We start from the raw sequence: 55,785 nt of genomic DNA on the forward strand, positions 1-55,785 counted from the left end.
GCCGGTGACACGGATCAACGTCCGCCTCCCCGAGCAGCTCAAGGCCGCGATCGAGGAGGCGGCCGCCAAGGAGGGCCGTTCGCTCAACGCCTGGCTGGTGCGGGCCGCCTCGACCGCGCTGCGCGCCTCGGAGCGCGACCACGACTCCGACCGACGCGGTAAACGCGGCGCGCAGCGTTCCACCGGCTGGGCCCGCTGACCCACCCGATCGACGCGGCGAACGCGGCCTACGGCGTTTCACGGGCCGAGCTCACTGCCCCACCCAACCGACGCGGCGTACGACGTTCCACCGGCCGGCCTCACCGGCCCACCTCGACATCCAGAGCCACTTTCTCCACACACCTCCGACCAGCGGAAATGTTCTTCTGACTCACTCCGAGGGGACAGCCATGCCAATTTTCGCCACGCCCGAACCGATTTCCGCCACGATCGAGCTCTCCACCGGTGACGTTCAGATCATCGCGAGCGACCGGACCGACACCGTCGTCGAGGTGCGGCCGAGCGACGCGTCCGACGAGTCCGACGTGGACGCCGCGCAGAAGACGCGCGTCGAGTACGCCAACGGCACCTTGACGGTGAGAGGGCCGAAGGCCCGCATGCTCGACTTCTCCAAGAAGACCAGGTCGGTCGACCTGCTGATCGAGCTTCCCACCGGCTCGCACGTGCACGCGGACCTGTCGATGGGAGACCTGCGCGGCGTCGGCACGCTGGGAGAGTGCCGGTTCAAGGCGTCGGCCGGGCACTTCCACCTCGACCGGACCGGACCGCTTCGACTGAGCACCTCCGGTGGAGACATCACCGTCGAAGCGGTCACGGGCGACGTCGACGTCTCCACCGGCACCGGGCGCGTGCGCATCGGCGACATCGACGGCGCCGCCGTCGTCAAGAACTCCAACGGCAACACCGAGCTCGGCACCGTCACCGGTGAGCTGCGGGTGCGCTCGGCCAACGGCGACATCTCCGTCAACCGGGCCGACGCGCTGGTGGACGCCAAGACCTCCAACGGAGCCATCCGCGTCGGCCGGGTCGCGCGCGACACCGTCACGCTGCACACCTCGACCGGCCACCTCGACATCGGCATCGCCTCCGGCACCGCCGCATGGCTCGACCTGGACACCTCCTACGGGCGGGTGTCCAACTCGCTGGACGACCTCGGCGAGGCACCCGAGGAGTCCGAGCAGACCGTCGAGGTCCGCGCGCACACGTCGTTCGGCGACATCACCGTCCGTCGCTCCTGACCAGACATCAGAAGGGTCTCTCATGAACATGCCGTCCCCCTCCGCGATCACGGCGACCAGACTGCGCCGCTCGTACGGCGACCACGTCGTGCTCGACGGCGTCGACCTGGACGTCCCGCGCGGCACCGTCTTCTCGCTGCTCGGCGCGAACGGCGCCGGCAAGACCACCACGGTCAAGATCTTGTCCACCCTCATCCGGGCGGACGGAGGCAGCGCGCGCGTCGCGGGCCACGACTTATCCACCGAGCCGGACGCGGTGCGTGCCGCGATCGGCGTCACCGGCCAGTTCTCCGCGGTCGACAACCTGCTCACCGGCGAGGAGAACCTCGCCCTCATGGCGGACCTGCACCACCTCGACCGCAAGACGGGCAGGCGCAGGATCGCCCGGCTGCTCGACCGGTTCGACCTCGCCGACGCGGCGAAGAAGACGGCGGCGACCTACTCCGGCGGGATGCGGCGACGGCTCGACCTCGCGATGACGCTGGTCGGCTCACCACAGGTGATCTTCCTCGACGAGCCGACCACCGGGCTCGACCCGCGCAGCCGCCGCGCCATGTGGCAGATCGTGCGGGAGCTCGTGGCCGATGGCGTCACCATCTTCCTCACCACCCAGTACCTGGAGGAGGCCGACGAACTCGCCAACCGGATCGCGGTCCTCGACCACGGCAAGATCGTCGCCGAGGGCACCGCGGACGAGCTCAAGCGGCGCGTCCCCGGCGGCCACGTCCTGCTGCGGTTCGCCGACGAACGCGACCTCGAATCCGCCGCACGCGCCGTGGGCGAGGTGTCCCGCGACAGCGAAACGCTCGTCCTGCGCGTACCGCACGACGGCAGCCTCGCATCGCTGAAGGCCCTGCTCGACCGGCTCGACCGCGACGCGGTCGAGGTCGGCTCGCTGAGCGTGCACACCCCCGACCTCGACGACGTCTTCCTCGCTCTCACCGGCAACAAGGAGAAGGTGGCCCCCCGATGAGCACCATGTCGCACGCCCTGACCGACTCGGCGACGATGCTCCGCCGCAACCTCAGACGCATGGTGCGCTACCCGTCCATGACACTGCAGCTCATCGGCATGCCGATCGTCTTCCTGCTGCTGTTCGTCTACGTCTTCGGCGGCACGCTCGGCGCCGGGATCGGCGGAGTCACCGGCGGACGCGCCGAATACGTCAACTACGTCACCCCCGCGATCATCCTGATGACGATCACCGCCGCGATCCAGGGCACCACCATCTCGATCGCGATGGACATGACCGAGGGCATCGTCGACCGGTTCCGCACCATGGCGATCGCCCGCGTGTCCGTCCTGACCGGACATGTCATCGGCAGCCTCATCCAGACGATGCTCAGCATCGCGGCGGTGCTCGGCGTCGCGCTGCTCATCGGCTTCCGGCCGTCGGCGGGGCCCGGCGACTGGCTCGCCCTCGCCGGTGTCCTGGTGATGATGGCCTTCGCCTTCATCTGGCTGGCGGTCGCGCTCGGTCTGGCCAGCAAGTCCGTCGAGTCCTCCAGCAACGTCGGCCTGCCGCTGGTGCTGCTCCCGTTCCTGGGCAGCGGGTTCGTCCCGACCGACTCGATGCCGACCGTGCTGCGCTGGTTCGCCGAGTACCAGCCGTTCACACCGCTCATCGAGACCCTGCGCGGCCTGCTGATGGGCACCCCGATCGGCAACAGCGCCGCCATCGCGGTCGGCTGGTGCCTCGTCATCGGCCTCGGCGGCTACCTCTGGTCGAAGAGGCTCTTCAACCGCGAGTCCACCCGCTGAACCCGATGTCCGCGAATCCATCCGATGGCCGCGAGTCCACTCGCTGAGCCCGATGTCCGCAAGTCCACCCGCCAAGCCGCGCCTCAATTCGCGGACACCCGGTTCGGCCCATGCGCTTCCCACGGCTGACAGGAATTTCGAGCCGCGAAGAACACACGCCATCGCAAGTAACCCCCGAGCAGAGAAGAGGAACGACCATGGAACACATCGTCACCACCCTGCCGACCGCGCGCCCGTCCGGCTGTCCCTTCGACCCGCCCAAGGAGCTGCTCGACGCGCGCGAGCACGGCCCGATCAGCCGCTTCACCTTCCCCGACGAGCATTCAGGTTGGCTGGTCACCGGCTACGACCTGGTCAGGGCGGTCCTGGCCGACCCCCGGTTCAGCTCGCGCAGGGAGCTGATGCGCCACCACCCGCTGGTCGACCTCGGCGACATCGAGGTGCCTCCGGCGCCGCCCGGCGAGTTCCTGCTGATGGACGAGCCACAACACGGCCGCTACCGCAAACCGCTGGTCGGCAAGTTCACCGTACGACGGATGCGGCAGCTCACCGAGCGCGTCGAGCAGGTCACCGCCGAGCACCTGGACGCGATGGAGCAGGCCGGGCCGACGGCCGACCTGGTGACCGCGTTCGCCAAGCCCATCCCCTCCGTTATCATCTGCGAGCTGCTGGGCGTCCCGTACGAGGACCGCGGCCGCTTCCAGGAGAACATCGACAAATTCCTCGGCGGGGAGACCGCCGACGAAGAACTCATCGCGGCCTACACCGCCACCCAGGACTACCTCGCCGAGCTGGTGGCCGCCAAGCGCGCCAACCCCACCGACGACGTGCTCAGCGACCTGCTCGACGGCGACCTGACCGACGAGGAGCTCAAGGGCATGGCCCTGATCCTGCTCTCGGCCGGGTTCGACACCACCGCCAACATGCTCGCGCTGGGCACCTTCGCGCTGCTGCAGAACCCGGAGCAGCTCGCCGCCCTGCGCGCCGACCCCGCGCTCGTCGACCGGGCCGTGGAGGAGCTGCTGAGATATCTGAGCGTCGCCAAGCAGTTCTTCAGGGTCGCCTTGGAGGACGTCGAGCTGGGCGGCCACACCATCAGGGCCGGCTCGATGATGATCCTGTCGTACAACACCGCCAACCGTGACCCCGAGCGCTTCGCCGACCCCCACAGGCTCGACCTCGGCAGACAGGACGGCGGGCACCTCGCCTTCGGCCACGGCATCCACCAGTGCCTGGGCCAGCAACTCGCCCGCGTCGAGATGCGAGTCGCCTTCCCCGCCCTGCTCGACCGCTTCCCCACCCTGCGCCTCGCCGTACCGGCCGAGGAGATCGCCCTGCGCCCGGAGACCGCAGACATCTACGGGGTGAAGAGCCTCCCGGTCACCTGGGACACGTGACCGGGAGGCGAGGACGGGTCCGCCCCGGACCGGCCGCCGAGAGGCGAGATACGGCGGCCGGGTGTTGGAGCCGCAGACGCTGCCAGCCGGTGTCAGCCAGTATCAGCCGATGTCAGCCGGTGGGGTGCAGGTCGGCGGTGTCCGGGTCGGGGGCGGGCTGGGACGCGGCGGCGCCCCGGGCACCCGGACCGGGGAGCCTGAGGGCGGCGAGGACGGCCGTCAGCATGACGGCGCCCAGGACGTAGACGGCGACGCGCATCCCCTCGGCGGAGGCGACGCGCAGCGCCTGCCCGGACAGCCCCTCGATGCCGTGGTTGGCGACGGCCACCAGGACCGCCAGGCCCGCGGCGGTTCCGACCTGCAATGCGGTGGAGGCCACCCCGGAGGCGAGCCCCTGCTCGTCCGCCGAGACACCGGTGCCCGCGGCGATCCACATCGCCTCGTACGTGATGCCCATGCCCAGACCGATGACGACGATCCCGGCCAGGACGGTGAGGAAGGATCCGTCCGTGTGCATGCCGGGGGCGAGGAACGCGGCGCCCACGGCGTTGACGACGATGCCGGTGATCAGCGTGCTCCGGGTGCCGAAACGATGGACGAGTCGCTCGCTGAGGAAGTTTCCCGCCGTGATCGAGAGGGTCGGCCCGAGGAACGCGAGCCCGGTCTCCAGCGCGCTGAAGCCAAGGACATCCTGGAAATACAGGGTGAGGAAGTACGGCACGGCCTGCATCGTCAGCCCGAAGACGAGGATGACCACGACCGCCCCGCTGAACGCGCGGTTGCCGAACAGCCGCAACGGCATCAGCGGCGTCCGCCCCCGAGCCTGGACACGCAGGAACGTGGCGAGCAGGACCACCGCGAGAACGGCCGAGGCGACCACCTCGGCTCGCGTCCAGCCGACCTCCGAGCCGTGCGCGACCGCGAAGATCAGCAGCGTGATGCCCGCCGTACCGGTGAGCGTTCCGAGCACGTCCACGCTCCCCGAGGTGACGCGGCTGTCGGGAGGCAGCAGGGCGAAGGCGGCGACGGCCCCCGCGGCGGCGAGCGGGACGTTGACGTAGAACACGGCCTGCCAGCCCAGGGCCTGGGTGAGCACCCCGCCCGCGAGCGCGCCCGCCGTGAGCCCACCGGCGCCCGCCATCGCCCAGACCGTCAGTGCGCGGTTGCGCTCCCTGCCCTCGGCGAAGGTGGTGTTGACCAGGGCGAGCACCGCCGGGAAGAGCACCGCACCGGCGAGACCCTGCAGAGCGCGTGCGGTGAGCAGCACCGCGGGCGCCGTGGCCAGGCCGCCCAGCACGGAGGCCACCCCGTACAGCACCATGCCGAGCACGAACATCCGCCGGCGTCCCACCAGGTCGGACAACCGCCCGCCGAGCAGCAGGAAGCCTCCGTACAGGACGACGTACGCGGTGACCACCCACTGCAGGGTGTGCGGAGTGAAGCCGACATCGGTGGCGATGTCGGGGAGAGCTACGTAGATGATGGTGAAGTCGAGACTGATGATCAGATGCCCGAGCGCGAGCAGCGCGAGGCTCCATCCCGGCCGTCGGCTGCGAGCCGGGGACTGGGTTGTGGACATGGGTGTGCCTTTCGTCCGTATGTGGTCCGGTGGCCTGTCATGGCTGCACCGGGACCGGCGGACATTTGTTGGCACACCCCCTGAGGGCACTGGGATGGGCGGCCCCCGCGCTCGGCCCGTCCGGTCCGATCATCGCCCCTCCCCTCCCTGCGTGTTCCGCGCTGTCTTCGGGACGACTATGCCGCCCTCCGCGGCCGACGGCATCGGACGTCAGGTCTGCATGGCCTGAGACCTTGGACCTAGGACCACCGGAGGTCTCCGTGGCGAGAACGCGAGGCCGTTGGCCTGTCGGCCGTCGAGGAGGCTGAGTGCGGCAATCGGAGTGTCGCTTCGCGTGTACCTGGTGACACCATCCTTAACGACAGCCCGAGTTGCTGGGGCTCACCTTCGGCGACTGGCGCCGGGCCAAGGACGCCGGGCTGATCGGCGCCCCGGACCGGGATCCGTACTGGACCCGGGCCGCCGCCGAGGACCTGGCCGGCCGGGCCACCCAGCTGCGCCAGGCGATTCCGCCGCAGCCGTTGGGCGCGCGCAGATGCGCGGAGATGCTCAGCGAGGCCACCGGCCTGGACGTCGGCGAGCCCGACATCATTGCCCTGGCCGAGCGCGGCCTGACATCCGTGGTCGACCACTACAAGGACTGGCCGCTGCGGGATCGAAGCGATCGCGGCCGTGACACATATCAGGAACCTGTGTCGGCGCTTTGCTGTCGCGGCGTGGATCTGTCAGGGACGCCGGAGACGAGGTGCCACGCCGTCGTGGCCCACAGGACGGTGGCGGAGCCCAGACCGGCCACGGTTTGGACCCCGGACTCCGAGGCCCCGGAGAGCGCCATGGCGCAGCCGGCCACGCCGACGACGATGAGCAGGCTGCCGGTCCAGCGGTACTCGAGGCGGCCGAACGGTCGCGCCAGCGGGAAGAAGTGCGCGCCGACCACGATTGCGATGAGTGCCGGTATCCAGCTGTACCCGCCGGTGATGTTCCCGACCACGATGACGACCGCGATCCCCACTCCCTGACCGACGTTACTCCACTTGAAAGCGCGCGCGCTGCGTTCGTACGCCTCGCGCCCGCCGGTTCCGTCGAGGCGGGCAGCAAGGACAAACAGGGTCACGGCGAGGACGGCTCCGGCGACGAGGGCGGCGGTACGGGCGGAGCCGTCCAGGACGACGGAGCCGACGAGCCACCAGACGGTGCCGAAGAACGTCAGGATCATTCCGGAACCGCGGGTGCCGTACTGAGGGCTCGGGCGAAGAAGGGCACACATGACGTCTATCTAAGCCAACCGGGCGAGGGTGCGCAGCACGCCGGTGGCGGCGGTGTGAATGTCGTCCGCCTCGGATTCGGGCAGGTCGGCGCAGCGGCGGATGAGCGTGGCCGGACCGAGCCCGGCCAGGGATTCGCGTAACTGCGGGTCGGCGTGGACCAAGATGGCTCGCAGTTGGTTGAACGAATCAACGCCGGATCCCGAACGACGACTCCGCGCAAGGGCACCGAGGATCTCCGACGTGTCGCCGGGTCATCTCTCGTCGTCGTAGATGTCAGCGAAGATCACGATGGTTATCTCTTCGTAGTCCGCAACCGATGCGTGTAGATGCAGGCACCCATCCCGCCGGATTCCGTTGGGCCACTCCTCAGCGCTCAGTGCGGTTCGCCAAGCGTTGAAGTCACTGTGACGCTCTATGGGAACACATCGGGAATCGGCGGGACCGTAGCGGCTTTTTGGCAAGATTGGGGCTGGCCCCATGCTGATCTCCGGGAACGAGCGCAGCTGCTCCAGCTGTTCCTCGGAGAACATCTTCTCGGACAACGCACCACTTCTACCTGCCGTACCGGACGAAACCGGAACGAACGTAGCGGCAGTGATCATCCAGTCGTCAAATGCTGCTGTTATCCCAGGCCAGGCGATACTTCGTTGGAAATTTCTTCATTGCTACCGGGACCCCGAGTTCGGGGACGTACGTGTAGATCGTGGAGCGGCTGACGCCGAGAAGCCGGGCGATGGAAGAGACGGTGTTGTCCGGCCGGGTGAGCAAGTCACGGACATGCCGGATCTGCTCGGGCGACATCGCCGGCGGGCGCCCGAGACGCCGGCCACGGGCACGAGCGGCGGCCAGGCCCTCATAAGTGCCTTCCACGATGAGCTCGCGAATGAACTCGGCCAGCGCGGCGAAGACGCCAGCCGGGTGTACTCGGTGGTCTGACCCAGATCGGGCCACTGCCTAACGCTCACCCGGAGTGACAACGCCGGATTCGTACGCCAGGACCACCGCCTGGACCCGGTCGCGCAGCCCTAGCTTGGTCAGGATGCGCCCCACGTGGGTCTTGACCGTGGTCTCCGACAAGAACAACTCGGCCCCGATCTCGGCGTTGGACGCGCCCCTGGCCAGGCTGAGGAAGACTTCACGCTCACGTTCCGTGAGCATCTTGAGCACAGCCTCCGGGTCGGTGTCGGCCTTCGCGACGAGCCGCCCGATGAGCCGACGGGTCGTGGCGGGCGCGATGATCGAGTCGCCCCGGTGCACGTGCCGGATCGCAGCGATGATCTCCTCTCCTGGCGCGTCCTTCAGCATGAACCCGCTCGCACCGGCCCGTAGCGCGGCCAGGGCGTGCTCGTCGAGGTCGAACGTGGTCAACACCAGCACCTTCGGCGGGTCGTTCAGCCGCTGGATCTCCCGGGTGGCTGTGACACCGTCCATCCGGGGCATGCGGATGTCCATCACCACCACCTCGACGCGCCGCGACTCCAACGCCTTCAGGGCCGCCAGGCCGTCAGCGGCCTCGGCGGCCACCTCCATGTCGGGCTGGGACCTGACGACCATGGTCAGGCCGTTGCGCAGCAGCTCCTGATCGTCGACGATCATGATCCTGATGATGGGAGACTCCTCGGCTCATAGGGCACGGTGGCCGACAGGACGAAGCCGACGCCGGCGCGTCTACCGGCCTTCAGAGTGCCTCCCACCATGCTGAGCCGTTCGCGCATCCCGGTCAGCCCGACGCCGGCCCCTTCGGCGGGCGGGCCGTCGCCATCGTTGGTGATAGTGATGTGCAGTTCGTCCGGGCGCCACGCCAGCGTCAGGTCGGCCGCGGCCGACGCCCCCGCGTGCTTGATCACGTTGGTCAGCCCCTCTTGGATGACGCGATAGGCGGTCAGGTCGGCGGCGGGGCGCAGCGGCCGGGCGTCCCCGGCCTCTTGTACGGCGACGCGTACGCCCGCATCGCGCACATGGTCGAGCAGGTCGGACAGGTCGCCGAGGCCCGGTTGCGGAGCGGTGCCGCCGTCGGCGCGCAGCACCCCCAGAAGCCCGCGCATGTCGCGCAGGGCCTCGCGCCCGACCCCGGCGATGGTGGCGAACACACCCGCCCCGGGCGAGTCCGGATCGGACAGCCGACCACCCTCCGCCTGGCTGACCATGACGGCGAGCGAGTGGGACACCACGTCGTGCATCTCGCGGCTGATGCGGTCGCGCTCGGCCCGCGCTGCCTCCTTCCGCTCCAGCGCACGGTCGGTTTCGGCCCGCTCGGCCTTCGCTCGGAGCTCGGACAGGAACAACCCCCGCATACGGCTGAGGCGGCCCAGCGACCACAGGCACGCCGCCACGGCGACCAGGCCGACCGACAGCCCGATCCGCCACGCGACCAGCTCGTAGGAACCCGACGACCCGCCCCACGAGGCCGGATTCCACAGACGCGCCAGGAGCAGGCCCACACCCGCCAGGGCGACGGCCAGGCAGACCAGGCCAGGCAGCAGGTCGAGCCGGCCGGACGCCGTGTAGAGCAGCAGCCCGAAGACCAGCGTGCTCGGCAGCAGCACCGCCGGATAGTAGGCGCCGCCCGGGTCGTGCAGCGGCGGCAACGCCACCAGCAGCAGCATCGCCGCTGCGGCCAGCCCGTACGCCGCCAGCGGGCGCAGCCGACGCGGAACAACGCAACCATGCAGCACCAGCAGGCCGAGACCCGCGAGCAGGCGGAGCGACAGGGGACTGTCCGAGGCCCGGAGCAGGCCCAACGAGACCAGGCCGAGCGGCAGGACGAGCAGGACGGCGAGCACGGCATCGGCGCTCACCTGATGCCGGTTGAGAAGGGAGTCCACCGCGGCGCCGGTAGACCGGGACTCTCGCACGTCCACCATTATGGTCGGCGTGCGTGAGCGAGGTGCCGACGGCGTGAGAGGTAGGCCAGCGCGGCCACCGCCAAGGCCACACCCCACAGCGGCCACAACATCTCCGGCAGCCAGGCACCCAACTCGCCGGCAGCGCCCGCCGGGCCAACCTGCTCGCCGGTGAGCTTCTTGCGCACGTACATCAGTCCGGCAGAGGTGATGGGTAGGGAGACGGCCAGAGCCGCGCAGGCCGGGAATCGCGCCGGAATCGGCAGCCCCCGCAGGAACGGCACCCAGCGCGGCCAGTTCTCCCCCCAGGGCCGTACCAAGCCGACGGTCAGGACCGCGCCGAGGAGACCGAGCGTGCTGAGACCGGCGCCGATCGGGGTGATCTCGGCGATATCGGCCAGGAATTGGTCGCTGATGCCGACGGGCACGCCCAGGAGCCAGCCGAAACGGGTGACGGCGTAGACGACGGGGACGGCGACCGCGACAGCCGTCGCGTACTGCCCGATCCGTAGCGCGCCGGCGGCGCTGCCGGGCCGTCTGGACCCTCCGATCAGCGCGCGTGTCCCCAAAAGCATCAGGCTGACGCCGGCCGCCATCAGAATGAGCAGGTTGACGCTCGGCCACGTCAGCATGGTCGCGATCATCGAGAATTCGGCCTGGCCGACCAGCGCGGCGGCCAGCATCACCGGCAGGTAGCCGGCGGTCATCATGATGCGCACGTCGGGTAGGAGGACCGCCAGGCCGACTCCGGCCACGACGGCCACGACGGCGGGGGCCCGGTTGAGCGGGCCTCTGGCGGCGAGCACGGCGACAACGCCGGCCACCAGCGCCGACATCGCCAGCAGGCCCCCGCCGGCCGCCGGCGGAAGAGGATCGAGCAGGGTGTTGCCCGCCCCCGTACGGCCGGCGTCGAACGGATATCCGGGCCCTCCAAAAGCCCAGAGCAGGCCGAGGGCCAGATAACTCACCGACCAGACGACGATGATCAGGACCGGCACGCTCGTCCGGCGGCTTCCTGGAGCAGAGGTGTTCACCCGGCCCAATCTGCCGCCGCGGCGATGCCCCGCACATCGTCACCGGGTCTCACCCGCCTCCTCCGGAGGTCGCGACGGCGTCGTCCCAGCGGAGGACCTCTCAGCCGCGGTGAGCTCGGGATGACACTCGACCGCCCAGCCGGCGAGGGCGGGCCGGGGCTTCCGCGGGTGGTTGGACGGCATGCGGCAGGAGTGGCCGCTCCACGATCTACACGTACGTCCCCGAACTCGCGACAGGCCGTGCCGTCGAACAGCCAACGGTGCGAGGCGAGATCACCAGTTTGTAGTCCTGCAGGGGCCCGGGGGCGAGGAACCGGCGGACAGCCGTTGGCGCTGAGAAGGATCTTGGTCGCAGGGAGTGAGGTCGCTCTTGGTCGTGAAGGTTCTTCAGCGGGTTGCCCGGTCGCGGCGTCGGCGGGCGGCGCGGATCTCGGCGTCGGCGACCTTGTCGTCGAGTAACGCGTACAGCTGCATGGTTTCGGTGGAGGCGTGGCCGAGGCGGCGGCGGACGGCCTCGATGGAGACGCCGGCGTTGATGAGCTCGGTGGCGTGGGCGTGCCGTAGCTGGTGGATGTCGATCTCAACGCGTGCGGCGGCGCAGTAGCGCTGCCAGCGGTGGTGGGCGGCGTCGTAGGACAACGGCCCGCCGGCGCCGTTGGTGCTGGCCCGGAACAACGGTCCCGCGGTGTAGCCGGCGCGAGCCAGGTAGAGCTTGAGCAGGGCGGCGTAGCCGCGGTCGTCGAGCAGCACGGTGCGCACGCTGCCGCCCTTGCCGTGGATGCGGACGTGTTCGTCGTCCAGCCGCAGGTCGAGATCCTCGACGTACAGGCCGCACACCTCCGAAGCGCGAGCGCCGCAGACGTAGGCGGTCTCGAACAGCACCCGGTCGCGCAGCCGGTCCAGCGGCAAGTCCTTGCGCGGCCGCCGCGAGCAGATCACGGCCAGCACCTTGGCGACGTCGGCGCCTGTGGCCGGGCGCGGCAGGCTCTTGGGCACCTTGACGGTGTCGATGCGGTCCATCGGGTTGGCCTGCAGGAGGTCGTGCCGGACGGCCCATTTGGTGAAGGAGGCGCTTGCGGCTGGCCGGCGACAGGTCGATGAGTTCGGCCAGGAAGGCGCGGACCGGCGCGGCAGACAGTGCGCCGGTCTCCTCACCGTAGTGGGCGGCGAAGGCGATCAGGTCGCCGCGGTAGGCGCGCCGGGTGTGCGCGGAGGCGCCGGCGTTGGCCAGGTCGGTGAGGAAGTCGTCGAGATGGCGGGCGAGCGGGTGCGGCCGAGCTGCTCGGCGATGACCGGATCCACCGTGCCGACCTCCGCCATTCGCCGGGTTGCCAGATAACCGGGAAACGAAGCGTCGGTGCTGGGCAGCGGTGCCCCAGCTCGCACACGTCCGTGATCGCTATCTTGCCAGATAACGAAGGTTATCCCGCAACACCTCAAATGCCGTGCCCCGGTTGAAGGGCTCCGCCTGCATCGTGGATGGCCGTATGGCGACAACCTCGTCTGTCCGGTCTCGCTCGCGCCACGGGTTGTTTGCTGTCTGCTCGAGCCCCGATGCGGCCGTCCTCAAATGTTCAGGCGGGCGGCGATGCCGTCGAGGAGGCAGTTGAGGCCGAGGTCGAACTGCCATCGCCTGTCGTCCTTGCGAGTGGCGGCGCGCAGGTAGTGCTGGTAGGTGGGGTAATGGCCGGTGCGCATGTGCCAGGCCATGAGGGGGGCGAGCTCGGTGCGCAGTTCGTCGCCGCTGGACAGGCTCTGCTCGCTCATGAACGCATCGACGGCGCTGTCGTAACTCATGGCGCCCTGCACGTAGGCGTCCACGCCGCGGAAGATGCCCATCATCATGTCGGGGTCCAGGCCGAGGCCGTCGAGCGCCATCAGGGACTGCTCGGCCACGGCCATTCGGCTGGGCGTCAGGGCGAGCTTGGTTTGCGGTGGGAGCTGAGCCAGCCACCGGTGCTCCAGCATCAGCTCGCGTGTGCCCACGGCCAGGGTGTGCAGGCTCTCCCGCCAGCCGAGGCCGCCGGGCAGGCGCATGCCTGTGTAGACGTGGTCGACCATGAGTTCCAGCAGGTCGTCCTTGCCTGATACGTAGCGGTAGGGCGCCATGGGAGCGACGCCCAGTTCTGTGGCCAGGCGGCGCATGGTAATGGCCTCCAGGCCCTCGGCGTCGGCGACCGCAACGGCGGCCATGGCGATGCGCTGCGGAGACAACGTCTGGCGGGGTGCCGGTGCGGGCCGTTCCAGCCGCTCCCACAGCGGTGCGCTCTTGTCGGTGGTCATGCCGTTGTCCCCTTCCCCTCGTCTGTCGATACAACGTACCGACAGTAGACAACGTACACATACATGTGTACGTTGTATTTACTCAATACATTGTACGCAAGGGAAGATAAGTGCTCAAGATCGCCGTCATTCTCGGCAGCACCCGTGAGGGACGCTTCGGCCCCGCCGTGGCGAACTGGCTGCTGGACCACCTCCATCAGCGCGACGACATGAGCGCCGACCTGATCGACCTGGTCGAAACCCCGCTGCCGACCGTTCTGCCGGTGCTCGGCCAGCCGCCCGCCTCACAGGAGGACAGGGATCTGCTGGCGGCTGTCTCGCCGCGCCTGGCGGCGGCCGACGCCTTCGTCATCGTGACGCCCGAGTACAACCACAGCTTCCCGGCCGCGCTGAAGAACGCCATCGACTGGCACGGCATCGAATGGCAGGCCAAGCCCGTCGCGTTCGTCTCCTACGGCGCCTTCTCCGCCGGGCTGCGCGCGATCGAGCAACTCCGGCTCGTCCTGGCCGAACTGCACGCCGTCACCCTCCGTGACAGCGTCGGCCTGCAACATCCGTGGGCGCAGTTCGACGGCGACGGCAAGGCCCTCGACCCGGCCGCCGACGCCGCCGCCAAGGTCATGCTGGACCGGCTCGCCTGGTGGGCGCACGCGCTGCGCGAGGCCAGGACCGCCCGCCCCTACACCGTCTGAGGCGCCATGACACGCCTGGGCGTCTTCGGGCTGCTGACCGGCATGTTCCTGGCCATGCTCGACGGCCTGATCGTGGGCACTACGCTGCCCACCATCGCCGGCGACCTCGGTGGCCTGGACCAGTTGCCGGGAGTGGTGACCGCGTACATGCTGGCAGCTGCGGCGACCACCCCGATCTGGGGCAAGCTCGGCGACCTGCTCGGCCGCAAGGCCACCTTCGTCTGCTCCATCGCGCTGTTCCTGGCCGGGTCCGCGCTGTGCGGCCTGGCCCAGGCCATGCCACAGCTCATCGCTTTCCGCGCCGTGCAGGGGCTCGGCGCGGGCGGGCTCATGGTCGGCGCGCTGGCCATCATCGGCGTGCTGGTCCCACCCCGCGACAGCGGCCGGCTGCAGTCGATGATCGGCGCCATCATGCCCGTCGCCTACGTCGGCGGGCCGCTGCTGGGCGGGCTGCTCACCGACCACCTCAGCTGGCGCTGGACCTTCTACGTCAATCTGCCCGTCGGTGCTCTCGCCCTGCTTCTCATCGCCACCCGGATCCACCTGCCACCCGCGAAACGGGGCCGGCCGCGCATCGATTACACCGGAGCCGTGCTGCTGACCGTCGCCATCGTGGCCCTGACCCTGCTGGCGGGCGGCACCCCCTGGCCCTGGGCGCTCGGCGCGATCGGCGCGTTGGCCCTGGCCGCGTTCGTGGCCGTCGAACACCGCACCGCCGAGCCGATCATCCCGCCCCGGCTGTTCGCCGACCGGAACTTCACCTTCGCCCAGGTCCTGAGCTTCCTGGTCGGCGCGGTGATGCTCACCGTCACCAACTACCTGCCGCAGTACCTGCAGCTCGTGCAGGGCTCCTCTCCGGCGGCCAGCGGCATGCTGCTGCTCCCACTGATGTTCGGCATGCTCGGCGCCCAGCTGCTCACCGGCCGCCTCATCAGCGCCAACGGCCGCTACCGCAGCTACCCGATCTTCGGCGCAGCCCTCATGGCCGGCGGCGCGCTGGCACTGTTCCCACTCGACGGAGACACCCCCGCCGCGCTCGCCTCGGCCCTGACCCTCCCCATCGGAGCAGGCCTGGGCCTGGTGTTGCAGAGCACCACCCTGATCACCATGAACAGCGCAGACCTGCGCGACATGGGCGCGGCCAGCGGCACCCTCACGCTGCTGCGCACCATCGGCGGCTCGCTCGGCATCGCCCTGCTGGGCACCCTGTATGCCGCCCAGGTACGCGGCGACCTGGCCGCCCACCTGGGACCGGCCGCCGCCGACCGACTGACCACGCAAGGCGACCTCACCCCCACCCTGCTGCCGGACCTGCCTGCCCAGGTGGCCGACGCGGTCCGGCTGGCCGTCACCGGAGGCCTGCACGTCATCCTCATCGGCGCCGCCGCACTGTCCGTCGCCGCCTTCACCATCGCCTGGCTGATCCGCGAAACCCCGCTGCGCACCGGCCCCGCCGACGACCCCGGTGCACTCGCCCCTGCCGCAACCCGTGATAGATAGGCTCGACATGGAATTCTTCTGTTACCACCGTGACCGGCCCGGCTCCGCGGCGCTGCGCGAGAAGCTGGTGGAGGAGCACTGGTCCTACATGGACCGCTACGCGGCGCAGTTGATCGCCCGCGGCCCGACCCTCGACGGCGACACGGCCACCGGCAGCGTGCACATCATCGACCTGCCCGATCCCGGCGCCGCACGCGCGTTCGCCTTCGACGAGCCCAACTACCAGGCCGGCGTGTACCGGGACGTGATGCTGCGCCGATGGCACAACCTGCTGGGGCGCACCATGTGGGACTTCCCCGGTGGCCGCGAAGGCGGCAACCGCTATCTGGTTCTGGGCCTCGGCACGGGACAGGCCGCCGACCTCGTTCCACCGACCGACCGGCGGGACGAGTTGATCGCCTACGGGCCGCTGTTGTCCGACGACGGCGCCACCTGGCTGGGCACGGCAGCCCTGGTCCGGGCGCCGGACCTGGACACGGCCCGCACAGTCCTGACCCCGGACCGGCATTCCGGTATCGAAGTCCACGAGTGGGTGTTCGGCGGACGACGATGATCAGCACGCGGTCATCACCGGCAGACGGCGCCACATCGCTGCCCCGCCTGACCGCACGCACAAGGACAGCGGCGCGAGCCGATCCCTACCCGGGCCAACCGTGATCACCGAGCAGGGGATTCAGGTCCATCCTCACCCACAACACCCATGGCGGCACCGTCATGCGACGGCGGTGTCGTGCCCAGCGGACGTAGGCCCTTCGCCGGTGCCGAGGAGGCGATCGCGTAGCGGCCCAGGAAGTTGATGTGTTCCCACTGCAGCGGGGACAGGTGGGCCAGGACCTCCGGGCTGATCGTCATGCCGCCGGCCGCGAGTTTCTTCACCGGCGATGACCGCATCCCTCCAGGGGTGTGGACCGACGCCAGGATCGCGCTCGTGCGCCTGCCCGTGGTGTGGCGCGACATCTAGCGCCAGAGGCTGACGGTGAGCCCCGGACCGTTGTGGTGCAGCGGATTACTCCTGATAACGATCTATTGCCGGAGCTGAAGCAGGACCCACTGGTGCGCCGCATCATCGTCGACTGTCCCGGCTTCATGGACGTCGACCCCAACGCCACGCGGAGCAGGGACCCCCTGGGGCATGGCGCCGCAGCTGACGCCCTGCGCGCCCTGCTGGCCATCACCGATCGCGCCATCGTGCCGATGAACCCCGAACGGCTCACCTACGATCCCACCGAGTACACCATTGAGCGTGTCCTCCGCCCTCGCGGCATCCCCTTCCTAGTGGTGGTCAACCGGTGGGATGCCCGTGATGGTGAGGAAGACCTGCTGAAGGTGCTGGCGCTATTCGCCGAGATGGAACGGACCTTCACCGCCGAACGGGCCGCCCATGCCCGCGCCGTCGCTGAAGCCCACGACCGGCACATCGGCCGCCCCATCGCCCACCCCGCAGACAAGATCGAATACGCTCGGCTCCTCAAAGCCCAAGGCGACTCCCTCGGCGTCATCGCCACCAAGACCGGCATCCCCAAAACCTCACTGCACCGCTACCTCACCGCCGATCAGGAGACCACGGGAGGGACAACATGACCGGTCCCGACGACGCCCCCCTCCCCGATTCCGACAAGGCTCGGCGAAACACATCGGCCGTGGCTCGGGTGCAGGTGCCCTCGGCGTTCTTCCGCTCGGAGGGGAACAAGGGCGTGCGATGGCTGGACAGGTCGAGCTCAAAGAGCCCAAGAACGTCTTCGATGAACCAGCGCAGGCTGCGATCGGTGCCGTTGATCAGGGGCACCAGCCGTGGCTTGGGCCCTTTGCGGCGAGATCCTTTCCCATGACGGACGTTCAGCTTGCCGAACCGGCCCAGCTCCCAGCGCACGTCATCCAGGTCCAGCATCCGGGCCTCGTTGATCCGTAACCCGACATCGGCGACCAGCCGGGCCACGGCGTAGTTGCGAGCCGCCGGGGCGAACTTGCGGTAGCTCAGCAGCTCTTCGCGCCACCCGGTGAACAGCTGCTCGATCTCCTCGACGGTCGGCGGGACCCGCAGCTGCGGATCCACGGACAACCGCGGACGGTTGACCTCATCGAGCGGGCACTCGACGACCCTGCCAGTGAGGTTGTGCAGCTCAACCCTGTGCCGGAGCTCCAGAAACCGGAAGAACACCGTCAGAGCCGCCGCTCGCCCGGTGCGAGTGGAGAGCCTGGCGTCTCGCAGCACTTTGCCGAAGTAGACGTTGCCGTCTTCGGGCTGCATCTCCCACAGCGGTCGGCCGAACCAGTCCCGGATCAGCTCCAGGTGATTGGCGTCGTTGCGGATGGTGCTGTCGGTCAGCCCGGCTGACGCGCGAGCCAGCACGAACCCCGCCAGGACGTAGATCTCGAAGGCGGCACCCACGCCTTCCTGGCCTGGGTGAGCGCCCGCCGCCTGAAGTACTCCATCGGATTCACCCTCACCGACGACATCGAAGCGGCGATCCTCGCCCTGCCCGAGGAGGTGTGGGAGATCGCCTACAACGCCGACCGGCAACCCCGTGACGGCGCATGGGTAACCGAACTCACCGGCATGCTCGACCTGTCGTCCTGGCCCAAGGGCATGCGGGTCATCGTCCGCAGGGAACGCCCCCACCCCGGCGCGCAGCTGCGCTTCACCGACCTCGACGGACACCGCTTCACCTGTTTCGTCACCGGCACCCGACCCGGTGGCGGCCGCGGCCAGCTCGCCGACCTGGAACTACGACACCGCCGCCGGGCCCGCTGCGAGGACCGCATCCGCAATGCCAAGGACAGCGGGTTGCGGAATCTCCCCTTGCACGGCTTCAACCAGAACCAGATCTGGCTGGAACTGGTCGCGCTGGCCGGCGAGCTGACCGTCTGGACCCAGATGCTCGCCCTGGCAGATCACCCCGCCCGACGCTGGGAGCCCAAACGCCTGCGCTTACGCCTCTTCTCGGCCGCTGGATGCCTGGTCAAAGGCGGCCGACGCCTGCGCCTGCGCCTGGCCCGGCGATGGCGGTGGGCGGACCTGATTGCCACCGCGATCACCCGCCTGCAAACCCTTCCAGGCCCCTGATCCACACCCCATCGCCTCAGCAACCAGAAAGGACAAACCCACCCGGGCCCGTGGAACCCCGCTCACCCGGCGCGACAGCCGGGCAACCACGCTGACCAGAGCGGGAAATCAACCTTCAGCCGAAACCTCTAACCGACCACACCAAGATCGAGAAAGATCGAGGTTAGCATGGTCAGGCGGCCTGTTTGACCTCAAGTGCGGTTGAGTTCCTAGGTTCGTCAGCGACTCATCCAGACAAGACGACCAAAGGAACTCGACTGTGACGACCTTGGTGACAGGCGCCACCGGGAACACCGGCCGGCACGTTGTGGCAGAGCTGGTCCGCCGAGGAGAGCGGGTTCGGGCCCTGACGCGAGACCCGGCGGCGAACACGGGAAGGTTTCCGGCCGAGGTGGAGCTGGTGGCCGGCACGCACAACACACCGGAGAAGCTGGACGCCGCACTCCACGGCGTCAACCGGCTGCACATCACGGTGACGAACGGACTCGCCGAGGTCGGCCCCGAGCTGGTCCGGCGGGCGGTCGCCGCCGGTGTTCAGCGCCTCACCGTGCTGTGGGGCGGCTGGGTGGGTCCGGTCGAGCAGGCGGTGGCGGACTCAGGCGTGGAATGGACACGTCTGGAAGCACAGGAGTTCATGTCCAACACGTTGACCTGGGCCGAATCGATCCGAGCCGAAGGAGTGGTCCGAGAACCGTACGACCTTCCCAGCGCGCTGGTGCATGAGGCCGACATCGCGGCCGTGGCGGCCGTCGCACTGCTCGACGACGGCCACGCGGGACAGGCATACAACCTCACCGGTCCCGACCCGCTCACCCCGAGTGAGCGGGTCGCGATCCTGTCGCGGACGCTCCGCCGCGACATCGCCTTCGAGCCGATAACGCACGAACAGGCGATCGACAGGCTGACGGCCACCGGAGTGTCCCGGGCGGACGCCGAGTACGTCGTTGGCTGGTACGCCGAATCCAGCGATTCCTCCAAGACCGTGGACGACACGGTCGTACGGGTGACCGGCCGTCCCGCACGTACGTACACGCAGTGGGTGGACGAGCACGCGGACCGTTTCCGGGCTTGATCTCCATCGGCTGAACCCGCCCAGGACCGATCTCACCGGTCCTGGGATGTGGGTTTTCACGTTCCCACAACCGGGCGTCGGAGATCAGCTCACCGAACGCCGAAGCCTTCGCCGGCTCTGGACACGGTCGGTCGTTCTGTCACGCACGTGACGAGGTCCTGGCTGCACGCCGTGAGCGCCACCGCACGCGTCCACGCGGGCGACGGCAGAGCGGCACTGGCCGAACTCAACAGGGCGAACATGGCCCTGGAACGGGCCGGTGACGAGCGGGACGAATCAGAAGCCGCGATTCAGCGTCCGTTGTTTCTGATCCATGGGGGTGAGGATCGAGTAACCCCACTTGGCCAGGCTCGGACTCTTAATCGGCGCCTGGGTTCCAGCTCGTGTCTGGTCGTTGTCGCCGGGGCGGGGCACAGCCTGCGGAGAGCTGATGACATCCACCAAGTGCTTCGCATGGAGTTGGAGCACGTTCGATCAGCGGAGAATGCGCATTGGCCGGCGGTTGTGGAGGGTGTCTGAAAAGTCGTCAGGTTGGTGCTCGGGCGAGCCGGTGGAGCAGTGTGAAGCCCATGGCCAGGTAGATGGTGTTTTCCGAGTCTCATGCCGGCCGCCATCACCCGCTGAACGCGTTGACTCGCTGTTTCCCGGATCAGGCCGGACAGTATCGACACGAGTGATCGCCGCTTCGTCGGCGGCTGAGCATGAACGGGGTCACGTCCGCGTGACGGACGCGAGGAGCGCCAGTTTGTCGGCACTGTCGGTGCCGGGGTCCGGGTGGAGGACGACGAGCGTCTGGCCTGTCGCGCCGCTGACACCCAGTCTCTCCCGGTTCAGCCACAGGCCACCGACCTGGGGGTGGTCGATGTGCTTGAGGGTGCCCTCGCACGTGTTCACATCGTGGCGGGCCCAGAGCCTGCTGAAGCGAGGACTGGCGAGGGAGAGCTCGCCGACGAGCTCGATGAATCGGGGGTCGTCGATGTCGGTGCCGACGGACTCGCGAAAGCCGGCGACCATGCCCTGCGCGGTGTTCTCCCAGTCCGGGTAGAGGGCCTGTTCGGCGGGGTCGAGGAACACGTCCCGCAGGCGGTTGCCCCCCGCCACGAGTCGCGGCGACAGAGCGGTCGCCAGTGCGTTGGCGGCGAGGACGTCGAAATAGCGGCCCTCCACGTACGCGGGAAGCGGAAGCGTGACGACGAGCCTGGCGACGCCCGGAGGGACGGTCTCCTTCCGGGGCCGCCGCCTTCGCCGAGGTTTTCCCGCCCCGAGACGGAGCAGGTAGGACGTCGCGTTGTCGTCGAGCAGCAGCACACGGGCGAGGGACTCAAGGACCTGCGAGGAGGGATTGCGGTCGCGGCCCTGCTCCAGGCGCAGGTAGTAGTCGGCGCTGATACCGGCGAGCATCGCGACCTCCTCCCGGCGCAGGCCCGGCACACGCCGTACTCCCTGGGAGGGGATGCCAGCCTGTTCGGGAGTGACGAGCTCTCGGCGAGCGCGTACGTAATCGCCGAGGAGATTGAGGTCGTCGCCCATGTCGCCACTGTAATCCGCGCGCCGTCGTGCGTTCCTGGCCCTGTCACCCCCAGGATCGCGGGGACTCTGGCGCCGTCAGCGGGTGAGCGGAAACCTCACTTCCAAGACGACGAACACCGGCGAAATCAGCCGGCGGCCCCTTTCCGGAGCGAGGAGCAACACCATGTCAACGTATTTGCTGGTACACGGGGCCTGGCACAGCGGGCAATGCTGGGAACGGGTGGTCTCGTTGCTGGCATCGGCCGGGCATCGGGTGGTCGCGCCGTCACTGACCGGCCACGGCGACAAGGCGCATCTGCTCGGCCCCGAGGTAGGGCTGGACACGCACGTCGACGACATCGTCAGACTGATCACCGAGGAGGACCTCACCGACGTGATCCTGGTGGGCCACAGCTACGCCGGGCTGGTCATCTCCTCCGCCGCCAACCGAATCCCGGACCGGGATCGCCCACCTGGTCTATCTCGACGCGATGGTCCCGGAGAACGGCGAGAGCGCGGTGGACGTGCAGCCCGTGACCCAGGCCCTCATCGACCGCGCCGCGGAGTCCGAGGCCGGCTGGCGGATCCCGCCGATGCCCGAGTCGCCACCACCCCTGGGCCTGTTCGGGGTCACCGACCCCGCGGACGTGGCGTGGCTGCGGACGATGTTGTCGGATCAGTCGGTGCTCTGTCTCCTGCAACCGGTCCGGCTGGACGACCTGGCCGTGCGCATGATTCCGCGGACGCACATCCACTGCGTCGCCGGCGTGCCGAAGGGCATAGAGCGGCGGGCCATCCCTGCGATACAGGCCAACGGCAGCCCGGCGCAGGTGTGGGAACTGGAGACGGGCCACGACTGCATGATCACCATGCCGGTCGAACTCACCGAACTGCTACTCAAGCTCGGCTGACTGCGCGGTTTCAGTCCTGGCGTGACGTTTCGAGGGCGACGAGTTCGACCTCGAATCCGTCGGCGTCCTCCAGATAGGCGGCATAGTGCTGCTCGCCGCCGGCATGGGGATGGCGTTCCGGGAACAGCAGCGTCCAGCCGTGCAGCGGTGCCCGCTCGACCAGGACGTCGACCATGGCCCGGCTCTCGACGTGGAAGGCGAGATGGTTCAGGCCAGGACGGCACCGGTCGTGTTCGTCCGCGCTGAGAGCGGGCGACCGCTCAAGGACCAGATAGGTGGAGCCGAGCCGCCAGCTGCGCCCGTCGGCCCAGTCCTGGAAGAGGGTGTAGCCCAGCTCGCCCAGCAGCCACCCCCAACCGGCGACGGCCCGGGGCAGGTCGGGCACCCAGAGCTCGACATGGTGCAGCATGCCGGTGGTCACCTTGCTCATATCGCGATCCCTTCCGTGCGCCTGATCAGGATGGCGTACTCGAACAGGCCGCCGGCCGGTCTGTCAGGTGAGTTCGAACCAGATGACGGTTGTTGTGGGGTCGCGGTGGAAGCCTCAGCGGGTGGCGAGGTCGTTGACGAGGAGGAGTCCTCGGCCGCCGACGGCGTTCAGGCTGTCACGCCGCCGCGTGGCGGGGGTCAGATCTGGTTCTCGCCGCCGTCGACGTACAGGTTGGCGCCGACGACGAAGCTGCTCTGCCCGGAGGCGAGGAAGGCCACGACGGCGGCGACCTCCTCCGGGCGTCCTCCCGGTCGGTGGACATCTCGATGGGCGCCGCGGCGTGTTGAGCGGTTCCGTCGTGTCCATCTCGATCAGCCGGGCCCGGTGTTTCCGGTGATCAGCACGAACAGCGGCAGGCCCATGTTGTTGACGATGTGGACGGCCACCGCGGGCCAGATCGACCCGCTGCGGCGCATCACCTCGGCGGCGATGACGCCCACCACGAGCGCCGTGGTCATGGCGAGGTTGATGCCGTGGAAGAGGGCGAAGACCACCGAACTGGACAGGACTCCGACGACGGGCCCGTAGCGCAGCAGTGCGTTGGTGACGACACCGCGGAAGAGGAACTCTTCGCCGATGGGGGTGAGGACGGACAGGAAGGCGAAGGTCAGGATCAGGGGCAGCACGCCACCGCCGGCCGCGTCGTAGTACGAGCCTTGGGGATTGGCGTCGAACCCGGTCAGGGCGATGACGGCATAGTTCACCACGCCCTTGAGCACGAACGCGACCACGCCCGCGGCCGCGCCGATGCCCATCCAGCGCCAGGTGGTACGGCGCACGCTGAAGGCACCCCAGGAGCGGATGCGGATCAGCGCCGCCGCGGCGAAGCCGACGAAGCCGATGATGCCCGACCAGGCGGTCAGGATCAGCCCGTACGCCACCGCGTCCAACTCCCGCACCAGCGGGCCGAGGAACGCGAGCACGGCCATGGCGGCCACCAACGCGAGCAGGCCGGCCATGATCTCGGGCCAGCCCGGGCGCGCCGGGGAAGTGGTGCCGGCCGGGGCCGGCCGCGGCGGGTGGTCGGCATTGTCAGGCGACATGGTGGTGAACTCCTTGTTCTCGTGGGCGCGGTGGGTGTCGCCGGGCCCGGTGCGTGGTATCCGGCGTGTGCCCGGCAGGCAGGGGTCGCCGGCCGGCCTCTGGACCCGCTGTCAGGGCACGGCCGAAGCGCTTCAGGACGTCAGGCTGGGCGGGGCCGTACAGGTCGTCGGGTGAGCCGTCCAACGTCGAGGACATGCCGTCAATCTCAGCCGTCGCCACGCTCATCCGGCAGTGCGACCATGTCATGACCTCGCCATGACATTCCCGCAGGTGAAGTCATGACGTGGTGTCACTGGTGGCACCACGGAGCAGGAAGAGTCATGGGGCGGACCCTGCCGCCCGACCCCGGACAAGCCACCCACCACCCACCACCCACCGCCCGCCGGACCGCCCAGCCGCCCAGCCGGGCCGTGTGCTGCTGCATCCGGGCGGCGAGTTCGGCGGGGGTGTCGGCCTCGACGAGGCCGATGCGTTGGCGGTATCGGGCGTGGGAGAGTGCCCACCAGCGTCCGGTGGCGTGACCGTACCAGGGCCGCCAGTCGGGGAAAGCGACTGCTCGGCTACCAGGGCAACTGCCTCCTTGAACTCGGCGACTACACCCAGGCCGCCCATTCCTTCGAGCAGGCCATCGGCGGGGTTCCCACCACGTGCGTGCGCCGCAAGGCGGAACTCACCGTGGACCTGGCGCAGGCACGCCTCGGAGAAGGCGAAACCGCCGAGGCCGTACGGCTGGCCCAGGAGGCGATCGCCGTGTTCGCCCGGCGAGGATCGGTCGCCGGGATGTCCCGGGTCCACCGCTTCCGCGACCGGGTGGCGCCCCGGCAACCCGGGGGCGCTCGCGAACTGGATGACTTCGTCCGATCATTGCAAGAGTGAGCCCTATCCCCGCTGAGGTCGTCGCCCGCGCCACCGTCTCGTACGACGCGGTCCAAGCGGTCGGTGAGACCGTCTACTGGATCGAGGGACGGCCGGACGGGGATGTGCTCGTGCGCTGGACCGCTGCCGACGGCCGCCAGGACGTGCTGCCGGAGGGGTTCCACGTCGCTTCCTACGTGCATGAGTACGGCGGAGGTGCCTACCTGGCCACCGAGCGGGATCTGTGGTTCTGCAACGCGGATGACCAGCGGGTCTATCACGTACGCGACGGCGGTCACCCTGTGCCGGTGACCCCCGCGTCGTCGGGAAGCTGGCGCTATGCCGACCTTCGTCTTCTTCCGGGCACCGGCGAGCTGGTCTGTGTACGGGAACGTCATGAAGAGAACGGCGTTCACAACGAGCTGGTCGTTCTGTCGGCCGAGCCGTCGATCATCGCCTCCGGCGAGGACTTCTCCATGTCCCCGGAGCCCAGTCCCGATGGGAAGCAGCTCGCCTGGATCTCGTGGAACGCGCCGCTCATGCCGTGGGACGGCTCCCGGCTCTGGCTGGCCGACATCGGGCCCGATGGTGCGCTTACCGGTACGAGGCTGATCGCGGGCGGGGACGAGGAGTCGGTGTGCCAGCCGCGGTGGAGTGACGACGGGGTGCTGCACTTCGTTTCCGACCGGTCGGGCTGGTGGAATCTGTACGCCTGGCGCGACGGCCATGCCGAGCCGGTCATCACGGGGGAGTTCGAGGTCGCGGCGGCTCCCTGGGAGTTCGGGTATCGCACTTATGTTCTTCAGGGTGATCAGGTCATGGCCGTCATCCAGCAGGGGCCGCTGCACTCCTTGGTCGTGAAGCGCTCCGGCGGTGGTGTGGAACGGCTCGCGTTGCCGTACACCTCGATCAAGCCCTACCTAGCGGTGGTAGGCGGGAAAGTCGCCTTCATCGGCTCCAGTCCCACTCAGTTGCCCACGGTGGTGCTGGCCGAGGCCAGTGGTGCCGTTCATGAGCTGACGCCGGCCGACGTCACCCTTGACCAGGCATCGCTCGTCCGGCCAGAGCCTTTCACCTTCGGCACCCGCGACGGGGGTGAGGCGCACGGCCTCTACCACCCGCCCTCGGAAGGAAGCGATGGGCCTCCGCCACTGCTTGTACGGGCTCATCCAGGGCCGACGGCGAATTGGCCGCTACGGCTGGATCTCCACGCGCAGTACTTCACGAGCAGGGGCTTTGCCGTCGTCGATGTCGACTACCGGGGGAGTACTGGGTACGGTCGCGCGTACCGGTTAGGGCTTCGTCATGGGTGGGGGACGGTCGACGCCACCGACTGCGCCGATGCGGCTCGTCATCTGGTGTCCGTCGGTCGAGCGGATCCCGGGCGGGTGGCGATCTGGGGGGCCAGTGCCGGCGGGTACACCGTCTTACGGGCCTTGGCGATCACCGATGTGTTCGCGGTCGGGATCGCCAGGTCAGCCGTGGTCGATCTGGAGAGTTGGAGCAGAGCCACGCCGAAGTTCCAGGCCCATCACGCGGAGCTGCTCCGTGGTGAACTCTCCGGCGAATCAAAAGCCGCGATTCGGCGTCCGCTGCTTCTGATCCATGGAGACGAGGATCGGGTAACTCCGCTGGAGCAGGCCAGGAGCCTCAATGCTCGCCTGGTCGTCATCCCCGGAGCGGGTCACACACTGCGAAGACCTGCTGATATCCGCCATGTTCTCCGCGTGGAATTGGAACACGTGCTTCTACCAGGAATCTGATCACGGCACCGAAGCCAGCGCAGTAGATCGGGGGCGTTCGCGGACAGCCAGGCTGCGAGCCATCGGGAGTCCTCGGCGCTTCCCTCCGCCTGGGTGTCGATCAACCTGCGCAGGATCATGAGCGGCAGCAGGGCATCGAGTGCCTCCTGGTCGACCGCGTCGGTGCCGTCCCCTTTTAACAGTCGTCGTGGATGAGCGCTATGTGGCAGGTCGACGGCGAGGTACTGAGGCGATCATAAGTATTGAGATTTTCCGGAAGTTCCCCTGGTCCGTATGCCGCTTCAGCAGGGGGACGACTCGTCTTCTGGTCTTCTTGAAATTTACATAACTTATGATCGACTCAGTATGGGGAAAATTATTGACGGATGATTGACTCCAACGGATTTACCGCGAATACGGAGTACTCGATACCGTCAAGCATGCACGCATTGGGAATACTGAGACCGGGAGGAGTCGATTGACTCCAGTCGGCATACCCACCCGCGATCTTCAGCGTATCGCCGTCGGTGACAACCCCACTGCCAGGGACGTCAACCCCGCGCTTACCGTTGCGATTTAACGGCTCGCTCCCCTTTGGCCAAACAGGGAAAATTATGCCATTCGATCGCCGATCGAGATTGTTGATCCGTAAACATTTACTTACTGGATCGTATACTAATTGACCGTTAAGAAGAGCTTCCCCTCCGCCTGTATCCTCGTGAACGATGATCCTCGGGTCATTGCCGATTAGAAACACTTTATTCGCCGAATCTCTATCGCTTGCACTTGTCGAGCATCCCGAGAGAATAAAAATCAAACCAAAAACCGCTGCAATGTAAGCTGTTTTTCTCTCGACCATTTGCATTTTCTCGCCTTCTCGGGAATTCTAAAACGATAGTATCCGGGCTCGCCGCAAGCCCGGATACTATCGTTTAGATCGGCTTCCCGTCACACGATTCACGTACCCGGGGGTGCCGTCCAAACGTACCAGGAGGAACCCATAACACTAGGAATCAAGTACGCTGGAGAGAAGAACGACGATGCGTCGCCCCCGCACACTCCTCCGCTGCAGACACCTCCGTGAATTCCCCAGGCGCGGTTGCCGTAGTACCAAGGGCCTCCACTGTCTCCACCGTCGCTCACGTCACTTTCCATGACGATAATTCCACGACTGGTGACGCCACCATTGGTTAAGGTGACGTTAGTGCTTTCGATTTCGCTACATGCCGCACCGGATGTTACTCCGAAGTGACAGATCGTCTGTCCGATGACCGGGCTGGATCCAACGTCGTATGCGTACCGTGGACTATGCCAGTCATAATAGAATGTTCTGGTCAGTGTCATCGTACCGCGTGTCCATGCGGCGATGTCGTAGTTTGAGTTGGTGGTGTAAAAGTCGCTAGTCGTGCTCCCCCCCTGCACGCTGTGGTTTGAATAGGTCCTGGATCCGCTGGTACCACAGTGCTTGGCGGTAGTTGTCCGGTAGGACGTTCCATTTGTTACATTGAACCCGGTAGTGCAACCGCTGAAATGCCCTCCGCCCCGCATGTAGTTATCCTGAGCGACTGGCTTCGTATCCTCGCCAACCGTTAGGACGATCTTAATTTTTCTGTTGGTCGGCTGTGCCGGCTGAAGCTGCGAAAGAAGCTGCTTCCGTCTAGTGTCATCCTTCGGTACAATCCGAGGGCTCGCCTCGAAGGAAACCACGCCGGTCTCTATATCATAGCTGCCGTGGATAGCCTTGAGATCGGCTCGCTGGGAAATTGCATCGTGAGCGGCGTTGAGCGTTTGCTTCAGCTCTGCTTCTGAAAAGCCTTTGTTCCCAACTAGCTCCACAGCGACTGGAAGGGTTTTCGCTAAGGCGACAGCTCGCTCCGGCACCTCCCCCTTGAAGCCGATGCGAGCTCCATAGCCCTTGTTTAAGATGGCCAGGCCCGAGATTTCATCGGGATATGTCTTCGCGATTTCGGCACCCAGTTGATTGATTCGTGGCTGCCAGCCGACGCTTTCAATCGCCTCTTCGAAGGTAATGTTTTTGGTTTTGGCAACGAGCTTGAGATCCGTCAGCTCGCTGAGCCAAAGATCGTCGATCTTAATCTCTGGTTCAACGGTGTCGTCGGTCTCTTCGCTCCTGGCCCTTGCGGTAACGCTCGGATCGCTAGCTACTATTTTCGCTACGTACTCGTCTAGGGCTTCAGCAAGGCTAATATTCTGCTGCTTCGCAGCAAGCTTGATGGAGTCTAGTGTAGGACGGTTTATGGTGGGCTGCGTTTCTCTTGCGAAAGCGATGATCGTTCGCTTTTCGTCCGCAATCGCGGCTCCGGATGGGCTGGCGGTGTAGATCGCGGGAGCGCTAATAGCCAGAACCGCTACCACACGAATTAACTTATACGTAAACTTCAACATCAACCTTTCTGTGAATCCTTTTGAAGCAACTCGAAAATCTCGGACACCCTTAGGAGTGTGTGGGTGCAGTGAGAATCAGTCAAGATCTTTTTTCTGTGATAGATTGATCACGGGAAGTAGTAGGCGCTCGAGAATGGCGTGATTGCCATGATTTGGTCATCGTTAATCCCGGGCAGTTGACTGCAATGTGGCCAGACCAATATTCCGGCGACATCTAGGTGAATCCGAGTGGGGCGTTACGGATTGCAGTCATCATGTTGGTTCCATCCCGAGATTTCGGCAGGGGATAAGAGTCGTCGGATCGTTTCTGCTCAGGCGTGGCGACGCGGCTCCTCCAAGACTGCGTCGCCACGCCGGGTGGTTAGGTGAGTTCGAACCAGATGACGGTTGTTGTGGGGTCGCGGTGGAAGCCCCAGCGGGTGGCGAGGTCGTTGACGAGGAGGAGTCCTCGGCCGCCGGTGGCGTTCAGGCTGGGGTTCTTGAGGTGCGGGATCTGTGTGGAGCCGGGGTCTTGGACGGTGATGATGACGCCGTTGAGGGTGAAGGCCACCGTGATGACGAACTCTCTTGACGGATCCTTCGGCTCGTGAGCGGCTGGTTCGGTCTCGACCGGCCGGGTGTCGGTCGGTTTGGTGGTGTGTTCGATGGCGTTGGTGGCGAGTTCGCTGGTGAGGAGGGTGGCGTAGTCGCGCAGGGGGTGGTCGTCGCCGAGGATGTCGGCGACGAAGGCGCGGGCGTTTCTGACCTGGTCGGGGGTGGCGGGGAAGCGCTGGGAGATGACGGGGGTGTGGTTCGGCGTCGTCGACCAGCCGGGGATTCGGCCGGGGTAGGGCGGCCAGATGGTGGCGGCCGGTCCGTTGGGGTCGTCGGTTGTCGTCCGGAATCGGTCAGTGAGCACTCCGGCGAGTACGGACAGCAGTCGTACGGTCATCCCGGTCACCTCCCTTGCCGGTGGTCTCGTTGTGCTGGTTGTTCACGCCGACTTGGGTGTTCCTGTCGAGGGCTTCGGGGTGGGGGTGGAAGTCTTCGATGTGCTGGATTCGGGCGGCGAGTTCGGCGGGGGTGTCGGCTTCGATGAGGCCGATGCGCTGGCGGTATCGGGTGGGGGAGAGTGCCCACCAGCGTCCGGTGGCGTGGCCGTACCAGGGGCGCCAGTCGGGAAAGCGGAGCGTCAGGGTGCGCAGCGCGCGGGGGTCGTCGCCGGGTTCGTGCCGGAGATGTTCCGCCTCCGCGTCCGCCTCTGCCTGGATGGGAGGTGCATTCATGCCGCGACTCCCTTCCGGTGCGACTCGCGCCTGCCGGGCCGTGCTCCTGGCGGCGATTCGCGTCCGTACGGTGGGGTGGCCAGTCGCGCGTGGCGTCCCCGGATGGTGGGGGAACCCGTGAAGGGGTGGTTCGGCGGGCGTGGGGTCACGGTGGCCGGTGCGGAAGACGCGGGCAGTCGGCCGCAGAGTCCGAGGCGGCGTCGGGCCGTCATGCGGGTACGGACCTGGGCCGAGGTGGGCTGCTCCCACAGGTGTCCAGGGCGGTGCGGCAGGCTGGCGGCGTCGTGCGCGTACGGGGGATGACCGCACCAACGGCAGCCCAGGGGCGAGGGCGGACGCCCGGCATGCCAACGGACCCGGATGATCTTTATGGCTCTACTAGGGTTGAGCACAGTTTGCACCTCCAGTGTGCAGGCGAGGCTCTGCCAGGCGAAGCCACTCGCCTGGCAGAGCCGTTTTCTCTGGCGGTATCACCGGCCATGTCCGTGTCTTGGCTGGTGACGAAGGGTTTCCGTGTGAGGAGCGGTGCGTTTGTCAGGTGGGTTCGGTCACCTGCTTCGGCGCCTGATGTGCTTCACGGAGTTCGGCATATCGGAACGCGGAACGCCCTGGTCGGCTGCACGCATGGATGGCATGCCCGTAACGGACGGTCCAGCCGATCTCCCGCCCGGCGATTCCGTCCATCGCGCCATACGACGGGTTCGCGCTGCACGAACAGGAGCGTCGGCCCGTTGTATTGATGCGCCTCCGTAGAGACCCGGCACCACGGGCTTCCACCGGAGTTCGTTCGACAGCTGCTCCGACCGTCAGGTGACGGGAGTATCGGCCACTCCCACACTCATCTCTCCTCACGGAAAGTGAAGTTATGAGTGCGGAGAGGTGCGGACATCAACGCCCTTGATACTTTGACGAGGAGGGGAGTCAAGAGAGTCAAGGCGGGTTACCGTGAGGCCATGACCTACTCAGACCCGGCGGCGGAGAGTGTGGGAAAGCGCGTACGACGTGCGCGTAAGCGCCTGGGTATCACCCAGACCGAACTCGCCCGGCGCGTCAGCCGAGCGCAGTCCTGGGTGTCCGGCGTCGAGAACGACAGCATCCCTCTTGACTCCATCGCGTTGATCAACACCGTCGCCCGAGTGCTGCGCATGCACCCAAACGAACTCACCGCCCGCCCTTACCGGGGCGACACCCCCGCCGAGGATCGGGGACACTCTGCGATCCCCGAGATTCGCCGCCATCTGGAACGCTACGACCTCGACCCTGAGTGGGTAGGTGAGGTGCGGTCGCTGGACGCCCTCCGCGCCGCCGTCGAGCACGCCTGCTGGTTACGGCGAGAGGCCCGCTACACAGAACTGGCTGATGGGCTACCGGCTCTACTCTCCGAACTTCAGGCCGCGACCCACCTGTACACCGAGCCCGACCGGGGTACGGCGTTCGGGCTGCTCGCGTTCGTTTACCAGACGGCGGACTCGGTCACCTACAGCCTGGGATACGCCGACCTCTCCCTTATCGCCACCGGTCGAGTCCGTTGGGCTGCCGAACGCTCAGGGGATCGGTACCACGGGGTCGTATCCACATATCTGCGAATACGAAACTTGTGGTCCTCCAGCTCGTGGAATGACGCGCTCACCGTGATCAATTCGGCCTGCGCGAGCATCGAGGACGAGTACGTCGCGGGTAAGCCTGAGGCCCTGGCCGTCTGGGGTGGCCTGCAACTGCGGGCCGCGGTCACCGCGGCCCGTAAGAACGACGCCGATGAGGCGTGGTCGCGGCATCGTCTCGCGGCCGAGGCGGTCACCCGGCTCGGTGCTCGACAGCGCACCAATTACTACGATCTATGCACCAACCAGCCCAACATCGACATTCATGGCGTCGCCGTTGCCGTCGAGCTCGGAGACGGTCCCAAGGCGGTAAGCAGGGGAGAAACGGTTCGGCTCCCGAAAGGCATGCAGTCTGGTCGCGTTGGACACCACCACCTTGACTACGCGCGAGGCCTACTGTGGTGCGGCAAGCGCGACGCCGCTCTGGCCGAACTTGAACGCGCCGAGAAAGCGGCACCCCAACTCGTCCGCAACCATCCGATGGCCCAGCAGGCTGTACGGACCTTGCTGGACCTGGAGCGCTACAGCTACCGGGAGCGGATCCGACGGTTGGGTGTGCGTATGCACATCCTTTGACATCTTCGTCCCTTGGGAGACGATCGCGAGAGACCGAACTGGGCAATTAGATACCTTGCAGGTCAATGAGAAAGGAGCACGCTCACGTGAGCGCCTCCTAATATCTCCAAGAGACAGCATGGTTTCACTCGGCTACAGTTTGACTCTCTGTAGATGATCCAAACCCTCTGGCGGAGGATGAGTGCTGGACACTGACCTGGATGAAAGGGATCTCCCGCATCCCGATGATCCAGAGCTGATTGAGTTGATCCGTGAGCGAGAGGTCCAAGAGGCGTATCGATTCCTCTATAACCGCCGAGACAACCCGCCCACGATGGCGGAGTGGCGTCAGCATGCGGGGCGTGCACTGGGTAAGACCGAAGCCAACGAACAGACGGATCGCCGACTCCGCGATCTTCGTAAGAAATTCATCGTTGAGACGGTTCACAGAAGGGGAGGTAATCCGGTCTATGTGTTGCGGGGAAGGAAGCGGATCGTAGTCGATGCCCCTCCGATCTCTTCCCGCATGGAGGCCGAGGTCTACGCCGTCATGGGGGCGTACTGCCGGATGTGTGGCCTCAGTCCCGGGGACGGGATTAAATTACAGATCGATCACAAGATCCCGCTCTCGTGGGGCGGTGAGACCATCTTGGAGAACCTCCAGCCGTTATGTGAACGACACAACCACGGCAAGCAGGCGTTCCGAGACTCTCGACGAGATTGGTTCGGAGATCCGCTACGCGGTACGCCAGCCCACGGTCTGGCACCGAATCGGTGAACTTCTGAAAGGCCTGCATGCCCGCGGTCAGCGGACCTCCGCCGAGCTAGTTGCGCTCGTTGCCGGCGAGGGATATGGAGGCGATCCTGCTCGGCGCCTCAGGGACCTTAGAACACCGCTCGGTTGGAAGGTCGACGCGCGCAAGCGCAAGGAGGGACGCCGGACGCTTACCGAGTACGAACTCATCTCATGGCAGCCATGGCCCTCGGAAGGTCCAGAGGAAGCCGTCCGTCGCTATGAGCAGGAGCGTAAGAGGAGCCGACGGGCAAAATCGTGACAGCCCGCATGTCCGTACATCTCATTATTTGTCGGAGTGATCAGCTACATTTCCTTCGTGATCAACGAACCGTTGCCCGGCATGGCTGCTCCTGACTCGGAGATGGAAGCTGTCTTCGCCCATTTGGCAGGCATCGATCAGGACGGCACCCGGATGGCCAAAGCGATCCGGCGGACCTTCGACATGCTCCTCGATGGACAGCACACTGGCCGTTTCCGTTGGGAGCAGCTGCATAAGACCGAGAAGACTCACTGCGGCACTCTGATCGAGATCAACCTTCAGCGCGAGTTCGATTTCGCTGATGGAACGGTGCTTGACTACTCGATCAGCGGTATCGAGGTCGACTGCAAGTACTCTCAGCAACTGGGGAACTGGATGATCCCGCCAGAGGCTGTCGGCAGGATTCTCCTTGGTATCTGGGCGAACGACAAGGCGGCTCGTTGGAGCGCGGGTCTGGTCCGTGCAAGTGAGGGGCATCTGAACTCTGGTACTAATCGAGACGCCAAGAGAACTCTGAGCAGGAACGGCCGTAAAGCGATCTGCTGGCTGTTCAAGGACGCTCCGCTCCAAGAGAACATCCTGCTGAGCATTCCGGATGAAGATGTCGATGCAATCTTCCGTCAAACAAGTGGACAGCGACGTGTCAATGAGCTGTTCCGGCGGGCGCAGAGGCGTCCTATCAGCAGGGCTGTGGTGGCTACTGTGGCGATGCAGGAGGACTATATGAAGCGCGTCCGCGGTAACGGAGGTGCCAGAGGCGCCCTCCGTTCAGAAGGTATCGTGATCTTCGGGCAATACAAGAACCACGTCCAGGCAGCTGTCACTCTAGGCTTGACCGCCCCCGGACCCGGCGAGTTTGTGAGTACACGGCTTGCATGTCGTCGCACGCACCATGGGCTGGCGCCATACCTGGAACTTGATGGAGAGCAGTGGGTGCTTGCCCGAGGCGATGACCCTGTCGAACCTGCGCCGCTGCTTCCTGATATTGGTCAGCTATAAAGATCCGTCCTCCGTTTTGCTCAGCGGAGCCGGGCCCGGGTGCGTACTACCCCAAATTTGGGCATGTTGGATACTCTCCCAAGGTGGGAGATGAAGATCACGTAGTGCCATTCGCTGATCTGGCAACGGCTGACCTTGTACTGGACGCGGTCTACGCAGGTGGCAGCACAGGAAACTTCTCCGACGACCCCATCTCACGCCTCCTGCCTGGAGTCGGTAACCAGGGCGGCTTCCGCTTCAACGGCTCACCGCAGAGGCAGGGCGTCCGGTTCGCCGTCCTGTTCACGACAGGTGCTGAACTTGACTGGCCAGATGAGTTGGATCCGCAGACAGGACTGTTCACCTACTACGGTGACAATCGTCACCCAGGCAAGGAACTGCACGAGACCCCGCGCCGTGGCAACGTACTGCTCCGTGACGCTTTCGAATGGAGCCATGGTGTCGCCCGAGCGAGTGTGCCGCCGTTTTTCCTCTTCGAGAAGGCCTCGCCTGCCGGACGTCGCGTCCGTTTCCGAGGTCTTCTTGCCCCTGGTGGAGCTGCGCTGACCTCTGACGACGAACTTCAAGCGATCTGGCGCTCAAGCCGCGGTGTGAGGTTCCAGAACTACCGTTCGCGCTTCACTGTCCTGGATGTCCCTAAGATCTCCCGATCCTGGATCGTTGATCTCGCAGCAGGCCGTGCCTTGGGCCCCGGCTGCCCTGCCCCCTGGAAAGAGTGGGTTGAAGCGCGGACCTACCGGCCTCTGCTTGCTGCATCCACCACAACCGTACGCAGTACGGCAGAGCAGAAGCCGGATGTTGTCGGCAGACGCATGGTCGCCGCTATCCACCGTCACTTTTCCAACCGTCCACACGATTTCGAGGCATGTGCGGTCGAGATCTGGCGGATGTTGGCTCCCGCAACAGACACTTGCGAACTCACTCCACGCAGCAGAGATGGCGGACGGGACGCAGTTGGCGAGTACCTCCTCGGCCCTGCTTCCGATCGGGTAGCCATGGAGTTCGCACTCGAGGCCAAGTGTTACGCCTTAGACAAATCGGTGGGAGTCAAGGAGGTCGCTCGGTTGATCTCCCGGATTCGGCACCGGCAGTTTGGTGTGTTCATCACCACGTCGTACTTCAACAAGCAGGTGTACAGCGAGGTCCGCGCTGATGCGCACCCGATCATCATGATCTGCGCCCGCGACATCGTCGATGTCCTTCGCCGCCACGGGTACGGCGATGTGCAGGCCGTACAGGAGTGGCTTGATCACCGATTTCCGGAGCCTTCAGCTGTATGACTTGTACAGTTCTTGATCGAAATAACCGGGTTGTGCGGCCGTATACCTGTCACGTACAACCAGTAGTCACTTCAGTTCCGTCAGTCACTTGCGTTAATATCGCTCACATGTTCGGTCCTAGGGTTCAGTGCAGCAACCACTGCCTCAACGGCAGTGGTCAGCAGCTCATGCTCCCAGAGACGGACAACTTGCCAGCCTGCGCTCTCAAGAGCTGCGTTGACTCTCTGGTCTCGCTCCATGTTCCGGCGCAACTTGGGCGTCCAGTACCACTCGTTGGTGGTCGGTTGGCGCCCGTGCTCTGGGCAGACGTGCCAGAAACAGCCATCCACGAAAACTGCGACCTTGCGGGCAGTGAAGACAATGTCCGGCCGGACCTTCACGCTTTCAAGATCAAGTCGAAAGTTCTTCCTGTAGCGATAGCCAAGCCGATGCAGCGCGCTGCGCAGCACAACCTCCGGTTTGGTGTTCGCCCCGCGGTTGGCTTGCATGTTGCGCGATCGCCCCTCGTTGAGGGGGGCTGGGTAGAGCCCTCGCTTGTGGGCCTGCTTGCGGGCTTCAACTCTCTTGTCGTCAGACACATCCGTTCCGATGGGCGCACGGCTTCCTGTCATCCGCGAAGATACAGCTGCCAGCTCGCCCGCGTCGCATCAGACAACGAAAGGGGTCCCCGTGACCGAGCAATCACTCCGTGTCATTGAGATCTGTGCTGGCGCTGGTGGACAGTCTCTTGGGCTGGACAAGGCGGGCTTCGAGCATGAACTCGCGATCGAGTTGGACGAGAATGCAGCCAACACGCTGCGGCACAATCGGCCTAAGTGGGATGTCCGACTTGGTGATGTGGCGGATCCCGAGGTGTGGGATCCGGAGGACTACACCCCAGAAAAACTTGGCAGCCCCATCGACTTGTTCGCTGGAGGGGTGCCGTGCCCCCCCTTCTCGATTGCCGGCAAGCAGCTAGGCGCCAGCGACGAGCGGGACTTGTTCGCTTGGGCAGTTGAGCAGGTCAAAGTCCTCAAGCCACGAGCACTCCTGCTGGAGAACGTCCGCGGGCTGAGTATGCCTCGTTTCGCGGGCTATCGGCAGCATGTCTTGGATCAGCTTCAGGAGTTCGGCTATGCCGCCGAGTGGAAACTTCTCCAAGCTTCCGAGTTTGGCGTGCCTCAACTTCGTCCCCGCTTCGTCCTCATTGCGATGGCACACGATGACCTAGCCCACTTCCACTGGCCCGAACCTGTTGGGTCAGCTCCGACTGTTGGCGAAACCCTGTATGAGCTCATGAAGGCCAACGGCTGGGCAAGAGCCGAGGAGTGGCGCGACCGAGCCAACGACATCGCTCCTACTATCGTTGGTGGTTCAAAGAAGCACGGAGGGGCTGACCTAGGCCCCACGCGGGCGAAGCGTGCATGGGCAGAGATGTGGGTGGATGCGCATGGGCTAGCGAACCATGCTCCGTATACGGATGAGGACCTCGTTGCAGGCAGGGGCCCAAAGCTAACTGTCGAGATGGTCAAGTACCTCCAGGGCTGGGATGACAGCGAATTCGCCTGGGAGTTCACTGGCAAGAAGACATCCAACTACCGCCAGATCGGCAACGCCTTCCCGCCTCCGGTCGCTAAGGCACTCGGACGCGCCATCGCTGACGCACTCAACCACTCGGTGGCGCGACGTGACCAGCAGATCGATGCTGACCATGACCCTATTTACCGGGCACTTCGCGACCACGGCGGTTACATGACCGCGGTAGAGATTGCCGATGCCATCAAGATCGCGATTCACTCCCAGGAGTTGGAGCGCCGGATCACCCTTCTAGGCCAGGACTTCCACATTGACATTCGCAACGGCGAGGCGCCCGCAGCTTACAAGCTAGGAACATTTAAGGCTTTTACTGGACAGGGGGACCATATTCGGCATGACCGGTTCGAGAGGCACCGTTCGCGGATTAGCTGACACAGAGGTTCCCGGTAAAACTGAATAATTTCTTTCTCGCCCCTGATGTGCCCAGTACGCGATATGGATGAAAATTCAAGAGGCAGAGGCAAGGGAGCGTTACGTCCCCCGCCTCAACTGGGAACATTAGGGGTGAGGTGCGCGTCTGTGTTGGATACCGCACGTAATGCTGCCCGGCGCTCCGCTCTGCACCCGGCGAGCTGTGGGTCATCTTACGCCGGAGTGATGCACTCGATGCGGACGCCGTTCAGGATGACGTCCTGTGCGGCGTCCCGAGCGCGGCCGGTGTTTCGGACGATCGTGTATGACGTCCCCCAGGGGCCCTGAACGGTGCTGCGGACAGTCCATCCGGGGCCACGATGCCGAGTTTCCGTGCCGTGGTAGGTGACGGTGCTGCCGATCGGCGCGTACGCCTCGTGGGCGATAACCGAGACGACGATGGCGCTGCTGAAAGCAGCGCTGAGCAGTTCACCTTCTGCGCACATGCCGTCTTGGCCGATGCGACAGGAATAGCAGACGCGAACATGATGGCCCAGCTCGGACTGGGCGATGTCTGTGGCGGTCCGGACGGTGATGACTGTGGCGCGTGGATCGGTTGTCGCGGATCCCTTTGGGGTGACCTGGATCTCGTTGTTGGTCATACGGTTCTCTCCCTAACCTCGTCTGGCTATGCAGACAATGTTAGGGAGAGGGTGAGACCTTGTCCGAGGGAACGGACAAAGAAAAAGGGTCTCGTTCGAAGACGAGACCTGGCGACTACCTCTTCGGTTTCGGCCCTCCGCCTGCGCCCTGCCCCGGTCGGTCGGCTTCCCAGGCACGCCACTCCGCTTCCCGCTCCGGCAGCCAGCCCTTCACCGCCAGCCTGCCCTCCCCGATCTCCGCGTCCGGCTTCGGATACGGATGCGTCTCCGCGTACCGGTCCAGCCACTTCGTTACCGTGCCCGGCGACACCTCGAACCACGCCGCGACACCGGCCACACCCACATAGCGGACTACCGCCGACCCCTCACTCCGCTGTCCACTCACGCGGACAAAGTAACCCAAGGGTGGCCGCCCATCGACCGTCCCACTCGGTAATGGGTGAGTACATGTCGCCGCTGGCAGCCAGAGGTCATGGGATGGTGGCCGTATGTGATCAGGGTTGTGATCCGTAACCGGCCAGGTGTGACCACGTTCCCGTCGGCACGATTCTCGATCCGGTGGCCACGATTGGGGCCATGCGGGCTACGGGCCCGCCAGTCGTCCCGAGACGTGGATTCCCGCTGCGAAGTGCAGCCAGTGATGCCGACGACCCCAGGGAGAGCTGACAGTGAAACCCCAGTGGGACGACCTCCCCAGCAACGTGCGCGCCACCGTCAAGCAGCATGTCGGCCAGATCCTCAAGGCCGACCCCGTGACCAAAGGACTCATGCCCGGCCTCGCCGCCCGGCTGCACACGGAAAACAACGAAACCGTCTTTCTCAAGGCCGTCCCCACCGCCAACCCGGCCGCGACCCTGTACGAGCGCGAGCGACGAGCCGGTGCCGTACTGCCACCCGGCCTGCCCGCGCCCCGCCTGCGCTGGAGCGGCGAAGTGGACGGGTGGATCGTGCTGCTGCACGAGTACGTCGACGGCCGGGACGCCGACCTGTCGCCCGGTTCGCCGGATGTGCCGCTCGTGCTGGACACCCTGGTCGTCCTGAACGAGGCGCTCACCCCGTGCCCCGGCGGGCTTCCGGAGGTCGCGGTGAACATCGCGGGCCTCCAGGCCAAGGCCGCGGCCCTGCTCGCCGGGGAGCTGCCGGACCGGGCCATGTACGAGAAGGCGCTCGCCACGTTCAGCCTCGACGCCCTGAAGGGAAACACCCTTCTCCACTACGACCTGCACCCCGGCAACTTCCGGATCGACGACGGGCGAGCGTACGTCATCGACTGGGCGTTCGCGGTGCGCGGTGCCGCGTGGGTGGACGCCGTGATGCTCGCTCCCCGCCTCATCGAGGCGGGCCACACCCCGGAGCAGACCGAGGCGCTTTTGGCCCGCGTACCGGCCTGGCGGTCCGCACCTGCGGACGCGGTCACCGGCCTGGCCGCGCTGTGGACGCTGTTCCGCCTGCACAAGGCGCGGTTCGGCCCGGAGGAAGGGCGCGGTTTCCGTGCGCGGGCCGCCGAGGCAGGGCGAGCATGGGTGCATCATCGCTCCACCTGACCGGTTGGCCACGTCGATCACCGGTCCCGAGCCCTCCTCAGCGGCCAGAGCGACAGAACGCCCTGTTCGGCGGGAGAAGGGCTCGGAAGCCCGGGATAAAAAACTTACGGTTGGTTGGAACAGAAGAACCAATAGCGGGCCTGGCCGGACACGCCCGTGTACGGCTCGTCGATCTCAAGGCGCCAGTATCCCTGCTCCCCCTGCCGGGAGAAGGGCACCGTCCATTGCTTGGGCACGTCGACCGTGCCGGCCGAGGTGAGCGTCAGCGAGGTCCAGTGGTCGCGGACCCAGGCGTTGTTCGTCTGGGCGCTCTTGCGTGCGTACGCGTAGCGGATGGGACCCGGCCCCAGCGCGGTGATCGAGCCTTTCAGCGTGAAGGTGGCGGGCCGGCGCAGCTCGCAGGACTCCTCCTCACTGGTGAACTCGACCTGGGCCAGGTTCGGTGTCGCGAGGGGGCGGCAGGTCGTGGACCAGGAGGCCAGGCCGATCACGTCCGTACGCAGGTCGGGGAAGACGATTCCCACCTTTCCGTTTCCCGGGCGCTGTCTGGGCAGCCGCGGGCCGTCCACGTACCGCGTGCCGCCCTGCTCCGAGATGTTCACGGTTTGCACGCCGGCCCCGGGCAGCGGGGTCGCGTTCTCGTCGACCCACTGGTAGCGCGTCTCCCCCTTGCCGCTGGTGATCATGGCGCGTGTCGGGGTCGAGAAGTCCGGACCACACGGGCCGTCGTAGTTCAACCGGCTCGCGCCGGCGATGTCCACGGGCGGGGTCGCGCAGGTCGTCTGGGTGATCACAGCCTGGCTGGGGTTGGGCGAAGGCTCGATGATATTGATGTAGTAACGCCTGGGCCAACCCGACGAAGTGCGCGGCAGGAAGCCGGTGACCTCACGGGCTCCGGGGCTGTCGAAGACGAGTGTCTGGATCTCGTGGCCGGGGACGGGGGAGCCGCCGTACGTGATGGCGTAGTACCACTGGTAGCGGACCGTCTGCGCGATCGGCGAGGTGATCACCCCCTTGATCGGGGTGGTGGCCTCCGATCCGCACAGCCCGGTGTAGTCGCCCACGGGCTCGACGATCGCCTTCGCGTCCTGGCAGGTTCGGTCGATCGTGACCTGTACCGGTGTGCCGGTCTCGACCGGCTCGCCGCCGTTCCACACCAGGCCGACCATCTTGAGCTGCCTGGTCCCCGACTCGGTCAACGGAATCCGGAACTCGTACGTGCCCGGCCCGTTCTGCTCCTGCTGATGGACATGGTGCACGTATTCGTCGCTGATCCCGCTCAACGTGTAGGACACATAGGCCCGACCCGGACCGGTGTAGGTCAGTTGCACGGTTACCTTGAGATCGTTCTCCCTTCCATGGCACGGCCCCGCGTAGGTGGGCTTGTCGACCTGGACGCTCTGGACGACCGCCTGGCCGTACTCGTGGTCCGCGTGGGCGGTCCCGGGTAACAGCGCGGCGAGCAGGCCGAGGACGAGCAGGGTCGTGACACGTTTCATGAGCACCTTCGTTTCACGATGGGCGCGATGGAATGCCGTGGACGGCGGTGGCCGATGCCCTGAGCGGCACCTCGCCGTCTCACGCTCACGCCACGGTGCCGAACGGTGATGGGAGACGGCTTGCATCTCAATGGTGGAGAAGCCGGCCCGGGATACGCGGTTCGAGGCGGCCCGGCGCCGTCCGGGCGCACGGCTCGGCGGCCGGGACGTGCGCCTTGGAACCACTCCCCGGGGAGCCCTTTCAGGCCGGTGGCCGGCATGTGACCCGGCGGTCACCTCATGAGTGACGGCACCGGTCAGGACCCGGCTGTGAGGTCCCATTCGCACACAAGTGAGCGGCAACCGGTGGTTGAGATCTTCGGTCTGATCTCAGGTGTTCCCGATGGAGGACCCATGCGTTTACGAAGATCGTTCCTGACCGCCGCGATCACGCTGCTCACCCTGGTCTGCGTGCCCGCCCTACCGGCACAGGCGTACCCGGTGCAGGGTGACCTGCCCTGGTCGGTGCTGCTGTGCAAGTTCGCCGATCATCCGGATACGGAGCCCAGGCCCCCGCAGTTCTTCCGGGAGCTGTTCACCGACGCGGGCAAGGGACTCGGCGGATTCGCCGACTATCTCGCCGATCAGTCGCACGGGCGCACGAGTGTGTCCGGGTCGGTGGTGAAGGGCTGGTACACGATGCCCGTCACGGTCGCGCAGGCCAAGGCCAAGGACCGGTGGCAGCGGACCGAGGACTGCGTCCGGACGGCCGCCGCCGCGGGCTACACCGTCCCGTCCAACCACCGGGTCGCCGTCATGGTCAACTACGCGTGGGACTCGGGCTCCGCGGGAGGGGGCCGGATACTGCTGGACCCGCTCGCCTGGAACCTCGGCTTCACCACCCACGAGATACTGCACGGCTACGACAGGGACCACTCCTTCTCCGACGACCCCACCTACCGCAACGCCGACTGGGCACAGTTCGGCGAGTACGACGACCAGTGGGACGTCATGAGCGCCATGCACATCCACACGTACGAGACGCAGAGGTTCGGCACCAGCGCGGTCGGCTTCAACGGTCCCAACCGGGACGAGATGGGCTGGCTGGAACCCCACCGGATCGTCACGCTCGGCGCGGACGGCGTGGCCGACCGGACGGTGCGCCTCGCACCCCTGGACCAGCCCGGCTCGACGGGCACGCTGTTGGTGCGCGTCCCGTTCAACGTCGCCGACCCGTTCAACTACTACACGGTGGAGTTCCGCAAGAAGACCGGCCAGAGCAAGGGAATCCCCGGCGACATCGTGCTCCTGCACGAGGTTAGGGAGGGCAGGTCGTATTTGCTGAGGGACCGCATAACGCGTGATCCCGTGACGTCGCTGAACACCAACGGGGTCAGCGTCTCCATCGACTCCGTGGGCCAGGACGAGGCGGTCGTCACGGTCAGCACCGGCATCACGCAGAAGTGCCTGGCAGGCTACGTCCACCGCAAGGCGACGCCCAACGACCTGGTGTGCGTGACACCGGCCGTCTACGAGGAGACCCAGGCCGACACCGCGGACGCGCCGAACTGGGAGGAGAACGGCAAATGCCTCCTCCAGCGTACGCGGCGGCTGGCCACGCCCTCCGACACCGTGTGCGTGAGCTCCGCCGCGCGCCGGCAGGTGATCGCCGACAACGCCGCCGCCTCCTCGCGGGCCAACCCGGCCAGGTTGGTCCTGGGCCCCAACGCCTGCAAACCGGGCTACGTCTGGCGGGGGGCCGACAGCTTCGATCAGGTCTGCGTCACCCAGGAGATCCGCGACCAGGTGATCGCCGACAACATGATGGGGGCCGGTCGCTGGACGAACGGTCCGGACGGGCCGCGCTCCTGCATCCAGGGCTACGTCTGGCGTGAGGCGTTCGCCGGTGACAACATCTGCGTGACCGTCGACCGGCGCGAACGCGCCCTGCACGACACGCACACCTCCTGGCAGCGGGTCCTGCGCCCGGCGGGTTAGCGCGGCAGGCAGCCGGGCTCGGTGCGAGGCCGGACAAGCGGCGAACCGGCCGGGCCCGGTTCGAGAGGCGGGGCGGGCGTCAGGTGCGCGTCCCCGCCTCGGTGGTGTCGGGAAGGGCGAACCGCTGGGCGAACGCGGACATCTCCTCGCGTTGCCGTTCCGGTTCGGTGGCGGTGGCACTCACGACGATGCGGGTCACGCCTTGCGCGGCGAACGCCTCGACCTGTTCGGCGGTCATGTCGATCGCCCCTGATCGCGTGTACTCCAGCGTTTCCGGGCTGCGGCCCGCCTCGGCGGCGGCGGCCCGGGCGAGGTCCATCTGGAGGGCGCGTTCGTCCGGGGCGAGCGCGCCACCCGGGAAGTAGCCGTCGCCGCGTCGTCCGGCGCGGCGTGCGGCCGCCCGGCTCGATCCGCCGACGTGGATCGGCAGGTGGGTGATCCCGTATGGCTTCGGAAACTGGCACAGCTTGTCGAAGGAGAAAAACTCCCCGTCGAAGTCGACCCCCTCTTCGCCGCCGGCCCAGAGCAGCCGCATCACGTCGATCGCCTCGTCGGCGCGACGCCCACGGGTGCCGAAGTCGACGCCCGTCGCCCTGGCCTCACCGGGCAGGGTGCCGAGCCCCACGGTCAGCAGCCGCATCCGCCCCTTGGACAGCACGTCGATGGTCGCCAGGCGCTTGGCGAGGATCACTGGATGGTGGTACGGCAGCAGCAGCACACCCGTCCCGAGCAGGATCCTTCGCGTGGCCGCGGCGACGAAGCTCAGGCAATCGAGCGGATCGAAGTACGGTAGCGACGGCGGGAGCTCGAAGTGCCCGACCGCCGCGCCGGGGTACAGCGCGATGTGCTCGGGCAGATACAGCGCCTCGAAGCCGCAGTCCTCGGCGTGCCGGGCGTAGGCCACGATCGTGTCGGGGTCGACGCCGTGGTAGGGCGTGCTGTAGCTGACTGCGAACTTCATCGTCGTTCCTTCGGCCGGTCGGTGCGATGGATGGGCGGTCGCGGATCGGCATGGGCCGGTACCGAGGCGGCGTCATGGCCTCACCATGCGTCGACGACGTCCCCACCCGTCTGTCGCGGCCACACTAGAACCCTGTCACCGGCGTCAAGGCAAGGCAGAACGAGCATGGATGCACCACCGCTCCACCTGACCGGCCGGCCACATCGATGCCACCGGCCTGCCGATCACCACGGCTCTCGCCGATCTGCTCCTGGAGGAACGACCGTGACCGTTCATGGCACGTTTGAACGAGCGCGGCGCTCGTGTCGCCCGGTTTGATCCAGGGGTGGAATTCCCGACCGACGCCGAACTGTCGACGTGGTTCGGGAAGTTCCCGCCGCGCGGCGTTCTGGCCACCCGTTCCAGGGAGGTCGTCCTGGAGCGGGTGCGGTCCGTCCACTACCGGCGGCCCACACCGTACCTGCGGGAAAGCTCGTCCCGGATCGAGCGTTTCACCGCCACGCAGGCCCGTTTCGGGGTCGGCGGGATTCTCGCCTCACTGCCGTGTCAGTACGTCAGCCACCCGTGGGCGATCACGGCGGCTGAGGCGCCCGCAGGTGCTCGACCGAGACGGCCGGAGCATTGGCGAACACCACAGAAGAGCGCATACTGGCCACCACCTCGCCGGCCGGAGTGAACGAGGAAGGCAACTTCGGTCCAACCTCCGGCGAGGCCCTTGTCAACGTCTGTCCACTCCGGCGATCTCGCACCCGGTTACGTGCAGAACTTCTGGATAGGCGCTTAGTTCTACACTCGGTACGGCCGGTCCACCGGCCTCGTTCCATCTGGCATGACACGAAAAAGCGGAAGGGAACATGAAAGAAAAAGAGGAGCGTGCCGCGCGGGTTTACGAAAGAACCAGCACCCTCGCGACGGGAAACGTGTTGGCGCAGGGTGCGAGCGGGTTCTTCGGCGGCGGAGCGAACCTGGTCGTCGACGTGATCGCGATTCCGTTCTACATCGACCTGTGGAACGACGTACGGAGCATCTACGGCAGGGGCCACATCACCGGGGAGGCCGCCAAGGAATACCTGAAGCCGAACATTCCCTTCCTCGCCCAGGACCTGCTCTGGGACAAGCTCGTCGGCTCCATTCCCATCGTGGGGATTCCGTTCAACATCGCCTTCGCCAAGGCCCTGACGTGGCGCCTCGGCGCATGGTTCGGCATGCTCTCGGCAATCGGCGGGGACAGTACTCCCAACGAGAAGATCACCGCGTCCACGATGGAACTCACGCGCAGAATCTTCCCCTCGCTGGGAGACACCTTCAGCTTCAAGGCCCCCGACAGGGACGTCTTCGTCTCCTTCGTCGCCTCCGTGGACGGCTTGACGCATCAGGAGGCCCAGAATCGGGCCGAGGAGGCACTCCGGGTGCTCCGCGGCGAAAAAGACACCCCGTCGTACTGAACAAGAAAGCCGGGGGTTACCCCTGACTTTCCCGGCTGAGGGCTCAAGGTCTGTGCGGACCGCGCGTCACGCACTCGAACCTCTCGTCAACCTCGCGCGCCTGCACATCCGCGACGGCGACGGTGACGCCACATTGTGATTCATCACCGGCTCGTACGAGGCCGTCACCGGTCGCGCCGACACCGTGCTCTCACGCCTCGCGGTCCTCAGCCGAGGTTTTCGAGCGCGGCGGCGGCACGGCCGCGCTCGTCCTCGTCGCCGGTCTCGGCGGCGATCGCCAGCGCCAGCCGGTGTCGCTGCGCCGCCTCGCCGTCACGGCCCACGGTGTGCAACGCCTCACCGATCGCGTTGAGGACACTCGCCTCGCCGTACCTGTGTCTGGTCGACCGGAAGATCTCGAGCGCCTGCTCCAGGTGCCACAGGGACTCGTCGAATTTCGCCTGACGGCACAGGGCGGTCCCGAGGTTGCTCAGCGCGGTCGCTTCCCCGTCACGGTGCTCGATCTCGCGGAACAGGCTCAGCGCCTCGCGCAGTTTCGCGACGGCAAGCGTGTCTTCGCCCAGCGAACTGTGGATCTGGCCGAGGTTGGACAGGGCGATGGCCTGCCCGGCACGCTCGCCGAGCGCGGCGAAGATGTCGTGCGCGGCCAGGAAGTGCCGCGCCGCCTCGGCGTGCTCGCCGATCGACTCCTTGAGATTGCCCAGGTTGGTCAGCGCCGCCGCCTGGCCGAAGGGATCGTCGATCTCGCGGTAGAGCGCGACGGCCTCGCGGTGCCGGGCGGCGGAGGAGGCGAACTCGCCGAGGCGTTCCTCGATGATGCCCAGATTGGACAGCGAGCGGGCCTGGCCGTGGCGGTTGCCGCTGCTCCGGCACAGCTCCAGCGCCTCGCTCAGTTCCTCGACGGCCGAAGCGTACCGGCCGAGCAGCCGCAGGATGACCCCGGCGTTGGTCCGCAGATGCGCCTCGCCCTCCGCGTCTCCCATCCTCCGCGCGGCGTCGACGGCGCACTCGTAGATCGACAGGGCCTCGGTGCCGTGCCCCGCTTCCAGGTAGCGGTGTAACGCGGCGGCAAGGGTGACCGCCCGCTCGGGCCGCCCTTGCCTGACCGCGAACTGGCAGATCGTGCCGAACGACGCCAGCTCGCTGTCCAACCACGACAGTGCCGCGCCCGGCGAGAGAGTGACGCCGCTGGGTTTGAGGGCGAGCCCGGCGTGCCGCCGGCTCCCGCTCCACCCGGGGTAGAGGGTGTCGCTCGCCTCGACGGCGGTCCCGCAGTAGTGCTCCAGCAGCCTGTCCACGGCCGCCTGCCGTTCGGCCTCGCCGTCCAGGGCGAGGCTGATCTCGGCGGCGTACGCACGCAGAAGGTCGTGAAACCCGTAGCGCCCCAAGGTGTCGCATCGCAGCAGGTGCGCCGAGGTGAGCCGGTGCAGGAGCCGGGCCGCGTCGATCTCGTCGACCTCCACCAGTGCCGCCGCGCAGGCCAGTGTGGAGTGCGGCGCCGGGTTCAGGCTCAGCAACCGGAACAGGCGCTGCGCCTCGGCGTCGAGCAGCCGGTACGAGCAGCCGAAGACGTGCCGGATCGCCGCCCCACCCCAGTCGAGCAGATCCAGCGGTCCGGCCAGGTGCAGCCGCGTCACCACGCCGGCCAGCGGCAGGTGCGCCTGCGCCCCGGCGTACTCGGCGGCCAGGCGCAGCGCCAGTGGCAGGCGGGCGCAGATGGTGGCGAGCGAGTCGACGCTGTCGGAATCGGTGCCCGCCCGCTCGCCCACCAGCCGGCGCAGCAGGTGGACGGCGTCGGTGCGGGGCAGCAGGTCCAGTTCGATGCGGTGCGCGCCGTGCAGGGCGACCAGGTTGGCCAGCCTGTCCCGGCTGGTGATCACCATGAGGGTGTCGTGCGTACCGGGCAGCAGCGGCCGTACCTGCTCGGTCGAGGCCGCGTTGTCGAGCAGCACAAGCAACCTGCGGCCGTCGGTCTCGGTGCGCCAGCGCGCGGCCCGCGACTGGGTGTCGGCCGGAATGTCCTGAGCGGACACGCCGACGGCGGCCAGCATGCGGCCCAGCGCCTCGTGCGGGGGTAACGCATGTTCGGCGTCGTCGCCGCGCAGGTCGAGGTGGATGCGCCCGTCGGGGAACAGTTCGCGGTTGCGGTGAACCCAGTGGACGGCGAGAGCCGTCTTGCCCACGCCCGCGGTGCCGCAGACGACCACGACCCCCGGCGGGCGGCGGGCGCTCGCGGCGTCAAGCAGGGCCAGCTCGTCGACGCGTCCGGTGAAGTCCGGCACCGGCGCCGGGAGCTGACGCGGAATCCTTGGCACACCACGGCTTTCCTGCTCCTCAAGCAGATGCCGGTGCGCCCGTTGGAGCTCCCCGCTCGGCTCCACGCCCAGTTCCTGGGCCAGCACGAGGCGAGTGGTCTCGTACCGCTCGAAGGCGATCGCCCGCTGGCCCGTCGCCTGGTACGCGCGAATCAGTGTGGCCTGCACCGCCTCGTCAAGCGGGCTCACCGCGCCCTGCACCGCCAGCGCGGCGATGACCTCGGCGGCGTTGCCCGCCCGCAGCATCAGGTCCCAGTAGGACAGCTGCGCGCGGCGGCGCTCGGCCTTGAGGCCCCACACCTTGGGGTCGCTTTCGAGCGCCGGCACGTCGCACAGGGGGTCGTCGTCCTCCCACAGCCGCAGCGCCTCGCGGAAGAGCGCGGCTGCTCGCGCCGGGTCGCCGTCGCTTTCCGCCTGCTGCGCGGCTGCCACCGTACGCCGGAAGCGCAGCAGGTCGAGGGCGTCCTCCGGCAGGCGCAGCAGGTAGCCGTCGCCGACGGTGGAGAGCACGCCGCCCTGGCCGCGCGGGCTGTGCCGTGGGTCGAGCAGGCGGCGCAGGTGTTTGGTGTGGGTGTGCAACACGTTGACCGCGCTTGACGGCGGCCGTTCGCCCCACAGCGACTCGATCAGCTCCCGGCGCGTGGTCAGCCGCCCGGCGTTGAGCGCCAGAACCCCCAGCATCAGACGGCGGGCGGGCGGCCCGGCATCGACCTCGCGATCGTCGTGCCACACCCGCAGGCGGCCGAGCACCTGGACGACCAGCACCGCCACAGTGTAGAGGCGATGTTCATCAAACTTCCAGAGCCTGTCCAGAGGCCGGGGTTTCCCTTCGTCCAACGTTCTTCCACGAAGGGAGTAACCCGTGGCCAGATGGAAAGCGGGGATCGCGAGCGTCGCTCTAGCGCTGTTGTCCCTGCTTGTCCCCACTCCTCCGGCGACAGCGGCACCGGACAAGCCCGCACCGGAGCCCACCGTCGTACAGGAGTGCGGCGCCGACCTCAAACAGCACGCGGCGAAGATCGCCGCGACCGAGAAGTCCGAGACCGCCACCTGTATCCGCAAGCAGGCGAGGAAAACCGGCCCGGCCACGACCGACGCCGGCGTCGCCGCCGCCGATATTTGCGGCGGGCGCGCCACGCTGTCCCGGACAGCCGCATGCGTGATAGAGGATGGTCTCCTGCTCATTTTCACGGTGCCCAACGGGGTCGTCATCGGCTCGATACAGTTCACCGTCTCCAGCTTGACGACCCTTGACTACAGCTCGCTGCGGTGGAGCCAGTCGTGGCACTACCAGGCCAACTCCGTCTCCGGCCCGGCGATCCCTGTGGTGCTCGACACCTTCGTCTACGCCGAGCCGCAATGCCTCGCCAGCTGCACGGTGTCCAGCAGCGGACTGGTCGGCGGGTCAGCGCTCCCGGGCCGCGTCCACTCGACCACCACGTACTTCAACAGCCCGCTCAGCGGCTACAAGTGGGGGGCACACGGTGGGATGAGGTACTGGTTCGCCAACGCGGGATGGGTCAACCCGACGACAAACCCCTCGATCACGGCGCCGGCCGTGCACCGCTGCGACGACGCGCTGACCGGTTACCCCTCGGGCTGCGTCTACGACTCGGTCGTCCCGATGCACGACGTCCTGTCGTATCGCTACCCGTCGTACGCTCGCCACCTCCAGCTCGCCATCAACCATTTCAAGATGACGAACCTCCTGACCAGGACCCAGAACGAGACCCTCATGGCCAACAACTACAACAGGGCATGCCCGCCGGGGCGCCCTGACCCTCCGCTTCCGGGAGTCTGGTCCTGTGACGAATACCCCTTCAAGTCCACCTACAACGGTGCGTACTCCCAGCCATACGGCCGAAACATCTTCATCTTCAACCTGAACACCGCGTATGAGTTCAACTGTCGCGCGACGTGGCTGTCGATGCGCGTCTCCACCGACTCCGGCGGCTACAGCGCCTGCATGATTCCCCTGGCGGAGAACACTCTCGGCGGAGCCGACCTGGGCGCCTTCTACTACAAGTCCCGGGTCCTGGACGGGGACCAGTTCCAGGTCCGCGTCATCTGATCAGGATCGGACAACTTGCCTGGCAACACACCGCTCCACCGGTTGCGGGAGCGCGACTTGCCAGGCAAGTCACACGACCATGCCGACCACCGCAGCCGTGCGGCGGGTGGCGAGGAGCACAGGGTGGCCGTACTGACGTGCGAAGACAGGTCGGCGGGTCTAGAGGCTCCGCGGGTCGCGCACCCGCAGGCCGAAGGCCGACAAGCCCTGCTCGTGGTGCTCGATCAGGTCGAGGCGGCGGTAGAAGGCGTGGTTCGCGGGGCCTGCCGGGGTGGACTCGTGATCGGTGGTGAGGACGAAGTAGCGGCAGTGCGCGTAACGGTCCTTGAGGTGCTCCAGCAGTCGGCGGCCGACGCCCTTGCCGTGGTGTCGGGCGTTGACCAGCAACTCCTGCACGTAGCAGACGATCTCGTCGTCGGATACCGTCCGCGCCAGGCCGAGCAGCTTGCCCGACTCGTCCCTGGCGGTGATGACCAGGTGCGAGTTGGCCAGGCTCCGGCATACCCGGGTGACGTCGTGCGTCCACGGGCCCCAGCCGACCGAGTCGTAGAGCTCGAACATCTCAGCCTCGTCGAACGACGTCTCCTGAGCGATGATCACCACTTATGGGGCTCCCTGATGTGCTCGGAATGAAGTGACGCGCCTGAGCTTATTCGGCCCTTGAGCGGCCACCAATCGGCCGGTGGCGCCAGGTCTCCGCTGAAGATCGGTCACGTGTGGAAAACGGGGCCGGCGGGTCTGGCGCACTCCGCGACGCCGGATCTCGGCGATGGAAACGTCACCCCAGAAACCGCCGCGCGCCACGCAGCCTGGTCCGAAGTCGCCGCTGAGTCATCTCGCACTCCAAGCGCACATCCAGCGGGCCGGGCACGTTGGTGTCCGCTTTCAGGCCTGAAGGCAATCGGTCCGCGTCGAGCCCATCGCGTCGGGCGATGAGCAGCCCCAGTTCGTACCGGCTGATCGCATCGGTTCCGGCGACGTGGTGGACACCGTGATACTCGGACACGGCGAGTTCGAGGAGCGCCGCGGCGAGATCGGCGACATGCACGGGACATCGCACGTCGTCGGTGAACAGCACTCCGCTCGCCCTGCCGGTGGCGAGCGAACGCACCAGCGCCTCGTGCGGAGAACCGCCGTCGCCGATGATCAGGGACGTCCGGGCTATCACCGAGGTCGGCGCGATCGCGCTCACCGCCGTCTCGGCGGCGGCCTTGGCCGCACCGTACGGGGAGATCGGGTCGGGCAGGCACGTCTCGTCATAGCGAATCGCGGCACCGGAGAAGACCGTGTCGCTGGACACATGGACCAGGCGTCCACCTGCCGCAGCGACGGCGAGAGCCACGTTCGCGGCTCCGGTCGCCGTGATGGCCCAGTCCGACTGCAGGTACGCGGCGTTGACGACCACCTCCGGCCGGAACGCGCCGATCAGCGCGTCGACGTCGTCTCGTCGGCGCACATCGAGCGGCGACCACTCGACACCCGCAGCCTCTCCCGGCCGGGAGAGGTAGGTCGCGGCCACCTCATGCCCGGCCACCAGACACTGCCGGACGAGTTCGCCGCCGAGAAACCCACTGCCGCCGACGACAAGGAATCTCATGGCCGGTCCGAGCCGGATTCGCTGGAGGAAGTGCTCACCGGCTCATCATGCATTCATTCTCGGTGTCGTGTCCGCGGAGTCGAGGACCGGATCCCCGTGTGTCCCGCGTGAGCTTGACGCACAGGACAGCGGCGGGGGTTCAGGCGATCAGCAGGCGAAGGCCGAGCTCTGCCGCGTCGAGATCGACGAGGTCGCGGTTGCGTTCGGCCCACCGGCCGGACGCGAGGTCGTCACGGAGACTGCGTACCGCGCGCTGCTCGACGTCCGGCCCGACTCTGGTCCAGACCGACCCTCCGTGACGGACGTTCTCGTCGAGGTATGCCTCCGGCCGACGCCAGTGGGCTTCGAGGAAGCCGTCGGCGCAGTCCCACGGGATGAGCACCGGTTCCATCCGGGCTCCGATCGCATCGGCCTGCTCGGTCACCGAAGGCCGGCCGACCAGGAGGTCCGCGACCTCGGGCAGGTAGTCGCGAGTGAGCCAGAACCGATGACGCCATCCGGTGTCAGTGGTGTCGTGCGTGAACACCACCACGCGGCGAGCGACCCGCCGCATCTCGCGCAGGCCGACGATCGGGTCCGGCCAGTGATGGATGGAGGAAACCGTCATCGCGGCGTCGAAGGCCCCGTTGTCGAACGGGCGGTCACGGGGTGCGCGGAACCTGAATGGCGGGTCGCAGGCGGGGCATCAGCTCGGCCAGCTCGCTCACGGTCATGTCCGGCCCCTCCAGTTTCGCCCCGGACCACCGGTCGAAGAAAAGACATACCGCCCCCGGCTCGTAGATCCGGGTCTTCGCGTCCCTGAACTGGGACGGGTAGCAGGCCGCCGCGCCACCGAGCGGGCCGGTCGACATCGCCACGATTCCCTCGGCGCAGGCATCGGTGCTTTTGGTGCGGTATCCGTCCCTGACCGACTTGCTACCGGACTGCTGCAGTTCCTCGTCGAGCGAGGCGTCCGGGTCTGTGTGCTTTGGGTGGCGCCGCCATACCTGGACCTTTTTCTCGTCGGGTGTCCGGTAGACCGCGGCGATGACGGACTCCTCGTCCGGGCCGGGGAAGGTACGGGGCATGTCAGCCGCGGTGAGCGGCAAGTCGATGAAGGTCTCGGTGCGGGCGGCAGTCGGCGGCCAGGTGCCTGTGGACGGTGACACGCACGGCTGATACGCCTCCACCACGGCCAAAACCAGGTTCGTCACCAAGTAGGTCGGAGCCGCGAGGGCGGCCAGCACAGCCAGCAGGACATACCACCACGGCTTTTTGCCGGGCTTGGCTTTGTCGGTCATGCTTCAGAGCCCCGCATTGTTGTACATGCCCCCCAGGATGGGCACGCCCCCTTGGAGATCACTTGAGCCCGGACGCACTCCCTGATCAGCAGGCGAGAACGGGACTGACCGCCGTGGAGACGTCGGCCTGTTCGCCCCCCCGCTGGAAGTCGTAGGCGCCTTCGCGTGAGGGGGCGGCAGGTTTTCGGCGATGCGTCTCGCCGGGGTGTGGCGGGGGTGAGTGACCTACTTGGTGTAGGTGACCTCGGGGAAACGTGATGTCGGCCCGTCGAGCAGCGGGGACTTCCTGCCGCGCAGGAACCGGTCGAAGAAGGCGAGCGGGTAGGCGCGCTGGAAGGCCAGCGCCCGCTTCTCGGTGATCGTCCCGACGGATTCCACCAGTTCCTCTACCGGCAGCCCGGCCTTGCGGATGAGCCGGACGTCGTCGCCGAAGGAGTTGTGCGCAGCGCCCCTGACGGTCAGGTGGAGCCGCCATCCGCGCAGGTTCTTCCAGAACGTCCGCAGCGCAGGGTTGCTGACCATCCCTCCCTTGCCGGGCGTGTCGACCACCAAGTACGGCCGGTCCAGCCCGGCGTTGGCGACGGGGCCGAGCACCGCGCCGTCGAGGCTGAGCCCGGCCTTGATACGCCTGTCGGCGTACATGGCCGAGGAGGTGGTGGCGCCACCGAGGGAGTGGCCGAACATCGCGATGCGCTTCAGATCCAGCACCCCCCTCAGCCCCGCGGGCAGGGCGCCGGGCAACTGGTCGAGCACGAACCTGGTGTCGTCGGCGCGTACCTTGGCCGCCTTGACGAAGTCGGTGATCTCGCCCTTCGGGTTCGTGACGACCCGGCCGCCGGGAAACTCGACCACGGCCGCGTCGTAGGTGTGGTCGATCGTCACGACCGCGTAGCCACGGCTGGCCAGCTCCTGCGCCACCCCGGTGCCGAAGGAGCGTGAGGCATTGGCACCGGGCGAGTACAGCACCACGGGCAGCCGCCCGAGCCGCCGGTCGGCCGGAGCGCCCTGATGGCCGTCGGTGTCACCCAGGACCAGTTTGCCCGGCGGCAGCCCCATGTCGCGCAGGTAGCGGTCGGCCGCCGCCTTCGGCATCCAGGGCACGAGCGGGTATCCGGCCGTCTTGCGCGCCGGGTACCAGATGCTGATCATCAGTTCGCGTTTGCGGTCGGTCACCCATGGGTCGGTCCTGGACTGGTCGACCAGGTGCAGCGCGACTGTGCCGATCTTGTGTGGGCCCGTGGGAGAGGGCGGTTCGAACCGCGCCGGGGCTGTGGTCGCGCCCGCCGGGGACGCGACCGTTACCAGGAGCGCGGCAGCGGCGATCACGAGAGGTGTTGTCTTCATGCCTCCACGCTGTCGCCAGGACCGAACGGTGGCATCGCCCTGCCGGACGAAGCCCACATCAGCCCAGGACGCTACGCCAGACAGGCGTTCCTCCTTGCGGACGATGTCGCGCAGGTGACCTGCGCGGATACTGTCGGCTGATGAGAGAGAGCCTGGTGGTGCACAGGCTGCGCCACGGCCACTGGGTGGCCGTGGACGTGGTGGTCGCGCTCCTGCTGGCCGCCGCCTTCGCGGCGGCGGCGCAGCTGCGGACCGGCGTGATCGCGGCGGTCGTCGCGGCCGCCCTGGCCGCGCTGCCCGTCGCGACGCGGCGACGGTGGCCACTGCCCTCGCTGGTCGTCTCGCTCGCCGCCGCCGCCGCTGCGCTGCTCATGGGCGTGGAGGCGGCTTACCTGCCGGTCGCCGTGGTGCTCTACTCGGTCGGCGTGCAGGAGCCGCGCGGACCGGCCATCGCCGGCCTGTCCGCGTCGCTGGGCTGTGTGGCCGCCGCCCTGCTCGCCGCCGCCTGGCCGTCCTGGACGCAGGCGCTCGGCGACGCCGGGTTCGGGCTGACCGTGATCGGCTTGTCCTGGACGGCGGGCCTGGCCGTCGGTGAACAGCGTCTGCACGCGGCCCGTACGGCGGAGCGGGCAGCCCTTGAGGAACGGCTGCGCATCGCCAGGGATCTGCATGACGTCGTCGCGCACAGCATGAGCCTGATCACGATGAAGGCCGGGGTCGCCGGGCTCGTCGCCGAGACCCGTCCGCAGGAGGCGCGCGAGGCGCTGCGGCTGATCGAGACCATCGGCCGGGAGGGGATGCTGGAGATGCGCGCCATGCTCGGCATGCTGCGCTCGGAGTCCGGCCTCCAGGGCACCGCGCCCGTGCCACGGCTGCAGGACCTGCACGCCCTGGCCGCGCACGCGGGGGTCGAGGTGGACCTGCGCGTCGAGGCCGGGGACTTGCCCGATGGGGTGGCGCTGGCCGTGTACCGGATCGTCCAGGAGGCGCTGACCAACGTGGGCAAGCATGCCGGGACCGGCTGCCGGGTGCGGGTCACGGTACCTGAGGCTGGGGTGGTGGAGGTGGAGGTGACCGACGACGGCCGGTGCCCACCGGGTGACGGAGGTGGGCACGGGTTGCGCGGCATGCGCGAGCGCTGCCTCATGTACGGTGGGCGGCTCATCGCAGGCCCGGTCCCGGGCGGCGGCTTCCGCGTGCTGGCTCACCTCCCCTACGCCTCGCAGGAGGCGCTGTGATCAGGGTGGCGATCGCGGACGATCAGCCGCTGCTGCGTGCCACGCTCACGATGCTCGTCGGCACAGCGGCAGACCTGGTCGCCGTCGGCGAGGCGGGCACCGGCGCGCAGGCCGTCGAGCTGGCCGCGCGCACCCGGCCCGACGTCGTCCTCATGGACGTGCGCATGCCGGACATGGACGGACTGGAGGCCACCCGCCATATCCTGTCCGACCCGTCATGGGCCGGGGCCCGGGTCGTCATCCTGACCACCTTCGACCTGGACGAGTATGTCTACGCGGCACTGCGTGCCGGGGCGAGCGGGTTCCTGCTCAAGGACATCCCGCCGGCCGACCTACTGGCCGCGATCCGCGTGGTCGCCTCCGGCGAGGCGCTGCTCGCACCAACGGTCACGCGGCGGCTCATCTCCGAGTTCACCCGCAGGGCCGCCGCCGACGCCCTGAGCGCGCGCGAGCTGACGGCGGTGACCGGCCGCGAGCGCGAGG

General features: G+C 67.1%; 57 protein-coding genes and 3 pseudogenes (2 of these 60 only partly in view). 28 read left to right on the top strand and 32 right to left on the bottom strand.

Translation table 11 applies throughout. The annotated features are described in order from the left end of the window. The 5 genes from ACFY3V_RS32085 to ACFY3V_RS32105 all read left to right on the top strand — a co-directional run. A protein-coding gene (locus tag ACFY3V_RS32085; protein ID WP_350945684.1) for a YlcI/YnfO family protein crosses the window boundary here: on the top strand, positions 1-199 show its end. The gene continues 320 nt to the left of window position 1, outside the view; only the last 199 of its 519 coding nucleotides appear in the window; its start codon lies beyond the left edge, outside the window; it ends in the stop codon at positions 197-199. A 190-nt stretch (positions 200-389) separates the two neighbouring features. Further along, positions 390-1,238, top strand: coding sequence for a DUF4097 family beta strand repeat-containing protein (locus ACFY3V_RS32090; protein ID WP_362904841.1), 849 nt, complete (start codon positions 390-392; stop codon positions 1,236-1,238). A 22-nt stretch (positions 1,239-1,260) separates the two neighbouring features. Beyond that, a complete protein-coding gene (locus ACFY3V_RS32095) occupies positions 1,261-2,211 on the top strand; it encodes an ATP-binding cassette domain-containing protein (RefSeq protein WP_389778679.1) in 951 nt (316 codons plus the stop codon). Next, positions 2,208-2,999, top strand: coding sequence for an ABC transporter permease (locus tag ACFY3V_RS32100; RefSeq protein WP_389778681.1), 792 nt, complete (start codon positions 2,208-2,210; stop codon positions 2,997-2,999). Before ACFY3V_RS32095 ends, ACFY3V_RS32100 begins: the two co-directional genes overlap by 4 nt. Positions 3,000-3,196: 197 nt before the next feature. Continuing rightward, the gene (locus tag ACFY3V_RS32105) at positions 3,197-4,396 is read left to right on the top strand and encodes a cytochrome P450 (RefSeq protein ID WP_389778684.1); all 1,200 of its coding nucleotides are present in this window, start codon (positions 3,197-3,199) and stop codon (positions 4,394-4,396) included. Between the two features lie 112 nt (positions 4,397-4,508). Here ACFY3V_RS32105 and ACFY3V_RS32110 read toward each other — a convergent pair whose 3' ends face one another. The 11 genes and pseudogenes from ACFY3V_RS32110 to ACFY3V_RS32160 all read right to left on the bottom strand — a co-directional run bounded on the left by ACFY3V_RS32110 (position 4,509) and on the right by ACFY3V_RS32160 (position 13,403). Continuing rightward, positions 4,509-5,975, bottom strand: coding sequence for an MFS transporter (locus ACFY3V_RS32110; RefSeq protein WP_389778686.1), 1,467 nt, complete (start codon positions 5,973-5,975; stop codon positions 4,509-4,511). A gap of 682 nt (positions 5,976-6,657) precedes the next feature. Then, entirely contained in the window at positions 6,658-7,242 is a 585-nt protein-coding gene (locus ACFY3V_RS32115) for a hypothetical protein (protein ID WP_355611716.1), read from the bottom strand. Between the two features lie 9 nt (positions 7,243-7,251). Further along, entirely contained in the window at positions 7,252-7,404 is a 153-nt protein-coding gene (locus tag ACFY3V_RS32120) for a hypothetical protein (protein WP_389778688.1), read from the bottom strand. Between the two features lie 90 nt (positions 7,405-7,494). After that, positions 7,495-7,785, bottom strand: coding sequence for a hypothetical protein (locus ACFY3V_RS32125; RefSeq protein ID WP_389778690.1), 291 nt, complete (start codon positions 7,783-7,785; stop codon positions 7,495-7,497). Positions 7,786-7,852: 67 nt separating this feature from the next. Then, positions 7,853-8,194: a helix-turn-helix domain-containing protein gene (locus ACFY3V_RS32130; protein WP_389778692.1), complete on the bottom strand. Its 342-nt coding sequence runs from the start codon at positions 8,192-8,194 to the stop codon at positions 7,853-7,855. 3 nt (positions 8,195-8,197) lie between these two features. Further along, positions 8,198-8,839, bottom strand: a complete 642-nt coding sequence (locus ACFY3V_RS32135; RefSeq protein ID WP_355611743.1) for a response regulator transcription factor — start codon at positions 8,837-8,839, stop codon at positions 8,198-8,200. Then, entirely contained in the window at positions 8,836-10,098 is a 1,263-nt protein-coding gene (locus tag ACFY3V_RS32140) for a sensor histidine kinase (protein WP_389778695.1), read from the bottom strand. The genes ACFY3V_RS32135 and ACFY3V_RS32140 overlap by 4 nt, the downstream gene beginning before the upstream one ends. An 8-nt stretch (positions 10,099-10,106) precedes the next feature. Then, positions 10,107-11,084, bottom strand: a complete 978-nt coding sequence (locus ACFY3V_RS32145; RefSeq protein WP_355611749.1) for a hypothetical protein — start codon at positions 11,082-11,084, stop codon at positions 10,107-10,109. Between the two features lie 423 nt (positions 11,085-11,507). Further along, positions 11,508-12,140: a tyrosine-type recombinase/integrase gene (locus ACFY3V_RS32150; protein WP_389778698.1), complete on the bottom strand. Its 633-nt coding sequence runs from the start codon at positions 12,138-12,140 to the stop codon at positions 11,508-11,510. A 106-nt stretch (positions 12,141-12,246) separates the two neighbouring features. Continuing rightward, positions 12,247-12,351: pseudogene (locus ACFY3V_RS32155) on the bottom strand (recombinase); the annotation flags it as partial. Between the two features lie 335 nt (positions 12,352-12,686). Then, positions 12,687-13,403: a TetR/AcrR family transcriptional regulator C-terminal domain-containing protein gene (locus tag ACFY3V_RS32160; protein WP_389778700.1), complete on the bottom strand. Its 717-nt coding sequence runs from the start codon at positions 13,401-13,403 to the stop codon at positions 12,687-12,689. A 110-nt stretch (positions 13,404-13,513) separates the two neighbouring features. Between ACFY3V_RS32160 and ACFY3V_RS32165 the strand changes: the two genes are divergently transcribed. The 3 genes from ACFY3V_RS32165 to ACFY3V_RS32175 are packed head-to-tail and all read left to right on the top strand — an operon-like array spanning position 13,514 to position 16,148. After that, positions 13,514-14,095, top strand: coding sequence for an NAD(P)H-dependent oxidoreductase (locus ACFY3V_RS32165; protein ID WP_355611758.1), 582 nt, complete (start codon positions 13,514-13,516; stop codon positions 14,093-14,095). Between the two features lie 6 nt (positions 14,096-14,101). Continuing rightward, positions 14,102-15,595 carry an MDR family MFS transporter gene (locus ACFY3V_RS32170; RefSeq protein ID WP_389778702.1) on the top strand — a complete coding sequence of 498 codons (1,494 nt, stop codon included), beginning with the start codon at positions 14,102-14,104 and terminating at the stop codon, positions 15,593-15,595. Positions 15,596-15,602: 7 nt separating this feature from the next. Further along, a complete protein-coding gene (locus ACFY3V_RS32175; protein WP_389778704.1) occupies positions 15,603-16,148 on the top strand; it encodes a YciI family protein in 546 nt (181 codons plus the stop codon). A gap of 104 nt (positions 16,149-16,252) precedes the next feature. On the opposite strand, the gene ACFY3V_RS32180 is transcribed toward ACFY3V_RS32175, so the two are convergent. Continuing rightward, positions 16,253-16,447, bottom strand: a complete 195-nt coding sequence (locus ACFY3V_RS32180) for a Tn3 family transposase (RefSeq protein WP_355611784.1) — start codon at positions 16,445-16,447, stop codon at positions 16,253-16,255. On the opposite strand from ACFY3V_RS32180, the gene ACFY3V_RS32185 reads away from it, so the two are divergent. Both ACFY3V_RS32185 and ACFY3V_RS32190 read left to right on the top strand, forming a co-directional pair. Then, positions 16,392-16,556, top strand: a complete 165-nt coding sequence (locus tag ACFY3V_RS32185; protein ID WP_355611791.1) for a hypothetical protein — start codon at positions 16,392-16,394, stop codon at positions 16,554-16,556. The two genes, ACFY3V_RS32180 and ACFY3V_RS32185, sit on opposite strands and share 56 nt — an antisense overlap. A 32-nt stretch (positions 16,557-16,588) precedes the next feature. Beyond that, the gene (locus ACFY3V_RS32190) at positions 16,589-17,176 is read left to right on the top strand and encodes a hypothetical protein (RefSeq protein ID WP_389778706.1); all 588 of its coding nucleotides are present in this window, start codon (positions 16,589-16,591) and stop codon (positions 17,174-17,176) included. Here the strand turns inward: ACFY3V_RS32190 and ACFY3V_RS32195 are convergent. Further along, on the bottom strand, positions 17,139-17,984 hold the full coding sequence (locus tag ACFY3V_RS32195; protein ID WP_389778708.1) for a hypothetical protein: 846 nt from the start codon (positions 17,982-17,984) through the stop codon (positions 17,139-17,141). The genes ACFY3V_RS32190 and ACFY3V_RS32195 overlap by 38 nt on opposite strands. Here ACFY3V_RS32195 and ACFY3V_RS32200 point away from each other — a divergent pair. The 3 genes and pseudogenes from ACFY3V_RS32200 to ACFY3V_RS32210 all read left to right on the top strand — a co-directional run. Next, positions 17,964-18,659: pseudogene (locus ACFY3V_RS32200) on the top strand (transposase); the annotation flags it as partial. The gene ACFY3V_RS32195 and the pseudogene ACFY3V_RS32200 overlap by 21 nt on opposite strands. A gap of 259 nt (positions 18,660-18,918) precedes the next feature. Then, positions 18,919-19,731, top strand: coding sequence for an NmrA family NAD(P)-binding protein (locus ACFY3V_RS32205; protein ID WP_389778710.1), 813 nt, complete (start codon positions 18,919-18,921; stop codon positions 19,729-19,731). 240 nt (positions 19,732-19,971) lie between these two features. Further along, entirely contained in the window at positions 19,972-20,250 is a 279-nt protein-coding gene (locus ACFY3V_RS32210) for an alpha/beta hydrolase family protein (RefSeq protein WP_389778860.1), read from the top strand. Between the two features lie 192 nt (positions 20,251-20,442). Here the strand turns inward: ACFY3V_RS32210 and ACFY3V_RS32215 are convergent, their stop codons facing one another. Next, on the bottom strand, positions 20,443-21,261 hold the full coding sequence (locus ACFY3V_RS32215; RefSeq protein WP_389778712.1) for a helix-turn-helix domain-containing protein: 819 nt from the start codon (positions 21,259-21,261) through the stop codon (positions 20,443-20,445). Positions 21,262-21,424: 163 nt separating this feature from the next. Between ACFY3V_RS32215 and ACFY3V_RS32220 the strand changes: the two genes are divergently transcribed. Further along, complete coding sequence (locus ACFY3V_RS32220) at positions 21,425-22,228, top strand: alpha/beta fold hydrolase (RefSeq protein WP_389778862.1); 804 nt, start codon at positions 21,425-21,427, stop codon at positions 22,226-22,228. Here ACFY3V_RS32220 and ACFY3V_RS32225 read toward each other — a convergent pair. The 3 genes from ACFY3V_RS32225 to ACFY3V_RS32235 form a co-directional block, all read right to left on the bottom strand. Continuing rightward, entirely contained in the window at positions 22,162-22,581 is a 420-nt protein-coding gene (locus ACFY3V_RS32225; RefSeq protein ID WP_389778714.1) for a VOC family protein, read from the bottom strand. The two genes, ACFY3V_RS32220 and ACFY3V_RS32225, sit on opposite strands and share 67 nt — an antisense overlap. A gap of 197 nt (positions 22,582-22,778) precedes the next feature. Next, complete coding sequence (locus ACFY3V_RS32230) at positions 22,779-22,859, bottom strand: hypothetical protein (RefSeq protein WP_389778864.1); 81 nt, start codon at positions 22,857-22,859, stop codon at positions 22,779-22,781. Between the two features lie 93 nt (positions 22,860-22,952). Then, positions 22,953-23,684 (bottom strand): CPBP family intramembrane glutamic endopeptidase, encoded by a 732-nt coding sequence (locus ACFY3V_RS32235; RefSeq protein WP_389778716.1) that lies wholly within the window; start codon positions 23,682-23,684, stop codon positions 22,953-22,955. A gap of 496 nt (positions 23,685-24,180) precedes the next feature. Between ACFY3V_RS32235 and ACFY3V_RS32240 the strand changes: the two genes are divergently transcribed. Together ACFY3V_RS32240 and ACFY3V_RS32245 are read left to right on the top strand one after the other, a co-directional pair. Beyond that, complete coding sequence (locus ACFY3V_RS32240) at positions 24,181-24,561, top strand: hypothetical protein (protein WP_389778718.1); 381 nt, start codon at positions 24,181-24,183, stop codon at positions 24,559-24,561. 110 nt (positions 24,562-24,671) lie between these two features. Next, positions 24,672-26,303 (top strand): S9 family peptidase, encoded by a 1,632-nt coding sequence (locus tag ACFY3V_RS32245; protein ID WP_389778720.1) that lies wholly within the window; start codon positions 24,672-24,674, stop codon positions 26,301-26,303. A 355-nt stretch (positions 26,304-26,658) separates the two neighbouring features. Here the strand turns inward: ACFY3V_RS32245 and ACFY3V_RS32250 are convergent, their stop codons facing one another. The 4 genes from ACFY3V_RS32250 to ACFY3V_RS32265 form a co-directional block, all read right to left on the bottom strand. After that, positions 26,659-27,147: a hypothetical protein gene (locus tag ACFY3V_RS32250; RefSeq protein WP_389778722.1), complete on the bottom strand. Its 489-nt coding sequence runs from the start codon at positions 27,145-27,147 to the stop codon at positions 26,659-26,661. A gap of 92 nt (positions 27,148-27,239) precedes the next feature. Beyond that, positions 27,240-28,688 (bottom strand): S1 family peptidase, encoded by a 1,449-nt coding sequence (locus tag ACFY3V_RS32255; RefSeq protein ID WP_389778724.1) that lies wholly within the window; start codon positions 28,686-28,688, stop codon positions 27,240-27,242. A 361-nt stretch (positions 28,689-29,049) separates the two neighbouring features. Continuing rightward, entirely contained in the window at positions 29,050-29,619 is a 570-nt protein-coding gene (locus ACFY3V_RS32260; protein WP_389778726.1) for an ATP-binding protein, read from the bottom strand. Beyond that, positions 29,576-29,953 (bottom strand): hypothetical protein, encoded by a 378-nt coding sequence (locus ACFY3V_RS32265; protein ID WP_389778728.1) that lies wholly within the window; start codon positions 29,951-29,953, stop codon positions 29,576-29,578. The genes ACFY3V_RS32260 and ACFY3V_RS32265 overlap by 44 nt, the downstream gene beginning before the upstream one ends. 953 nt (positions 29,954-30,906) lie before the next feature. Here ACFY3V_RS32265 and ACFY3V_RS32270 point away from each other — a divergent pair. The 4 genes from ACFY3V_RS32270 to ACFY3V_RS32285 all read left to right on the top strand — a co-directional run bounded on the left by ACFY3V_RS32270 (position 30,907) and on the right by ACFY3V_RS32285 (position 35,443). Then, positions 30,907-32,130 carry a helix-turn-helix domain-containing protein gene (locus ACFY3V_RS32270; RefSeq protein WP_389778730.1) on the top strand — a complete coding sequence of 408 codons (1,224 nt, stop codon included), beginning with the start codon at positions 30,907-30,909 and terminating at the stop codon, positions 32,128-32,130. 181 nt (positions 32,131-32,311) lie between these two features. Then, the gene (locus tag ACFY3V_RS32275) at positions 32,312-32,887 is read left to right on the top strand and encodes an HNH endonuclease (RefSeq protein ID WP_389778732.1); all 576 of its coding nucleotides are present in this window, start codon (positions 32,312-32,314) and stop codon (positions 32,885-32,887) included. Between the two features lie 313 nt (positions 32,888-33,200). After that, positions 33,201-34,163 carry a NaeI family type II restriction endonuclease gene (locus ACFY3V_RS32280; RefSeq protein ID WP_389778734.1) on the top strand — a complete coding sequence of 321 codons (963 nt, stop codon included), beginning with the start codon at positions 33,201-33,203 and terminating at the stop codon, positions 34,161-34,163. Between the two features lie 83 nt (positions 34,164-34,246). After that, positions 34,247-35,443 carry a restriction endonuclease gene (locus tag ACFY3V_RS32285; protein WP_389778736.1) on the top strand — a complete coding sequence of 399 codons (1,197 nt, stop codon included), beginning with the start codon at positions 34,247-34,249 and terminating at the stop codon, positions 35,441-35,443. Between the two features lie 80 nt (positions 35,444-35,523). Here ACFY3V_RS32285 and ACFY3V_RS32290 read toward each other — a convergent pair whose 3' ends face one another. Further along, complete coding sequence (locus ACFY3V_RS32290) at positions 35,524-36,021, bottom strand: very short patch repair endonuclease (RefSeq protein ID WP_389778738.1); 498 nt, start codon at positions 36,019-36,021, stop codon at positions 35,524-35,526. Between the two features lie 91 nt (positions 36,022-36,112). On the opposite strand from ACFY3V_RS32290, the gene ACFY3V_RS32295 reads away from it, so the two are divergent. Then, positions 36,113-37,390 carry a DNA cytosine methyltransferase gene (locus ACFY3V_RS32295; protein WP_389778740.1) on the top strand — a complete coding sequence of 426 codons (1,278 nt, stop codon included), beginning with the start codon at positions 36,113-36,115 and terminating at the stop codon, positions 37,388-37,390. Positions 37,391-37,602: 212 nt separating this feature from the next. Here the strand turns inward: ACFY3V_RS32295 and ACFY3V_RS32300 are convergent, their stop codons facing one another. Together ACFY3V_RS32300 and ACFY3V_RS32305 are read right to left on the bottom strand one after the other, a co-directional pair. Next, a complete protein-coding gene (locus tag ACFY3V_RS32300; RefSeq protein WP_389778742.1) occupies positions 37,603-38,031 on the bottom strand; it encodes a hypothetical protein in 429 nt (142 codons plus the stop codon). Between the two features lie 115 nt (positions 38,032-38,146). Beyond that, a complete protein-coding gene (locus ACFY3V_RS32305) occupies positions 38,147-38,416 on the bottom strand; it encodes a hypothetical protein (RefSeq protein WP_389778744.1) in 270 nt (89 codons plus the stop codon). Positions 38,417-38,699: 283 nt separating this feature from the next. Here ACFY3V_RS32305 and ACFY3V_RS32310 point away from each other — a divergent pair, with 283 nt between their 5' ends. Further along, positions 38,700-39,575 (top strand): phosphotransferase family protein, encoded by an 876-nt coding sequence (locus ACFY3V_RS32310; protein ID WP_389778746.1) that lies wholly within the window; start codon positions 38,700-38,702, stop codon positions 39,573-39,575. A 104-nt stretch (positions 39,576-39,679) separates the two neighbouring features. On the opposite strand, the gene ACFY3V_RS32315 is transcribed toward ACFY3V_RS32310, so the two are convergent. Next, complete coding sequence (locus ACFY3V_RS32315; RefSeq protein ID WP_389778748.1) at positions 39,680-41,074, bottom strand: hypothetical protein; 1,395 nt, start codon at positions 41,072-41,074, stop codon at positions 39,680-39,682. A gap of 393 nt (positions 41,075-41,467) precedes the next feature. Here ACFY3V_RS32315 and ACFY3V_RS32320 point away from each other — a divergent pair, with 393 nt between their 5' ends. Continuing rightward, complete coding sequence (locus ACFY3V_RS32320; protein WP_362904151.1) at positions 41,468-43,051, top strand: hypothetical protein; 1,584 nt, start codon at positions 41,468-41,470, stop codon at positions 43,049-43,051. A 79-nt stretch (positions 43,052-43,130) separates the two neighbouring features. Here ACFY3V_RS32320 and ACFY3V_RS32325 read toward each other — a convergent pair whose 3' ends face one another. Next, on the bottom strand, positions 43,131-44,012 hold the full coding sequence (locus ACFY3V_RS32325) for a TIGR03619 family F420-dependent LLM class oxidoreductase (RefSeq protein ID WP_389778750.1): 882 nt from the start codon (positions 44,010-44,012) through the stop codon (positions 43,131-43,133). Positions 44,013-44,286: 274 nt separating this feature from the next. On the opposite strand from ACFY3V_RS32325, the gene ACFY3V_RS32330 reads away from it, so the two are divergent. Beyond that, positions 44,287-44,688, top strand: coding sequence for an MvdC/MvdD family ATP grasp protein (locus ACFY3V_RS32330; RefSeq protein ID WP_389778752.1), 402 nt, complete (start codon positions 44,287-44,289; stop codon positions 44,686-44,688). Between the two features lie 178 nt (positions 44,689-44,866). Next, entirely contained in the window at positions 44,867-45,457 is a 591-nt protein-coding gene (locus tag ACFY3V_RS32335) for a hypothetical protein (RefSeq protein ID WP_350945655.1), read from the top strand. Between the two features lie 206 nt (positions 45,458-45,663). Here ACFY3V_RS32335 and ACFY3V_RS32340 read toward each other — a convergent pair whose 3' ends face one another. Then, positions 45,664-48,537 (bottom strand): tetratricopeptide repeat protein, encoded by a 2,874-nt coding sequence (locus ACFY3V_RS32340; RefSeq protein ID WP_389778755.1) that lies wholly within the window; start codon positions 48,535-48,537, stop codon positions 45,664-45,666. A gap of 97 nt (positions 48,538-48,634) precedes the next feature. Here ACFY3V_RS32340 and ACFY3V_RS32345 point away from each other — a divergent pair, with 97 nt between their 5' ends. Then, entirely contained in the window at positions 48,635-49,843 is a 1,209-nt protein-coding gene (locus ACFY3V_RS32345; protein ID WP_362904145.1) for a hypothetical protein, read from the top strand. 159 nt (positions 49,844-50,002) lie between these two features. On the opposite strand, the gene ACFY3V_RS32350 is transcribed toward ACFY3V_RS32345, so the two are convergent. The 5 genes and pseudogenes from ACFY3V_RS32350 to ACFY3V_RS32370 form a co-directional block, all read right to left on the bottom strand. Further along, complete coding sequence (locus ACFY3V_RS32350; protein ID WP_362904143.1) at positions 50,003-50,446, bottom strand: GNAT family N-acetyltransferase; 444 nt, start codon at positions 50,444-50,446, stop codon at positions 50,003-50,005. A 175-nt stretch (positions 50,447-50,621) separates the two neighbouring features. Continuing rightward, a complete protein-coding gene (locus tag ACFY3V_RS32355) occupies positions 50,622-51,440 on the bottom strand; it encodes a sugar nucleotide-binding protein (protein ID WP_389778758.1) in 819 nt (272 codons plus the stop codon). Positions 51,441-51,579: 139 nt separating this feature from the next. Next, a pseudogene (locus tag ACFY3V_RS32360) lies at positions 51,580-52,071 on the bottom strand (SAM-dependent methyltransferase); the annotation flags it as partial. 10 nt (positions 52,072-52,081) lie between these two features. Further along, positions 52,082-52,720 carry a hypothetical protein gene (locus ACFY3V_RS32365; protein ID WP_389778759.1) on the bottom strand — a complete coding sequence of 213 codons (639 nt, stop codon included), beginning with the start codon at positions 52,718-52,720 and terminating at the stop codon, positions 52,082-52,084. 225 nt (positions 52,721-52,945) lie between these two features. Beyond that, on the bottom strand, positions 52,946-54,064 hold the full coding sequence (locus tag ACFY3V_RS32370; RefSeq protein WP_389778760.1) for an alpha/beta hydrolase family protein: 1,119 nt from the start codon (positions 54,062-54,064) through the stop codon (positions 52,946-52,948). A 140-nt stretch (positions 54,065-54,204) separates the two neighbouring features. Here ACFY3V_RS32370 and ACFY3V_RS32375 point away from each other — a divergent pair, with 140 nt between their 5' ends. Then, positions 54,205-55,302: a histidine kinase gene (locus ACFY3V_RS32375; RefSeq protein ID WP_362904137.1), complete on the top strand. Its 1,098-nt coding sequence runs from the start codon at positions 54,205-54,207 to the stop codon at positions 55,300-55,302. Further along, positions 55,299-55,785 carry the 5' portion of a response regulator gene (locus ACFY3V_RS32380; RefSeq protein ID WP_389778761.1) on the top strand. Its footprint extends 179 nt past the window's final position, so only the first 487 of its 666 coding nucleotides appear in the window; its start codon is at positions 55,299-55,301; the stop codon falls past the right edge of the window. The genes ACFY3V_RS32375 and ACFY3V_RS32380 overlap by 4 nt, the downstream gene beginning before the upstream one ends.

Source organism: Streptosporangium sp. NPDC000095 (assembly GCF_042899335.1).
GTDB lineage: Bacteria > Actinomycetota > Actinomycetes > Streptosporangiales > Streptosporangiaceae > Streptosporangium.

Bases quoted from the DNA above. Each gene is read 5' to 3' on its own strand.
- ACFY3V_RS32090 (WP_362904841.1), top strand. From the start codon at position 390: ATGCCAATTTTCGCCACGCCCGAACCGATTTCCGCCACGATCGAGCTC.
- ACFY3V_RS32095 (WP_389778679.1), top strand. From the start codon at position 1,261: ATGAACATGCCGTCCCCCTCCGCGATCACGGCGACCAGACTGCGCCGC.
- ACFY3V_RS32100 (WP_389778681.1), top strand. From the start codon at position 2,208: ATGAGCACCATGTCGCACGCCCTGACCGACTCGGCGACGATGCTCCGC.
- ACFY3V_RS32105 (WP_389778684.1), top strand. From the start codon at position 3,197: ATGGAACACATCGTCACCACCCTGCCGACCGCGCGCCCGTCCGGCTGT.
- ACFY3V_RS32110 (WP_389778686.1), bottom strand. From the start codon at position 5,975: ATGTCCACAACCCAGTCCCCGGCTCGCAGCCGACGGCCGGGATGGAGC.
- ACFY3V_RS32115 (WP_355611716.1), bottom strand. From the start codon at position 7,242: ATGTGTGCCCTTCTTCGCCCGAGCCCTCAGTACGGCACCCGCGGTTCC.
- ACFY3V_RS32135 (WP_355611743.1), bottom strand. From the start codon at position 8,839: ATGATCGTCGACGATCAGGAGCTGCTGCGCAACGGCCTGACCATGGTC.
- ACFY3V_RS32150 (WP_389778698.1), bottom strand. From the start codon at position 12,140: ATGGACCGCATCGACACCGTCAAGGTGCCCAAGAGCCTGCCGCGCCCG.
- ACFY3V_RS32160 (WP_389778700.1), bottom strand. From the start codon at position 13,403: ATGACCACCGACAAGAGCGCACCGCTGTGGGAGCGGCTGGAACGGCCC.
- ACFY3V_RS32170 (WP_389778702.1), top strand. From the start codon at position 14,102: ATGACACGCCTGGGCGTCTTCGGGCTGCTGACCGGCATGTTCCTGGCC.
- ACFY3V_RS32175 (WP_389778704.1), top strand. From the start codon at position 15,603: ATGGAATTCTTCTGTTACCACCGTGACCGGCCCGGCTCCGCGGCGCTG.
- ACFY3V_RS32185 (WP_355611791.1), top strand. From the start codon at position 16,392: ATGTGTTCCCACTGCAGCGGGGACAGGTGGGCCAGGACCTCCGGGCTG.
- ACFY3V_RS32180 (WP_355611784.1), bottom strand. From the start codon at position 16,447: ATGACGATCAGCCCGGAGGTCCTGGCCCACCTGTCCCCGCTGCAGTGG.
- ACFY3V_RS32210 (WP_389778860.1), top strand. From the start codon at position 19,972: ATGGCCCTGGAACGGGCCGGTGACGAGCGGGACGAATCAGAAGCCGCG.
- ACFY3V_RS32215 (WP_389778712.1), bottom strand. From the start codon at position 21,261: ATGGGCGACGACCTCAATCTCCTCGGCGATTACGTACGCGCTCGCCGA.
- ACFY3V_RS32220 (WP_389778862.1), top strand. From the start codon at position 21,425: ATGTCAACGTATTTGCTGGTACACGGGGCCTGGCACAGCGGGCAATGC.
- ACFY3V_RS32225 (WP_389778714.1), bottom strand. From the start codon at position 22,581: ATGAGCAAGGTGACCACCGGCATGCTGCACCATGTCGAGCTCTGGGTG.
- ACFY3V_RS32235 (WP_389778716.1), bottom strand. From the start codon at position 23,684: ATGTCGCCTGACAATGCCGACCACCCGCCGCGGCCGGCCCCGGCCGGC.
- ACFY3V_RS32250 (WP_389778722.1), bottom strand. From the start codon at position 27,147: ATGCAAATGGTCGAGAGAAAAACAGCTTACATTGCAGCGGTTTTTGGT.
- ACFY3V_RS32255 (WP_389778724.1), bottom strand. From the start codon at position 28,688: ATGTTGAAGTTTACGTATAAGTTAATTCGTGTGGTAGCGGTTCTGGCT.
- ACFY3V_RS32260 (WP_389778726.1), bottom strand. From the start codon at position 29,619: ATGACCGTACGACTGCTGTCCGTACTCGCCGGAGTGCTCACTGACCGA.
- ACFY3V_RS32265 (WP_389778728.1), bottom strand. From the start codon at position 29,953: ATGAATGCACCTCCCATCCAGGCAGAGGCGGACGCGGAGGCGGAACAT.
- ACFY3V_RS32270 (WP_389778730.1), top strand. From the start codon at position 30,907: ATGACCTACTCAGACCCGGCGGCGGAGAGTGTGGGAAAGCGCGTACGA.
- ACFY3V_RS32300 (WP_389778742.1), bottom strand. From the start codon at position 38,031: ATGACCAACAACGAGATCCAGGTCACCCCAAAGGGATCCGCGACAACC.
- ACFY3V_RS32315 (WP_389778748.1), bottom strand. From the start codon at position 41,074: ATGAAACGTGTCACGACCCTGCTCGTCCTCGGCCTGCTCGCCGCGCTG.
- ACFY3V_RS32320 (WP_362904151.1), top strand. From the start codon at position 41,468: ATGCGTTTACGAAGATCGTTCCTGACCGCCGCGATCACGCTGCTCACC.
- ACFY3V_RS32325 (WP_389778750.1), bottom strand. From the start codon at position 44,012: ATGAAGTTCGCAGTCAGCTACAGCACGCCCTACCACGGCGTCGACCCC.
- ACFY3V_RS32330 (WP_389778752.1), top strand. From the start codon at position 44,287: ATGGCACGTTTGAACGAGCGCGGCGCTCGTGTCGCCCGGTTTGATCCA.
- ACFY3V_RS32335 (WP_350945655.1), top strand. From the start codon at position 44,867: ATGAAAGAAAAAGAGGAGCGTGCCGCGCGGGTTTACGAAAGAACCAGC.
- ACFY3V_RS32355 (WP_389778758.1), bottom strand. From the start codon at position 51,440: ATGAGATTCCTTGTCGTCGGCGGCAGTGGGTTTCTCGGCGGCGAACTC.
- ACFY3V_RS32365 (WP_389778759.1), bottom strand. From the start codon at position 52,720: ATGACCGACAAAGCCAAGCCCGGCAAAAAGCCGTGGTGGTATGTCCTG.
- ACFY3V_RS32370 (WP_389778760.1), bottom strand. From the start codon at position 54,064: ATGAAGACAACACCTCTCGTGATCGCCGCTGCCGCGCTCCTGGTAACG.
- ACFY3V_RS32375 (WP_362904137.1), top strand. From the start codon at position 54,205: ATGAGAGAGAGCCTGGTGGTGCACAGGCTGCGCCACGGCCACTGGGTG.